58 protein-coding genes (1 of these 58 running past the window's edge) are annotated in these 57671 nt (G+C 38.2%); 25 read left to right on the forward strand and 33 right to left on the reverse strand.

Going from position 1 to position 57671, the window contains the following annotated elements; translation table 11 throughout:
* The 6 genes from A0J48_RS07160 to A0J48_RS07185 form a co-directional block, all read left to right on the forward strand.
* A partial coding sequence (locus A0J48_RS07160; protein WP_200321671.1) for a hypothetical protein occupies window positions 1-182 on the forward strand: 182 nt, incomplete at its 5' end.
* Window positions 179-1027, forward strand: coding sequence for a hypothetical protein (locus A0J48_RS07165; protein ID WP_200321673.1), 849 nt, complete (start codon window positions 179-181; stop codon window positions 1025-1027). The genes A0J48_RS07160 and A0J48_RS07165, both read left to right, overlap by 4 nt.
* Window positions 1028-1144: 117 nt before the next feature.
* Window positions 1145-1732 (forward strand): hypothetical protein, encoded by a 588-nt coding sequence (locus tag A0J48_RS07170; RefSeq protein ID WP_200321675.1) that lies wholly within the window; start codon window positions 1145-1147, stop codon window positions 1730-1732.
* Window positions 1733-1737: 5 nt separating this feature from the next.
* Entirely contained in the window at window positions 1738-2004 is a 267-nt protein-coding gene (locus A0J48_RS07175) for a hypothetical protein (RefSeq protein WP_200321677.1), read from the forward strand.
* The gene (locus A0J48_RS07180) at window positions 2001-2462 is read left to right on the forward strand and encodes a hypothetical protein (RefSeq protein WP_200321679.1); all 462 of its coding nucleotides are present in this window, start codon (window positions 2001-2003) and stop codon (window positions 2460-2462) included. The genes A0J48_RS07175 and A0J48_RS07180 overlap by 4 nt, the downstream gene beginning before the upstream one ends.
* 23 nt (window positions 2463-2485) lie before the next feature.
* Window positions 2486-2692: a hypothetical protein gene (locus A0J48_RS07185; RefSeq protein ID WP_200321681.1), complete on the forward strand. Its 207-nt coding sequence runs from the start codon at window positions 2486-2488 to the stop codon at window positions 2690-2692.
* A gap of 100 nt (window positions 2693-2792) precedes the next feature.
* Here the strand turns inward: A0J48_RS07185 and recN are convergent, their stop codons facing one another.
* The 6 genes from recN to A0J48_RS07215 all read right to left on the reverse strand — a co-directional run bounded on the left by recN (window position 2793) and on the right by A0J48_RS07215 (window position 10120).
* Window positions 2793-4517 (reverse strand): DNA repair protein RecN, encoded by a 1725-nt coding sequence (recN, locus tag A0J48_RS07190; RefSeq protein WP_200321683.1) that lies wholly within the window; start codon window positions 4515-4517, stop codon window positions 2793-2795.
* Between the two features lie 196 nt (window positions 4518-4713).
* The gene (locus tag A0J48_RS07195) at window positions 4714-4914 is read right to left on the reverse strand and encodes a DUF2283 domain-containing protein (protein ID WP_200321685.1); all 201 of its coding nucleotides are present in this window, start codon (window positions 4912-4914) and stop codon (window positions 4714-4716) included.
* Entirely contained in the window at window positions 4911-5171 is a 261-nt protein-coding gene (locus A0J48_RS07200) for a DUF4258 domain-containing protein (RefSeq protein WP_200321687.1), read from the reverse strand. Before A0J48_RS07200 ends, A0J48_RS07195 begins: the two co-directional genes overlap by 4 nt.
* A 278-nt stretch (window positions 5172-5449) precedes the next feature.
* On the reverse strand, window positions 5450-7303 hold the full coding sequence (locus A0J48_RS07205) for an alkaline phosphatase family protein (protein WP_200321689.1): 1854 nt from the start codon (window positions 7301-7303) through the stop codon (window positions 5450-5452).
* Between the two features lie 324 nt (window positions 7304-7627).
* Window positions 7628-8704, reverse strand: coding sequence for a magnesium-protoporphyrin IX monomethyl ester (oxidative) cyclase (gene acsF / locus A0J48_RS07210; protein WP_200321691.1), 1077 nt, complete (start codon window positions 8702-8704; stop codon window positions 7628-7630).
* Window positions 8705-8833: 129 nt separating this feature from the next.
* Window positions 8834-10120 carry a thioredoxin domain-containing protein gene (locus A0J48_RS07215; protein WP_200321693.1) on the reverse strand — a complete coding sequence of 429 codons (1287 nt, stop codon included), beginning with the start codon at window positions 10118-10120 and terminating at the stop codon, window positions 8834-8836.
* Between the two features lie 469 nt (window positions 10121-10589).
* Between A0J48_RS07215 and A0J48_RS07220 the strand changes: the two genes are divergently transcribed.
* The 5 genes from A0J48_RS07220 (at window position 10590) to A0J48_RS07240 (ending at window position 14988) form a co-directional block, all read left to right on the forward strand.
* Window positions 10590-11264, forward strand: a complete 675-nt coding sequence (locus tag A0J48_RS07220; RefSeq protein WP_200321695.1) for a biliverdin-producing heme oxygenase — start codon at window positions 10590-10592, stop codon at window positions 11262-11264.
* Between the two features lie 217 nt (window positions 11265-11481).
* Window positions 11482-12864 (forward strand): oxygen-independent coproporphyrinogen III oxidase, encoded by a 1383-nt coding sequence (gene hemN, locus A0J48_RS07225; RefSeq protein WP_200321697.1) that lies wholly within the window; start codon window positions 11482-11484, stop codon window positions 12862-12864.
* A 264-nt stretch (window positions 12865-13128) separates the two neighbouring features.
* The gene (locus tag A0J48_RS07230; RefSeq protein WP_200321775.1) at window positions 13129-13401 is read left to right on the forward strand and encodes a GlsB/YeaQ/YmgE family stress response membrane protein; all 273 of its coding nucleotides are present in this window, start codon (window positions 13129-13131) and stop codon (window positions 13399-13401) included.
* Between the two features lie 55 nt (window positions 13402-13456).
* Complete coding sequence (locus tag A0J48_RS07235) at window positions 13457-14149, forward strand: manganese catalase family protein (protein WP_200321699.1); 693 nt, start codon at window positions 13457-13459, stop codon at window positions 14147-14149.
* Between the two features lie 110 nt (window positions 14150-14259).
* On the forward strand, window positions 14260-14988 hold the full coding sequence (locus A0J48_RS07240; protein WP_200321701.1) for a DUF3891 family protein: 729 nt from the start codon (window positions 14260-14262) through the stop codon (window positions 14986-14988).
* A gap of 495 nt (window positions 14989-15483) precedes the next feature.
* Here A0J48_RS07240 and A0J48_RS07245 read toward each other — a convergent pair whose 3' ends face one another.
* The 3 genes from A0J48_RS07245 to psaK (A0J48_RS07255) form a co-directional block, all read right to left on the reverse strand.
* Window positions 15484-16683 carry a site-2 protease family protein gene (locus A0J48_RS07245; RefSeq protein WP_200321703.1) on the reverse strand — a complete coding sequence of 400 codons (1200 nt, stop codon included), beginning with the start codon at window positions 16681-16683 and terminating at the stop codon, window positions 15484-15486.
* Window positions 16684-16974: 291 nt separating this feature from the next.
* The gene (gene psaK / locus A0J48_RS07250) at window positions 16975-17250 is read right to left on the reverse strand and encodes a photosystem I reaction center subunit PsaK (protein ID WP_200321706.1); all 276 of its coding nucleotides are present in this window, start codon (window positions 17248-17250) and stop codon (window positions 16975-16977) included.
* 732 nt (window positions 17251-17982) lie between these two features.
* Window positions 17983-18234: a photosystem I reaction center subunit PsaK gene (psaK, locus tag A0J48_RS07255; RefSeq protein ID WP_200321707.1), complete on the reverse strand. Its 252-nt coding sequence runs from the start codon at window positions 18232-18234 to the stop codon at window positions 17983-17985.
* Window positions 18235-18361: 127 nt separating this feature from the next.
* On the opposite strand from psaK (A0J48_RS07255), the gene A0J48_RS07260 reads away from it, so the two are divergent.
* Window positions 18362-18997: a phosphoribosylanthranilate isomerase gene (locus A0J48_RS07260; protein ID WP_200321710.1), complete on the forward strand. Its 636-nt coding sequence runs from the start codon at window positions 18362-18364 to the stop codon at window positions 18995-18997.
* Between the two features lie 194 nt (window positions 18998-19191).
* Here A0J48_RS07260 and folE read toward each other — a convergent pair whose 3' ends face one another.
* The 5 genes from folE to A0J48_RS07285 all read right to left on the reverse strand — a co-directional run bounded on the left by folE (window position 19192) and on the right by A0J48_RS07285 (window position 24450).
* Window positions 19192-19899: a GTP cyclohydrolase I FolE gene (gene folE, locus A0J48_RS07265; protein WP_200321712.1), complete on the reverse strand. Its 708-nt coding sequence runs from the start codon at window positions 19897-19899 to the stop codon at window positions 19192-19194.
* Between the two features lie 151 nt (window positions 19900-20050).
* The gene (locus A0J48_RS07270; protein ID WP_200321714.1) at window positions 20051-20776 is read right to left on the reverse strand and encodes an SDR family oxidoreductase; all 726 of its coding nucleotides are present in this window, start codon (window positions 20774-20776) and stop codon (window positions 20051-20053) included.
* Window positions 20777-21175: 399 nt separating this feature from the next.
* A complete protein-coding gene (locus A0J48_RS07275; RefSeq protein ID WP_200321776.1) occupies window positions 21176-22156 on the reverse strand; it encodes an acetyl-CoA carboxylase carboxyltransferase subunit alpha in 981 nt (326 codons plus the stop codon).
* A 292-nt stretch (window positions 22157-22448) separates the two neighbouring features.
* Window positions 22449-23468 carry a long-chain acyl-[acyl-carrier-protein] reductase gene (locus A0J48_RS07280; protein WP_200321716.1) on the reverse strand — a complete coding sequence of 340 codons (1020 nt, stop codon included), beginning with the start codon at window positions 23466-23468 and terminating at the stop codon, window positions 22449-22451.
* A 286-nt stretch (window positions 23469-23754) separates the two neighbouring features.
* Window positions 23755-24450 (reverse strand): aldehyde oxygenase (deformylating), encoded by a 696-nt coding sequence (locus A0J48_RS07285; protein ID WP_200321718.1) that lies wholly within the window; start codon window positions 24448-24450, stop codon window positions 23755-23757.
* Window positions 24451-24628: 178 nt separating this feature from the next.
* Between A0J48_RS07285 and A0J48_RS07290 the strand changes: the two genes are divergently transcribed.
* From A0J48_RS07290 to A0J48_RS07310, 5 genes are all read left to right on the forward strand, one after another.
* Window positions 24629-25456, forward strand: a complete 828-nt coding sequence (locus A0J48_RS07290; protein ID WP_200321720.1) for a carbohydrate ABC transporter permease — start codon at window positions 24629-24631, stop codon at window positions 25454-25456.
* Window positions 25457-25712: 256 nt separating this feature from the next.
* The gene (locus A0J48_RS07295) at window positions 25713-26477 is read left to right on the forward strand and encodes a Uma2 family endonuclease (RefSeq protein ID WP_200321722.1); all 765 of its coding nucleotides are present in this window, start codon (window positions 25713-25715) and stop codon (window positions 26475-26477) included.
* Window positions 26478-26618: 141 nt separating this feature from the next.
* Entirely contained in the window at window positions 26619-27740 is a 1122-nt protein-coding gene (locus A0J48_RS07300) for a S1C family serine protease (protein WP_200321724.1), read from the forward strand.
* A gap of 88 nt (window positions 27741-27828) precedes the next feature.
* Window positions 27829-28362, forward strand: coding sequence for a COP23 domain-containing protein (locus A0J48_RS07305; protein WP_200321726.1), 534 nt, complete (start codon window positions 27829-27831; stop codon window positions 28360-28362).
* Window positions 28363-28449: 87 nt separating this feature from the next.
* Window positions 28450-32205, forward strand: coding sequence for a serine protease (locus A0J48_RS07310; protein ID WP_200321728.1), 3756 nt, complete (start codon window positions 28450-28452; stop codon window positions 32203-32205).
* A 194-nt stretch (window positions 32206-32399) separates the two neighbouring features.
* Here A0J48_RS07310 and A0J48_RS07315 read toward each other — a convergent pair whose 3' ends face one another.
* Window positions 32400-32609, reverse strand: coding sequence for a PIN domain-containing protein (locus A0J48_RS07315; protein WP_325078591.1), 210 nt, complete (start codon window positions 32607-32609; stop codon window positions 32400-32402).
* A gap of 116 nt (window positions 32610-32725) precedes the next feature.
* Between A0J48_RS07315 and A0J48_RS07320 the strand changes: the two genes are divergently transcribed.
* The 3 genes from A0J48_RS07320 to A0J48_RS07330 all read left to right on the forward strand — a co-directional run bounded on the left by A0J48_RS07320 (window position 32726) and on the right by A0J48_RS07330 (window position 34416).
* A complete protein-coding gene (locus A0J48_RS07320; protein WP_200321730.1) occupies window positions 32726-32989 on the forward strand; it encodes a transporter suffix domain-containing protein in 264 nt (87 codons plus the stop codon).
* Between the two features lie 44 nt (window positions 32990-33033).
* Window positions 33034-33327: a 4a-hydroxytetrahydrobiopterin dehydratase gene (locus A0J48_RS07325; protein WP_200321732.1), complete on the forward strand. Its 294-nt coding sequence runs from the start codon at window positions 33034-33036 to the stop codon at window positions 33325-33327.
* 276 nt (window positions 33328-33603) lie between these two features.
* A complete protein-coding gene (locus A0J48_RS07330) occupies window positions 33604-34416 on the forward strand; it encodes a type 1 glutamine amidotransferase (RefSeq protein WP_200321733.1) in 813 nt (270 codons plus the stop codon).
* Window positions 34417-34761: 345 nt separating this feature from the next.
* Here the strand turns inward: A0J48_RS07330 and A0J48_RS07335 are convergent, their stop codons facing one another.
* From A0J48_RS07335 to A0J48_RS07370, 8 genes are all read right to left on the reverse strand, one after another.
* On the reverse strand, window positions 34762-35805 hold the full coding sequence (locus tag A0J48_RS07335) for a 3-deoxy-7-phosphoheptulonate synthase (protein ID WP_200321735.1): 1044 nt from the start codon (window positions 35803-35805) through the stop codon (window positions 34762-34764).
* Window positions 35806-36299: 494 nt separating this feature from the next.
* Window positions 36300-36671, reverse strand: coding sequence for a DUF1823 family protein (locus A0J48_RS07340; RefSeq protein WP_200321737.1), 372 nt, complete (start codon window positions 36669-36671; stop codon window positions 36300-36302).
* A 123-nt stretch (window positions 36672-36794) separates the two neighbouring features.
* Window positions 36795-38369, reverse strand: coding sequence for a hydantoinase B/oxoprolinase family protein (locus tag A0J48_RS07345; RefSeq protein WP_200321739.1), 1575 nt, complete (start codon window positions 38367-38369; stop codon window positions 36795-36797).
* A 189-nt stretch (window positions 38370-38558) separates the two neighbouring features.
* Window positions 38559-39284 carry a Uma2 family endonuclease gene (locus A0J48_RS07350; protein WP_200321741.1) on the reverse strand — a complete coding sequence of 242 codons (726 nt, stop codon included), beginning with the start codon at window positions 39282-39284 and terminating at the stop codon, window positions 38559-38561.
* A gap of 72 nt (window positions 39285-39356) precedes the next feature.
* The gene (locus tag A0J48_RS07355; RefSeq protein WP_200321743.1) at window positions 39357-41456 is read right to left on the reverse strand and encodes a hydantoinase/oxoprolinase family protein; all 2100 of its coding nucleotides are present in this window, start codon (window positions 41454-41456) and stop codon (window positions 39357-39359) included.
* A 103-nt stretch (window positions 41457-41559) separates the two neighbouring features.
* Window positions 41560-41847 (reverse strand): hypothetical protein, encoded by a 288-nt coding sequence (locus tag A0J48_RS07360; protein ID WP_200321745.1) that lies wholly within the window; start codon window positions 41845-41847, stop codon window positions 41560-41562.
* A gap of 14 nt (window positions 41848-41861) precedes the next feature.
* Window positions 41862-42305 (reverse strand): hypothetical protein, encoded by a 444-nt coding sequence (locus tag A0J48_RS07365; RefSeq protein ID WP_200321747.1) that lies wholly within the window; start codon window positions 42303-42305, stop codon window positions 41862-41864.
* A 151-nt stretch (window positions 42306-42456) separates the two neighbouring features.
* The gene (locus A0J48_RS07370) at window positions 42457-43242 is read right to left on the reverse strand and encodes a dienelactone hydrolase family protein (RefSeq protein ID WP_200321749.1); all 786 of its coding nucleotides are present in this window, start codon (window positions 43240-43242) and stop codon (window positions 42457-42459) included.
* 244 nt (window positions 43243-43486) lie between these two features.
* Here A0J48_RS07370 and A0J48_RS07375 point away from each other — a divergent pair, with 244 nt between their 5' ends.
* Together A0J48_RS07375 and A0J48_RS07380 are read left to right on the forward strand one after the other, a co-directional pair.
* A complete protein-coding gene (locus A0J48_RS07375) occupies window positions 43487-45598 on the forward strand; it encodes a M3 family metallopeptidase (protein WP_200321751.1) in 2112 nt (703 codons plus the stop codon).
* A 1079-nt stretch (window positions 45599-46677) separates the two neighbouring features.
* Complete coding sequence (locus A0J48_RS07380) at window positions 46678-47529, forward strand: universal stress protein (protein WP_200321753.1); 852 nt, start codon at window positions 46678-46680, stop codon at window positions 47527-47529.
* Between the two features lie 162 nt (window positions 47530-47691).
* Here the strand turns inward: A0J48_RS07380 and psbM are convergent, their stop codons facing one another.
* The 5 genes from psbM to A0J48_RS07405 all read right to left on the reverse strand — a co-directional run bounded on the left by psbM (window position 47692) and on the right by A0J48_RS07405 (window position 50513).
* A complete protein-coding gene (gene psbM / locus A0J48_RS07385; RefSeq protein WP_200321755.1) occupies window positions 47692-47805 on the reverse strand; it encodes a photosystem II reaction center protein PsbM in 114 nt (37 codons plus the stop codon).
* 178 nt (window positions 47806-47983) lie between these two features.
* Complete coding sequence (locus A0J48_RS07390) at window positions 47984-48280, reverse strand: 2Fe-2S iron-sulfur cluster-binding protein (protein ID WP_200321756.1); 297 nt, start codon at window positions 48278-48280, stop codon at window positions 47984-47986.
* Between the two features lie 187 nt (window positions 48281-48467).
* The gene (locus A0J48_RS07395; protein WP_006195022.1) at window positions 48468-48605 is read right to left on the reverse strand and encodes a photosystem II reaction center protein K; all 138 of its coding nucleotides are present in this window, start codon (window positions 48603-48605) and stop codon (window positions 48468-48470) included.
* A 208-nt stretch (window positions 48606-48813) separates the two neighbouring features.
* The gene (gene tgt, locus A0J48_RS07400; protein WP_200321758.1) at window positions 48814-49938 is read right to left on the reverse strand and encodes a tRNA guanosine(34) transglycosylase Tgt; all 1125 of its coding nucleotides are present in this window, start codon (window positions 49936-49938) and stop codon (window positions 48814-48816) included.
* Window positions 49939-50060: 122 nt separating this feature from the next.
* A complete protein-coding gene (locus A0J48_RS07405; RefSeq protein WP_200321760.1) occupies window positions 50061-50513 on the reverse strand; it encodes a hypothetical protein in 453 nt (150 codons plus the stop codon).
* Between the two features lie 393 nt (window positions 50514-50906).
* Here A0J48_RS07405 and cobS point away from each other — a divergent pair, with 393 nt between their 5' ends.
* Entirely contained in the window at window positions 50907-51674 is a 768-nt protein-coding gene (cobS, locus tag A0J48_RS07410) for an adenosylcobinamide-GDP ribazoletransferase (protein ID WP_411841120.1), read from the forward strand.
* A 460-nt stretch (window positions 51675-52134) separates the two neighbouring features.
* On the opposite strand, the gene A0J48_RS07415 is transcribed toward cobS, so the two are convergent.
* From A0J48_RS07415 to A0J48_RS07425, 3 genes are all read right to left on the reverse strand, one after another.
* Window positions 52135-52635: a DUF4347 domain-containing protein gene (locus A0J48_RS07415; protein ID WP_200321762.1), complete on the reverse strand. Its 501-nt coding sequence runs from the start codon at window positions 52633-52635 to the stop codon at window positions 52135-52137.
* Between the two features lie 177 nt (window positions 52636-52812).
* Window positions 52813-53235 (reverse strand): DUF4332 domain-containing protein, encoded by a 423-nt coding sequence (locus tag A0J48_RS07420; RefSeq protein ID WP_200321763.1) that lies wholly within the window; start codon window positions 53233-53235, stop codon window positions 52813-52815.
* Between the two features lie 58 nt (window positions 53236-53293).
* Complete coding sequence (locus tag A0J48_RS07425) at window positions 53294-54088, reverse strand: PhzF family phenazine biosynthesis protein (protein WP_200321764.1); 795 nt, start codon at window positions 54086-54088, stop codon at window positions 53294-53296.
* A gap of 62 nt (window positions 54089-54150) precedes the next feature.
* On the opposite strand from A0J48_RS07425, the gene cbiE reads away from it, so the two are divergent.
* A complete protein-coding gene (gene cbiE / locus A0J48_RS07430) occupies window positions 54151-55362 on the forward strand; it encodes a precorrin-6y C5,15-methyltransferase (decarboxylating) subunit CbiE (RefSeq protein WP_200321765.1) in 1212 nt (403 codons plus the stop codon).
* A gap of 72 nt (window positions 55363-55434) precedes the next feature.
* Here cbiE and A0J48_RS07435 read toward each other — a convergent pair whose 3' ends face one another.
* A complete protein-coding gene (locus tag A0J48_RS07435) occupies window positions 55435-56043 on the reverse strand; it encodes a hypothetical protein (RefSeq protein ID WP_200321767.1) in 609 nt (202 codons plus the stop codon).
* A 217-nt stretch (window positions 56044-56260) separates the two neighbouring features.
* A complete protein-coding gene (locus A0J48_RS07440; RefSeq protein ID WP_200321769.1) occupies window positions 56261-56851 on the reverse strand; it encodes a thylakoid membrane photosystem I accumulation factor in 591 nt (196 codons plus the stop codon).
* A gap of 366 nt (window positions 56852-57217) precedes the next feature.
* On the opposite strand from A0J48_RS07440, the gene A0J48_RS07445 reads away from it, so the two are divergent.
* Window positions 57218-57671, forward strand: partial view of a MurT ligase domain-containing protein gene (locus A0J48_RS07445; RefSeq protein WP_200321771.1) — the start only. Its footprint extends 884 nt past the window's final position; the window shows 454 of its 1338 coding nt (coding positions 1-454); its start codon is at window positions 57218-57220; the stop codon falls past the right edge of the window.

Below are 57671 nucleotides of genomic sequence, written 5' to 3' on the forward strand. Positions count from 1 at the left end.
AATTAACTAATGCTTCTACTGAATTTGTGAAGGCGGTTAAAGAGGATGGTAAGCCAGAGAATAAGGCTACTCCTATTCCTGAGCCTGATGAAGTGAAAGCTAAGGAAACACAGGGTAAAGCCGATTCTCAACCCGTACCATTTGAGTTTTCAGATTTGTTTGACGGGGAGGATCTAGAATGACATTACCGGATGGGTTTAGCCCGTTTGAACATCTCCAACAAACATACAAAACAGAGTTTAATCGCAGGGTAGATAGATATTTTAGGGATGTTTCTGGAAATGGTGATTTAAATTCGCCACGTGCATCTTTAAAATTAGCTTGTCGAATTGATGATAATGATAATGACGCGATGATGAATATGCGTCATAACTTGTTTTTCAATGTAATGGGTTATGGTAGAAAGAATTTAGCTGTTGTCTATGGTGATAAGTTTGATACGGCTCCACCTGTTGCTGGACATCCTCAATTGTTTATTCATTTCTCTCAAGACGCATCGGCACAACCAACAGATGAGCCATTAATTGAGCATGAAAAAAGTTGTCGATTGATGAAATTTTCATGTTCTACCGATGGTGTGCAACCAGCTATTACCAATAATGATATGGTGGCGATTGCGAATGAAATTAAAACTTTATTTTTGGATAATAAAAAAGGAATTACATATACTACGGGGAATATGTCAGCGAGTTACACTGACCCTGAAAATGGCTTTCCTAGAGGTAATTATTTGCTGGTTAACTCTAAGGCTGATGCAGTAAGTATTTATTCTAAGATGTGTAACGCAATTGATGTGACTTATCGGGGTGATAGTCACATTGTGGTAAATGACCCAGACAAGGCGAGTACAACATCAACCACATCTGGCACTACTACAATACTTGGTAAATCACGCAGAAACAGAAGATACAGACCCGTAGCAGTTCTACGATTCAGATATGCTTACATTTCATTGGGAAACTTGATCAACCCAATTTTTTTGATAGATACCACACTGAGAAATCAGAGTTTAGTTGAGTGGCTGTGAAATCGTGTCCAAACTTTGATTAGAAAATTTGGTGAAAACCTAATAGGTTTCACCAGAAAAGTTGATGGAAAAATATGGTTTATGGTGGGTTGAGAAATTATCCACAAGATACAGGTTATGAGTTTTAGAGAATTAGAACGATATGAATCACAAAAGGCTGCTTATGATAATTACAAAGCATGGAAGGCATTAAGCCCTGATGCAAAACAGGCTCTTTATGATGCTATTCCGAACATTGCCACTAGTCGTGCTAAACCAGTTTTGGTCGGTGGGTTTGTAATTCCGTTCAACGCCACCGGCACCATTGTTACATATATTGAAACCACAAAAATCTTGAGTGCAACTCAAGGTACTGCCGTTGGGTCAGATGTCGCCAGTGCCTTGCGGACTGCACTATCTGGGCAGTATTTCGCAACGGCAACCGGGACTACTCCAGTAATATTAACCAATCCCAGATACAAATTCGCTAAACTTTCTTTTACGAATCGTGAGTCATTTGTAGACAGAGTTTCCAGAATTACGAAAAGAAAATACAAGAAACCGTCAAGTGATACCGTTTCCATGCCCTTTGGGGGGAAAACCATGACTGACGATTACGACACTGCGGTTAACGACATCAAAACCAAGGCGAACGGTGCTAATGCCTGGAAAAATAGTAGTACCGCCACTGTTAAGAAATCCTACAAATTTACTCCGGAGGGCTAAACCTTGTGAGTGAGATTGCCCAAAGAGAAGGTTATATCTGGGTCCCGGATGACGATATTGATTTGTTGTCGGTTGATATTGATGTTGATGCCAGCGATGAAGAGTTTCAGAACATGATGGGCATCAACAAGGCTGGGAGACAGTGGCTGAATAGTGACATTTCTCTACGGGATTATTGCGACAAGCTGCAATTCTTCGACATCCCTAACCCCTATGAATTAGTAGGGGAATTTTTAAACCACACTGAGTTGATTATGAGGGCTGGACTTTGAGGCAATTGGAGTTAAATAACCCTGTCAATTTTTCGTTGGCTTACACCGTCTCTATTCCTCCAACTTGTTTTACTACCGATGATGGAGAGGAAATTTGCGCTAGACTCACAAGACTTATTGTACCTATAGTTTTTGATAGTCAGGTAATATCAGTTGCTGTTAGTACCTCTGTTCCTGCGGGCGCTATTTGGGAGTTCGCAGGTACACTAAGCAAAATTATAGTTACGTCCCTGGGTGATTCTCTCTCGGAGGAGAAAAAACCCTTGTTTCTGGGTGAGAGAAATTTGATTTGTTTTGATGAGGTGAAAAGTGATTACAAAGTAACCATCCAGCCACCGAAATGGTTTAAGGATATCACCATTGGTATTTATCAATACGATGGTCCGGATATCAATACTTTGGATGTTGACCTTGACAGAATCGAAACCAAGATTGACGAAATTCTCGCTCAGATTTAACGCTTTCAACTTTTCCAGAAATTATGAACAATGAGCGAATAGCGATATTAATCACCCTGACTTGCATTGCTGCACAATCAGGGCTTTACCTCCTTACGGGTGGTTTTGCAGCCGGGACTAAACTTCACCAGATAGAGTCTGAGGTGAAGTTAATCAGGCAGGAAGTTGTGGCAGCTAACAAAATTCAAGATTTTAGATTGGACAGGTTAGAAGCTGCTGCTGTTAAATAGTGCGATCGCTCTAATTTCGGGTTGGGGATTCTACATACAAATTTCATAAATCCTGAACATTACATTGATAGTAAGTAACTAATAGTATCAGGGTTGCTGTTTACCCTTCCTGTTGACGATGATTAGTTGCGTGTCGCAACAATGACTCAGCAAACGCGATCGCTTCGTTACCTGATTTACCACCTGCTAACTGTGCTAATTCTTCCCGACGGGTACTTAAATTATCCAAATTAGTAACTCTTACAACAGTACGTTCTTCAGTGTTACCATTTTTATTAATTACTTGTTTATCCACCCGGAAATGTCTATCTGCCATTGCTGCTACTAAAGGCTGATGAGTCACACATAATACCTGTTGATTTTGACTCAGTTGGTGTAATTTTTCCGCAATAGCTTGGGCAACTCTTCCAGATACACCGACATCAATTTCATCAAATACCATTGTTTCCGCACCATCTTCTTGATTAAAACAAGCTTTTAATGCCAATAAAAATCTGCTCATTTCCCCACCAGAAGCAATTTCTGTTAACGGTTGTATGGGTTCACCAGGGTTAGGACTAAACATAAAGGTAATTTTATCTGCACCCATTGCTGTTGGTGAACTAGGCGCAATTTCCACTTGAAATTTTACCTTTTCCATTGCCAAAGGTTTGAGTTCAGCCAACAAGCGAGATTCTAAATTAGCCGCAGTTTGACGACGCAGTTGGGTTAATTTTTGACTAAGTTGGTTGAGATATTGTAAACAAACTTGTTCTTGTTGTTCTAAAGTTTCAATTGATTGTTCGCTGTTATTTAGTTCTGCTAATTCTATCTGAATGCGTTCATAATAAGCTATCGCTTCTGTCAGAGTTGGTCCATATTTGCGACAAATTTGTTTTAATTCCCGAATCCGTTCTTCTACTTCCTCTAACCGCTGTGGATCAGCTTCTAAACTTTCTCCATAAATGCTAATTTGTCTGCCCACTTCCATCACTGTGGCGACTGCATCGCGCACTAATTCTAAAATAGGTTGGAGTTGAGAGTCAAACTCGACAATATGATTTAAGATTGATTCACTATCTCCTAATAAATCAGCCGCCGTAGGAGTTTCATCTTCATTTTGATACAAAGCTTGATAAACTTTATAACTCATTTGTTGCAAATCAACAACATGATTGAGGCGTTCCCTTTCCTGGGTTAATTGTTCCATTTCTTGCGGATCATCGAGATTCGCGGCACTCAATTCTTGAACTTGATAGGTGAGTAAATCGAGTTGTTGTAAACGTTCTCTTTCCGAAGTGCGGCGTTTTTCCAAAGTTTGGTGTGCTTGTTGATATGCACTATAAGCAACAGCCACTTTTTGCCGTTGTTGAATTAAAGCATCACCACCATATAAATCTAACCAATCTCTGACTTGGGCAGATTGTCCCACTTGTACCGTTTGACCTTGGGCGGTAATTTCCACCAAGTGATCCCGCAAACTTCCCATAATTTGCCGATTTACTAACACTCCATTTACTCGCGATCTACTGCGGATATTACTGATAGTAACGGCAATTTCTCGACTAATAACTACAGCATTATCATCAATTAAATCAATTTCTTGTTCACTCAACCAAGCAGCCAAAAAAGGATTGACACTGAAAGTTCCTTCTACCAAAGCGCGACTAGTGCCGGTGCGAATCACACGACTAGAGACTTTCCCACCCAAAACCGCATCAATCGCATCTAGAATAATCGACTTTCCCGCGCCTGTTTCCCCTGTCAACACATTCAACCCAGCGCCAAAATCCAATTCCAGTTGGTCGATGAGGGCAAAATTCTCAATTCTGAGGCACAGCAACATCAGGCCAAAATCTCCGTGAGGGCAAATGCCGGATACTTTTCAATTTTATCTCTATCCAGCTGGTAATGTATAGATGGTTATTGTTTGGGCTAGGGATTAGGTAATAAATTTTACTAAGGCTTGTCTGATAGCGTAGCGTGGCGTAAGGCATATCAGGATTTACAGGATTTTAGGATGAACAGGATTGAGAATTTACCTAAGAATTACTAACAGAATACTCTACTGAACAAGGATTATCCATACGTTTAGAAGCATCTAGTATTTCAATTCCGATCATATTCCCAAATTCGTCATAATCTAAAATGATTCCTGGTTTTTCTTCATCACTTTCTTCAACTTGCACATCACTGAATATGATTCTTAAAACATCAACTTCTGCATTGTATGTTATTTTCATACTTCTCTCCAGTATTTCTCAATTTTGCTAGTACGGTAAACAGTAACCACAACTTTGGGGTCAACATCATCTGCAACAATAACACGCAGTAAGAAAAGTTTACCATTGCCAAAATCAATTTTCGATTGATATACTTTTCTTCCTTCTCTTTCTAGTATTATTTGTTGAGGATTTTCCAAAACATATTCAACTAAGGAAACAGAAATCTGTCGTCTTTCCATTTCTGTTTGTGCATGGCGAGAAATCTGGTATTTCATTTCATATAGGACTCATATTTGATTTTTGAAAAAAACTCCGTATACCTAAATTCTCTGAAACCCTTTTGCCTCTTGCATGAGTGCCTCTTGCCTGCCTACATAGATAATTTCAGATATCAAACCAGATTCCTATATCTATATTAATGTTATAACAGGGTCTTTTTGATTAAAGGATGAACATGATTTAATATCTAGGTTAGATTTTTGAAATCTTCCTCAAATCAATTATAACCACATCCTGTTCATCCTAAAATCCTGTAAATCCGTGATTAAGGCAATTACAACCCCAAAGTCCTCCCAGGAAATCCCGCAACATCAAAATAGCGAGTATTACCCACAGTCTGATATTTCAAAACCGTTTTTAACCCATTTTCAGCCGGCGCAGATTCCAAAACGTGAGACTGAAAATTTACCTTTTTCACACCACCACGTAAAGCCTCATTTAACACCCTTCCCACCAGCTTACCCTGAGTAGGAACTTTTAAATTTAATACCTTTGCCAAAGTTACAGCCACATCTGCATTACTTACAGGTGCTTTATCAACATATTGCTTTTTAAAGTCGGGTCCGATCGCAGTCATGTTATTAAAAGTATCCGCACGACTAAAACTTCCATGCATTCCCTGTCCTTGTTGTAAAGTAGTATCAGCCACAACTACACCGCAAGCTGTTGGTACTCCACAACCCGTATCAAAAGAACGGAAATTCACTACAATTGTAGGTGTAGGAGTTCGCGCTGTTCCCTGCAATTTCACCGCACTCATAGGTAATGTACCAGCAATATTTCCCAAAGCATCATTGACAAACAAACCACTCACATAATCTTGTTTAAGTAGGGAATTAACAATCTTTTTGGCGTAATTTTTTTGATTTTTAGGATTTGGTAAATTTGGTAAATAAATTAAATCAGAACCACCATTACCAGCAATAACTATATCTGGATTTTGCGGGTCTTTACCTAAAATACTATTTTTAGAAAATTGCCTCTGGGTCGGTTTAACCAGTGCATTTTCTTGATCTGGGTTAAATAAAGAAAGTTCTAAATCATGACCTAAATCTATTCCTAAAAAACCAGGAGGTAAAAACCCTGTCGGTACATTTTCATAACTGAGACTTGCCGCATAACTGGTTTGACTTTCTTTACTAATTGTGGAAAAACCATGATCCGCAGTGACAAAAATATTGGTGGTTTTTTCTAAACCTAATTTTTTGAGAGTTGCGCGAATCTGAGCTAAATTATTATCAACATTTCGTCTTGCTGCTTGAACAGTAGCACCATTGATACCAGGAACAAGCTGATTCAAACTATCACCATGATTGTGTTGTGTTCCATCGGGATCACGTGACCAATAAACCAAGACAAAAGGTTTTTTTCGTTGTTTGAAAAGCGGTAAAATTACCTTAGTTGTCACATCAGCAAAATATTTTTGTTGTTCAATATTCGCTACCTTCGTACCCGGAGTTTTACTATCACCAGATTTGCCATTTTCTCCCCGTGATGGAGTGACTAAAGGTAAAGAATTTTTAGTGAATAATTTACTAACTTCTGAACTCAAAGTAATTCCGCTAGATGTCCCGGTAGCATCATCAATAATGATAGTCGGTTCACCTTGTTCTTGAGTTACATCTTGAATTAAAACTGGGCCTAATTTACCCACAGCCGCAGTGCTAAAACCGGATTTTTTCGCTACAGCTAAAAGACTGACTTCATTCAGAAAATTATTACCGAATTGTTGGTTAACTTCTTTGAGAACTGCGTCATTTTCCAAAAACGGCACTAAACTATTTTTAGCACTTTTAACTGGGTCTTTAACTTTAATAGTATTGCTAAAATCTCCCGTATCACCGAGATAATGACCTGTAGCAATAGCAGAAGCATTAGCTGTGGTAAAAGTAGGAAACAGAGAATGACTGTTAACAAAATTCACACCCTGTTCTCGAATTGACTGTAAAGTGGGAGTATCAGTAGAATTAACAGTCATCGGTCGCAAACCATCAGTGACGAAAATGACTGCATTGTGTGGTTGAGGTTGTCCAGCAAACACCTGAAACCCTGCAAAAACAGCAATTAAACAAACCAATAAACCAACTAATAAAATCAGCCAGCGATAAGCCTGTATTAAAATCCTCATAACCTTGTGGATTTTTAGGACATGAAGATTTTACAGCTTATAGCATTAAATTACACATAAATTTATGTAAAGAAGCGGAATAATAACATCTCAAACTTCTCAAAGCAGCCAGAGAGATGATGACAATTGACAATTACCTCTCCCTAGAAGTAAGAGACTTAGGAAATAGGAACTTTTTTATTTTTTTCTCCTTGAAAGGAGAGGTTTTAAACCTTGAATTAAACAATTATCAATTATCAATTATCAATTATCAATTGATAAGGATTTACGCGAGATTAAAAATTCAGAATAATTCACACTATCAAAAATACAACCCAACTAAAATTAACAAACAGTCTGACGAGTTTTTTCTGTGTCGATAGGTTTAATTAGGTAAAGTTTCAACATATACCAGACGATATTTTTAATCAATGGTATTTTTTGGAAGAACTTCACAATTCCCAATTTTTTGCTGTTATTGAGTTCAATCAATTTCTGATTATTGATTGCACATTGTTCCAAATTCCAGAAGAAATAGGGATGACTTGTATCCAGAATAACTGGAAAAGCCCTAGCTGCGGTTTTGTTGGTTTCGGTAACTACCTGAGTATTGTATTTACGGGGATGAATTCCTAATATTTCATAGAAAGTTGACCGTTCAAACACAGTCATTGTATGGGTTACAAACACAGTTAATAAGAAGAATCGCACCCATAAACGTGCTTTCCAATTATTCCATAATTGGGGTTGAGAACGTAACAAAGCCTTGAAGAAATCCCCGTGTCTATTTTCATCCTGACACCAGCTTTCAAACTTTCTAAATAAAGGATAAAACTGGAATTCTGGATTTTCTGCCATGTGGCGATATACTAAAATATAACGCCAGTAGCCAATTTTCTCCGAGAGGTAAACTGTGTAAATTACCCACTCTGGAGGAAAGAAAGTATAAGTACGATTTTTGGTGAGATAACTTAAGTCCAGGGAAAGATTAAAATCTGCCATTGACTTATTCAAAAAACCCGCATGACGGGCTTCATCCCGCGCTAGATATTCAAATGCTTCTGACAACAATGGGTTACTATCTTTGATACGACGGGATAACTCTTTAAAAAGTAAAAATCCAGAAAATTCAGAAGTGCAAGACCGTTCTAAAAAGTCAATAAAAGCCAGCCTTTTTTCACCCTGAATGTGATCCCAAGATTGTTTAAATTCATCATCACGAACAAAGTGATGGCGGTTATAATCAGCCTTGAGTTCATCAACTACAGCCCTAATTTCCGCTTCATAAGCAGAAATATCCATTTTCGCCACAGCATCGAAGTCTGTGGTATAAAAACGGGGTGTTAATAATGTTTCTTGAACAGGCGCTTTGACACCTGGTTTCAACAACTCAACTGGGGGAGTTTCCAAAGACTTGACCATGATACTCCTTTGACTATTTTATGCTTGTAAATTTATCTAAGCATGAATAGTTATTAGTAGTCATCAGTTAAATTATTGAAAATAAATTGTACAAAATCACGTGATTAGTTTTAGCAATTGCCTGAAATTTTATCGGCTTCTTGAGGTTGAATTCTCAACAATTCCACCATTATCAATTGCACTATAAGTATCATTATTCACTAAACCCAGCCAAGGATCAGAACTAGGAGTTAGAAACAGTTCAGCATAAACTTTTTCATTAAATTTATTCACCTCAGATGTTGCATTTCCTTGTAAAAACCATTGATGAATTTGTCTATGAAATAGATATTCATTTCTGACTGTATCTAAAGCCATGACTGTTTCAAAATTGCTAATTACTCTGGATAAATTATTTCTGTCTGTTGTATTTGGTAATTGTTTAGCATGAATTAAAGCAATGCTATTGCCATCAAGTTTAGCATCAGCCTGATATAATTGAGCTAATCTATTCCAAGTTGGTTGGTCAATAATTGCTAAAGGATTAGGTGTATTATCTAAAGTTTCTGGTTGAATAGCATTGATAATTGGTGTTTCTACACGCGCCTTAGAAACTGCCAGAGAACCTGCAACTCTCGCGCTAGGAGGTGAAGTAGAATTATTAACGGATGTTACTAACTCAGGTGGAGATTGAATACCCAATTTTGATAAATCTTCTCTCCATTGATTCTGAATATTATCAAGACGACGCAGATGATATTGTTGTAATAAATTTGCGTATTCTGTACCGCTACGTTTATTCAAATCAGTTGCTATGACCTCTGCTTGTTTAAGTTGTTTTAGAAAAGCCTTTGGTCCATAAAGTCCGGGAATAGCATCAATCGGACGACCAGAACTATCTAAAATGTAATGAATACTATTACCTGTAATTGTTCTTTCTAATTTGCGTCCATCACCAAAATCAATAGTTACTTTGGGAACAGGTCGTACTGTTTGCCAGTGTAAAATAAAGTTGTCTCTTAATAACTGAGAAATTTCCGCGTTTGGATATAATGCGACTCTAAAAAATCTGCTGTTAGCACAACTGAGGTCTGTATCTAATCTACCTAACAACCGTAAAGAAAGAATGGGTTTACCACTAATTTTTGCCGCAGCTTTAGCTTGTTCTAAATCAGTGTACCAATACAATTTAGAAGCATAACAATCTCTTTGTTGACATAATTGGTCTAAAGCTGTTTTGATTTGTGGTGATGTTAAATCGTTAATATGAGATTTGAGAAAAGTTTGTAATCCTGTTGTACCTTGTTGACGTAATCTTGTCGCTTCTTGAGTTAGTTTAGATGTTTTTGCTGCGGTATCTTGGGTGTAACCAGGTTGGGAAAAGATGCAACTGGCTAGAATGAAAACAAAGGTAAGTTTTAAATTCGTAAATTTCATAGTTTTAATAGTGATTGAATTTACTGTTTTAATTATGGCAATTAAATTTTGATATATCTACTTACTCATTTTTATTTTTGCAGCTGTTGGGTTTTGACAGATGTATTCATGATGGTATCCTTTTTTATTTGATTATAATCGAAAACCCTTAATAATTCAAAATTTAATCATAAAAATCGTGATATCCTGTAAATCCTGATTCAGACATTTTTTATATAGAGTAATTGTACTCACGAAAGTCTAAAGAAATATGAATATCTTTATATTAATAAGAAGATTAATAGTTAAATATTTTGTAAGAGATAAAAATAGCCATGAATCTATATCGGCATTGGTGCTTGCTGGATAGATTGGTGCAGAACACCACATCTCTACAATAGCAATTTTCTGGCTGTGGTATCGACGGCGAACTGATAAACAAGTCGATGACTATTGAGCAAATTTGCGCGTGAACATGAAGGAAGCAACAATGAGTAATAATTTAGCCATCAAACTGCGTTCTGGTACTCAACAAGCTCATACAGACGCTGAAAATGTCGGTTTTATGAAATGTTTTGTCAAAGGAGTTGTTGATAGAGAATGCTTTAGTAAATTTTTGAGTAACCTGTATTTTGTTTACAGTGAACTAGAAGCAGCAATTGAGAAGCATAAACAACATCCTGTAATTAGTGTCATGTATTTTCCTGAACTAAATCGCCAAGCATCTCTAGAAAAAGATATGCTATTTTACTATGGTAATCTATGGCGACACTTCATTAAACCATCAGCAGCTACTCAAAATTACATTGCCCGTATTCACCAACTATCTACCCATGAACCTGCTTTGTTATTAGGTCATACCTATACTCGTTATATGGGTGATCTTTCTGGTGGACAAATGCTACAAAAAATTGCTCAGTCAGCCTTAAAACTATCTGGATATGAAGGAACTGAGTTTTACAACTTCGAGCAAATTCCTGATAAACAAGCATTCAAAAACAAGTATCGTCAAGCATTAGATACCGTACCCGTTGATGATACTAGTGCTGACAAAATTGTTGCGGAAGCTAATTATGCTTTCTCCTTGAATATGGAGATAATTAAAGAATTAGAACCTATTTTAATTCAAGCTTTAGGTCGAGCTACATATAACGACCTAGTTTGATATAGTATTTTTAATCAACACCGGGTTTCTTCAGGTAAGTCCTAGCTAGTTCGTTTCAGTATTGGCATCTGAAACATACAAATATATTGGCACTTTGTAATAAAAAATTGCCAATCTTACAACAATCAATTGGGAAAAATAAGCATCATTATTCCCATCAAAAATCCCAAATTCCTACAATCACTAGCAGTAAATTAAAAGTCACTCGGAGGTTTTAATGGTCTTTCTATTACCTGGTGTAAAATTTGATCTGGACCTGATTAAAAAGTATGACACCCGCGCACCCAGATACACCAGTTACCCACCCGCTACAGAGTTAAGTGAAACATTCACCGCCCAAGACTTTGAAAGATCCATCATTACCTCAAATCAACGTCAAACACCTCTCTCTTTGTATTTCCACATTCCTTTTTGTCAGACTGCTTGTTATTTCTGTGGCTGTAATACGGTAATTTCTAATAACAAGAATATTGCCAAACCTTATCTACAAAATTTGGTACAAGAAATTCACAACACCACAGAATTGATTGATACAAGCAGAAAAGTGCTTCAAGTGCATTGGGGTGGAGGTACACCGAATTATTTAGATATGCACCAAGTGGAATTTTTGTGGAATAAAATTAATCGTTATTTCACTATTGATTCACAAGCAGAAGTCTCGATTGAAATTAACCCCCGTTACATCAATAAAGAATACATTCGATTTCTGAGAGATATTGGCTTCAATCGTATAAGTTTTGGTATCCAAGACTTTAACCCAGAAGTGCAAGAAGCAGTAAACCGTATCCAACCAGAAAAAATGCTGTTTGATGCAATGGATTGGATTAAGGATGCTAATTTTGCTAGTATCAATGTAGACTTAATTTATGGTTTACCCTACCAAACTCTGCATACTTTTCAGGAAACGGTCAAAAAGACTATCGCTTTAGATCCTGACCGAATTGTGGTGTTTAATTTTGCCTATGTACCTTGGATGAAACCTGTGCAGAAAAGAATTTCTGAAAATACATTACCCAGCGCACAGGAAAAGTTAGATATTCTCAAAATGACTATTGAGGAGTTAACAAGTAACAAGTATCTGTTTATTGGGATGGATCATTTTTCTAAACATGATGATGAATTAGCGATCGCTCAACGCAATGGTACTTTAAAACGTAACTTCCAAGGTTATACCACCCACGCAGAAACAGAACTTTTTGGCTTCGGTGCTACATCTATTAGTATGCTAGAAGATGCCTATGCCCAAAACCATAAAGGATTAAAGGACTATTATCAAGCTATTTCAGCAGGTGTTATTCCCACCAGTAAAGGCATTAAATTAACCCCAGATGACATCATCAGACGGGATGTAATTATGTCCATTATGTCTCACTTTCAGCTACATAAGTCAGACATTGAACGTAAATATCACATCAATTTTGATGGATATTTTTCTCAGGAACTAGAAGAGTTAAAACCCCTAGAAAATGATGGACTTGTAAATTTATTAGCCGACGAAATCCAAATCACTGATACTGGTAGATTGCTGGTGCGAAACATTGCTGTTAATTTCGATACCCATAGCAGAACTAGAGCAACAAAATTCTCTCGTGCAATTTAAATATGGTGATTGGTAATGGGTGATTGGTAATTGGGAATTGGTAATTGGGAATTGGTAAAACCAATCCTCTTTCCTTTATGAAAAACCCGGACATATCCCCGAATTCTTGAAGAAGTCGGGGTTATTTTTAAGCATATATTTTGCAAATAAATATCAATTATTTCCACCTTTTGATGGACATGAATCTATCATTTGATAGAAATAACAACTTTTGATCATAGATAAAATTGATACGAACTAAATTTTAGAGGTCAATCAGCAATGATTAATATTATTGCTTGGGTAATTTTAGGACTATTAGCTGGTGCGATCGCCAAAGCTCTTTATCCAGGTTATCAAGGCGGCGGTATTCTCTCAACAATAATTTTGGGTATTGTTGGTGCTTTTATCGGTGGAACTTTGTTTACGATATTCCGCACAGGTACTCTACAATTTGCGACTGCTACTTTAAGTATTCCTGGAGTTGTGGTAGCAATCATTGGCTCTGTCATAGCAATTTATTTATGGGCGCTATTCCAACGAAGTAGCAGAGCTTAAATCGATCATAAGTCTTGAATTTTGAATTTTGAATTTTGAATCTTTAATTAATTGTATGTTTTTTCACAAAAAAGAACCAATTCATTTTGTCCAAGTTGATGAATCTAACCCACGTTTTGCTCAATTACTCCTAGAGCAATTTGGTGGTGCAACAGGAGAACTAACAGCAGCTTTGCAATATTGGGTGCAATCTTTTCATGTCGAAAATCCAGGCATTCGGGATATGCTCCAAGATATTGCCATTGAAGAATTCGGTCATTTAGAAATGGTTGCTAAACTCATTGAAGCTCATACCAAAAATACCGACCAAACCGAAGCTTACAAAAGCACTCTTTTCGCACTTCGTGGCATTGGTCCCCATTTTCTTGATAGTCAAGGTCATGCTTGGACTGCAAATTACCTGAATGAAGGTGGTGATGTTGTCCGTGATTTACGTGCTAATATTGGCGCAGAAGCTGGCGCTCGTCAAACCTACGAGGAGTTAATCAAATTAGCAACAGATCAGGGAACTAAAAATACTTTAGTTCATCTTTTAACAAGAGAAATTTCTCATACCCAAATGTTTATGAAAGCTCTAGATTCTTTGGGTAAGTTAACTGATCCTTTATTTGGTAATGTTCAACCAGATGAAACTGTCTCTCTGTATTACAACTTATCAACAAATGGGACTGACCAAGAACAGCGTGGCCCTTGGAACTCCGAACCCACATTTAATTACGTTGCCAATCCTTTAGAATCTCGAACTTGATAAGAGGCAGATTGTAATTAAGCCGCAGTTTTGCATTACTTAGGGTGGATTTTTCCACCCCTATTTAAATTTATTAATTATGAATTAGGAATTACGAATTACGAATTACTATGATTGTCAATCCCACAAAAAATGGTTGGGAAATCATTTACCATCGCGCTCATGCTTTACTTGCGGCTCAATTAGCAGGACAATGGCAACGCCAAAATGCTCCCGCTAGATTGTATGAAACTTTAGCCGCAATTTCTCACCATGATGATTTAGAAAAAGAATGGGAGGAAGACAATCTAACTGACGCAGGTGCGCCAATGGATTTTATGCTGAGTACAGATATAGATATCCCCAAAATGGCTAGTTTGGCAGAAAATGCTCTTTACCGGGGTAGATGGGTGGCTTTATTAATTTCCAAGCACATTAGCCGTATTAATGAACCTCGGCGCGGTCAACTGGAAGAATTAGATATATTTCTAGATGAGCAACTTAAGCGCCAACAGCATTTGCAGACAGAATTAGGAATCGCGCAGGAACAGATAGATGCAGCTTATGCTTTTATGCAATGGTGCGATCGCCTGTCTTTGATCCTTTGTCAACAAGAACTACCAGCTGATGAACGATGGCTAGAAATTAGTCCAGGCCATGATGGAAAACGTTATGACATTATGCAACACCGCGATGGTTTAGTAACTGTTCAACCCTGGCCTTTTGAAAATGAACAATTTACAGTCAATGTCGAAGCCTGTAGTTTGTCTCAGGTCAAGTTTAACCACTGTCAAGAACTTTCTCAAGCTCTTCGTCAAGCTCCCATCAATGTGCTGGAATGGACATTCGTTAAAAGTTAAGCAGGTAGACAGGTGAAAGGTGACAGGTGACAGATGACAGGAATAAAAGTCTTTTAGAGTCTACGTTTTATCATCTGTTGACAAAATGTAAAGAAGTTGTTAACATTGTTAACATAAGTTAACTAATACCAACTACTAAATCGAAGAGAACGGCATACTCAAGGACTAAACGATTGAAACCCAGGGGTAATTAGTCCGTCCATCTCAACAAATCGGTCTAGTTACTGCACGATAAATCATCGTTTTAGTCATGGTGGTTCTTGGTACTAGTTAAGAAATACTGACATCGGTTTTCTATTGTTGACATTTGATCTTCTCCCAACGACCTCAGCTGTACCGCTGGGGTTTTTTGTTGCAACGTAAGCTATAGCAGGTGACAGGTGACAGTGGTAAAAGCCTTTGAGTGTCTAAGTTTTAGTTTTGTTTAATGTCCTAACCTGATATCGAACAAGGCAGTTATTTTTTTAATTTGGAAGTCCTCTCCCTACACACTTTTCACCCATTAACTACTGACTTTGCTATGACTTCTAGTTGCAACCCTGGAGGAAAACTGCCTTCTTCTTTAATCCGCTTAATTTCCGCTTCAGTGATTCGCAAATTTAATTTTTGTGCCAAACACTTGACAGTATCCCCCCTGTCAATCACACCAGCTACAGCACCCGCAGGAGAAAGTACCGTGATTTGGGGTAGCTGTTCCTTTTCTAGCTTGTTAATTACTTCTGCTAAGGAAGTTGATTCGGTAACAGTAGGTATTGTGGTGAGGGGATGGACAATGCTTTGCAAAGTTTGGGTTTCCCATTCACTTCTTTCGGTGGTTCGCAAATCGTCAACTTTTACCAAACCCCGGTAACGTCCATCAGCAGCAGCAAAGTAAATATGGGGGGAAGATGATTCTAAAAGATATAAGTCAGCAAACTCCCGCAATGTTTGATCTGCATCAACTACACGAAAATCACGGGTCATAGCATCAGCAGCAACTAACTTCAGCAGAGTTTCTTGTAATGTGGTTACGCGGTCGTAGCTGTTAGCATTGCGAATCCCAAACCAACCTAATAACACTATCCACAAACCCGTGATAAATTCCTTGGTCAAAAAATCTACTGCAAATCCTAAAGCGATCGCACCATAACCTAAAATCTGTCCAGACCTAGCTGCCAAATGTACGGCTTGAAAGCGATCTCCTGTGATTTTCCAGAGTGCCGCTTTTAACACCTGCCCCCCATCCAGCGGTAAACCAGGAATCAAGTTAAATAAAGCCACTATCAAGTTAATTCTGGCTAAATCCCTGACCATGAAACTGATGAGAGTAGTATCATGGATGACATAAGACACTAAATGTAGCAGTAAAAATAGGACAACACTTACCCCAGGACCGGCGATCGCTACTTGAAAAGCTTTACCCGGTGTTTTTGATTCTTCCTCTATCGCAGCAATTCCCCCAAAGAAAAACAGCGTGATGGAGTTAACCTTAATTCCTTGAGACTGTGCTACCAAGCTGTGACCCAACTCATGCAACAGCACAGATGCAAATAAAAGCAGTGCCATTACTAGTCCAGCACTCCAAGCGGTGACATTTCCCCATTGTTGGTAAGCAACCCCAAAATTTAAGGTTGCCAATCCCAAAACTACAAACCACAACGGGTCTAAAAACAGAGGAATACCAAATAAAGATCCAATTTGCCAATTTTTTTGCATTATATCTTCCTAAAAATAAATATTTACTATGCATTTTTAGTTGGTCAGTAAAGCACTTGACAAGTTTTATGCGCCAAGTGCTTTTATTAGCAACTCTAACAGATGAGAAAACTTAGATCTCAACAGACTCTCAACTCAGTCACCTTTCATCAACAGCGTGTAGGGAGATGGGGAGATGGGGAGATGGGGCTAGTAACTGAGAATAAACTTCTAACTTTTGCCTATTCCCTATTACCTATTACCTATTCCCTATTCCCTATTCCCTATTCTCTGTCACCTCCTAAAAAATCCCTATAAAATACCAAGATTAGTCAAACCTAAAACCGCAGCGACACCGATAATATGACCAAAACTCATTGCTGCTAAAAATGTACCAACACTGGGATGATTAAATAATGCTGGAAAAGGTAAAGGCATTTTCAGACCGACACGAGGATAGCGAATCGACCAGCCAGCAAGGACAAGCACTAATAGACAGCTGCCAACGATAACTGCTGTTTTTGACCAGTTCCACGTTGTTACAGTGTTGGGAACAGTAGCTTGAACTGCTAATAATATTGATGACATAACGATTATTCCTTCTGGGTAAATCAGCTAATTAATCCTTAGAATTTGGATGATTTCCATCTCTAAAGACACTCATCTTTATCTTCTGTCTGCTCAACTAGCTGATTCTTCTGTCAAAAGGAAGGTAAGTAGGTAGGCGTTGAAAATTATCGTTGTGGTAAAGGCAAAAGGCAAAAGGCAAAAGGCAAGAGGGGAAAGACTTTTAGCGATTTTACATTTTGTTACATACCTTGGTTTTTCCCTACCAACTTACTTAATATTTTAGTAAGGATTGAGGATCAAGAATACAGGATTGAGAATGAATTAGAGTTTTCTAGTCATTCTTGATCATTGATGAAAAAACTTGCTGATGGAGGATTCCTGCTACCAAAAAATATTCTGACTTCTGCACCAGAGGTCTGCGTAGCTTCTCCTGACTCCTGAATTCTTACATATTTGATTGTATTTTTGTTATTCAAACACAATACTATTTTGGATTTTAGATTTTAGATTTTGGATTCAGAATCCTTTTCTCTGTCTGGAAGCAGTAAATCCATTTGTCGTAATTATTTTTCCAATTAGTGTAATTGATAATTCGTAATACCATTTTGGATTTTGGATTTTGGATTTTGGATTGGGAATCACCTGCTGTATCAGAGTTTAAGATCATCTCTATAAAAAAGCGATAAGTAAAAATACGATTACTTACCGCATAATTTTTACTCTATAGGAACAGAGAGTAGCAAATTGTACTTATAAACGACCAATATTAGTCAGTCCCAAAACAATACCAATACCAATTACATGACCAAAAGCCATTGCACCGATAAACCCTGCCACACTAACGGGAAGTAAAGGGAATTGGGGTCCAACTTTGGGGGCTTTACTTGCTAAACTCAATAAAAGCACAACAAAACAGCTGGCACTGATAATGATTCCGACTGTAGGACTCCACTCAGGTGTTGCGGGAACGGATGCTGCGGCTAGTAAGATAGATGATAACAAGATGTATTCTCCTAAAATGAAAAAATGAAAGTAAGCCTACAAAATTATAGAATTACGTAGGACAAAGCAAAAGTTTTTCGGCTAATTTAGTTTAGTTTTGTAATTATTTTTAATTTCTCAAACTTAAATGCGGGTTAAAATTTGCGGCATCACTCAACCACAGCAGTCTATAGCGATAGCTTCTCTAGGTGCAACAGCACTTGGATTCATTTGTGTACCAACCTCTCCACGCTACGTCACCATAGAGCAAGTTCAGGCAGTAATAGCACAAATACCCAAAAATATTGATAGAATTGGCGTTTTTGCCAACAGTAGCATTTTACAAATCAATCAAACAGTAATGGCATCTGGATTAACTGGTGTGCAGTTACACGGAGATGAATCACCAGAATTTTGTTACCAATTGCGTCAGTCTTTACCCGATGTAGAAATTATTAAAGCTTTGCGAGTTCGCAATTTACAACATCTAGAAACTACAGCCAATTATATTGATTATGTAGATGCTTTACTACTTGATGCCTATCATCCTCAACAATTAGGAGGTACAGGTCAAACTTTAGACTGGCAAATGTTACAAGCATTTAGTCCTAGTCGTCCTTGGTTTTTAGCTGGAGGACTCACACCGGATAATATTTTAACAGCTTTAAGTCAAATTCATCCCGATGGAATTGATTTATCTAGTGGTGTGGAACTTTCACCAGGGGATAAAGATTTGGATAAAGTTGAATTGTTGTTTGCTAGGTTGAAGACTATATTGGTCTGATAGCGCAGCGTGGCGCAAGCCATATCAGGATATCCAGGATTTAAGGATTTTATGGCAGGTGACAGTGAAGAAAGCCGGGGAGGCAGGGGAAGTTGGGGAAGCAGGGGGAGAATATTAACTTTTGCCTCTTGCCTTGTGTTCCCTGTTCCCTGTTCCCTGTCTCCATGAAAAACTTTCTCAGCAAACCCTAATTACTAAAAGAATGCAGCTTGATGACGAATCAAGTTCAAGAATTCTTCACGGGTTTTTTGTTCATCTTGGAACACACCCAGCATTGAACTGGTAACTGTCCAAGAACCCGGTTTTTGTACACCGCGCATGACCATACACATATGGCTGGCTTCCATGACAACAGCAACACCTTTAGGTTCAAGAATAGTTTGAACTGCTTCAGCAATTTGTCGAGTTAGCCTTTCTTGGACTTGTAAACGACGAGAATACATTTCCACAATTCGCGCCAACTTACTTAAACCGACAACTTTTTGATTAGGGATATAAGCAACGTGCGCTCTACCCATAAATGGCAACATATGATGTTCACAGAGACTAAAGAAATTGATATCTCTAACCAGCACCATCTCGTTATGCCCTTCATCAAAAATGGCACCATTCACCAGTGCTTCTAAAGATTGATTATAGCCACTAGTGAGAAACTTCATAGCTTCAGCTACACGCTTAGGTGTTTTCAGAAGTCCTTCCCGTTCTGGATCTTCTCCAACACCGATGAGCATTGTCCGCACAGCTTCCATCATTTGCTCCATGTTTTCCTCGGAAGGAGGTTGCAAATTTGGTTGTCTGCCATCATGAGTATTGCGGTCAGGTCTGGTATTTATGGCTTGTGCTAAGTCAGAAATCAGAGGAGATTGTGAGCGATTGGAACCGTTGGAACTGGCGATAGTCATGGTATGAGTCTTGGTAATTAGTAATTGGTAATTGGCAATTGATAATTGGTGAGTCAGCGCGGTCTTGGGGGTTTTTCCCATCTAGGCGCTTCGCCTTCCCGAAGGGCAATTGGTAATTGGTCATGAAAACAATCAATGACTCAATTACTAATTAGAGAATGCCAGCATTAGACATCAGGGTTAATTCTTCAATCACTGCTTGCTGTGGTAACAAGGCTGTGTACAGAATTGTCTGAGCCACAATTTCTGGAGTTAACATTTTGGAACGGTCAAAGTTAACATGAACTGTTTCGGTGTCCCAAATTTCTGTATTGACAGAACCTGGACATATTGAAATAACACGAATACCGTGGCTTTTTTCTTCAAGTGCTAGGGTTTGAGAAAGTGCTAATAAACCAGCTTTGCTAACACAGTATGCCCCCCAACCAGCAAAAGCTTGTTTAGCAGCAATGGAGGCCACGTTGATAATTGTGCCACTGCCTCGTTGCCGCATCATTGGCAAAATTCCCATCATGCACTGAAAGACACTGGTGAGATTTAAATCCATTACCTGTTGCCAGTCTGCTAAAGGAGTTTCGCTTAAGTTGGCTGTGTATCCCATACCAGCATTGTTGACCAGAATATCTATAGCGCCGAATTCATGAGCGATCGCTTGGATTTTGGCTTGTACTTGGGACAAATCAGCTAGGTCTACAAAAAAGGCTTGTGCTTCCACTCCTGTTTCTTTTGCTGTTGCTGCTACTGCTTCCAACTTATCCTCAGAACGGCTAACCAAGGCGACATCTATTCCCGCCTTGGCAAAGGCCAAAGCCGTTGCTTTCCCAATTCCGCTGCTCGCACCAGTAATTAAGGCGCGTTGTTTCTGCTCAAAACTCATGGTGTCTCCAAATTTTTTTTGCAGTGCTGTGATTCAGTAGCTACCCATAAATTAAATAAATCTAAAAATCAGTTGCAATTTTTATGACAATTGCTATAATGCGTTGTCATTACGGGTATATTGCCTGTCATTAGAGCCACCAGTCAGGACGAAAGAGATCGACCGGAAAATTCAGGTTCTCAATTCCAGGCTAATTACTGAAAATCGTGCAAATGACCCAGTGTAATTGGGTTATTCTGCTGAACACAAAAACACAAATGCCTAGGGCTGATCAGAATTGTTAAAAATCTTTAAGCAGCCCTAGGCAATTATAGCACTGCTGTAGTGCTAATCAGTTATGTGATTCGATTTTGGATTTTAGATTTTAGATTTTGTATGCTCCCGTACTCAGCACTCAGTTTAGTGAGCAAGTTCGGTAAAGACACCAATTTTGCGGAATTTCTCATAGCGTAGTTGGCGGCGTTCAGTGGGGGTTAAGCGGTTGAGTTCGTCCAAGTTTTCTAAAAGTGCTTGTTTGAGATTTGTAGCCGCTGTTAAGGGGTCGGAATGAGCGCCACCGATGGGTTCAGGTAAAATTTGGTCAATAATTCCCAGGTTTTTGAGGTCGTGGGAAATAATTTTTAATGCTACGGCTGCTTGGGGGGCTTTAGCAGCATCTTTCCACAAAATAGCAGCACAGGCTTCTGGGGTAGCCACGGTGTAAACAGAGTGTTCAAACATGAGCAGGCGATCGCCCACGCCAATACCTAATGCACCACCTGAACCACCTTCACCGATGACTGTGCAAATAATTGGCACATCAAAGCAAAACATTTGCCGTAAATTATAGGCGATCGCTTCACCTTGTCCTTGATGTTCAGCTTCTATACCCGCCCACGCGCCCGGAGTGTCGATAAATGTGACAATGGGCATATTAAACTTGTTGGCGTGTTCCATTAACCGTAGGGCTTTGCGATAGCCACCAGGAGCAGCCATACCGAAATTGCGGACGACATTATCTTTGGTATCTCGGCCTTTTTGATGCCCCAACATGACCACAGGTTGTCCACCCAAACGACCGACACCACCAACTAAAGCTGGATCATCACCACCACAGCGATCGCCATGTAACTCCATCCATTCATCACTAATGGCTTGAATGTAATCGAGAGTGCTGGGGCGGCGCGGATGTCGAGCTACCTGCAATCTTTGAGATGGTGTCAAACTACTGAAAATTTCTTCCCGCAATTGCATAGCCCGTGTTTCCAGTTGGCGAATTTGACCAGAAACATCCACGCCATTTTCATCTGCCAGTTGACGAATTTGGTCAATTCTGGTAGCCAGTTCTGCTAACGGCTTTTCAAAATCCAACAGTAGGGGTTTTCGCTGAGTAGTTGCCATAGTTAGGGAATAGGGAATAGGGAATAGGGAATAGGGTGAGAAGACAGGGAGCAGGGAGCAGGGGAGATGGGGAGATGGGGAGATGGGGAGATGGGGAGATGGGGAGAAGTAAGATATCATGTTCTTCCTTCTGATAGCGCAGCGTGGTGAAAGCCATACTCCTGATAGCGAAGCGTGGCGTTTAGCCCTACCGAGTTGTTGACTCGTCTTCTTGTCACCACTCATGACTCATCGCTCGTTACTTGTCTGTCCCCTACACCTTACACCCCACACCCTACACCCTTTTCTTGGACTAAACTAATAATGGTTTAAATCCATGCTTGACGGAAACTTGGCCAATATGCTCCATTTTGTCTACGGTAATCTGATTGCGTCCCCAAGAAAAGTTTGTGTATAACTTCTCAAATTCCAGCAGCATTGATTCGGCGAAACAAGCAAATAATTGGCGGGCTGGAACTTCCATATTGACAATTTTCATGATTTTCCAGTCAATATCCAGGGAATGCTCCACTATCCCACCATTCAATACATACACTCCCGGATGCTGAATTTTTGTCCCTAGGTTTTTAGGATAGCCGCCATCAATCAGCAAACAGGGCTGCTTTAACGCTGTCGGGTCAATTTCTACGCCTTTTGGCATACTGGCCACCCAAACTACAATATCTGCTTGGGGTAGTGCTTCCTGTAGACCCATGATTTTACCACGTCCCAGTTCTGCTTGTAGTGCTTGCAGACGTTCTTGGTTACGGGCTATCAGCAGTAGTTCTTGGACATCTGTTTTTTTATCTAGCCAGCGTGTAACTGCACTACCAATATCGCCCGTTGCCCCACACACAGCTACAGTTGCTTTTGAGAGTTCTATTCCTAGTTGTTTGGAGGCTTCTTCCACTTGCCGACAGATAATGTACGCAGTGTGGGTATTTCCTGTGGTGAACCGTTCAAATTCTAATGTGACGTTTCGGACTTGCTTAAATTGCTCTAAATTAAAGTTCTCAAAAATAATTGAGGAAAAACCGCCTAAAGCCGTAATATCAATACCATGCTTTTGAGCATGAGCCATAGCGTTCAGTATTTTGCGTGTTGCCGCCTTAATCCGCCGATTCGCCAGCATTTCCGGCAAAAAGCAAGATTCTACATACTTTCCTTCAATCTTTTGACCAGTGATGCTGGTCACGGTGATGTGATCAACAATTTGCGGCGGGGCGCTACACCAAAAATCTAGCCCTTGGTCGGCATATTCTGGATATCCCAATTCTTGAGCTACGGATTGAGCGTGTTCTAAACTTGTCAGATGTCCAATTAGACCAAACATTATTGATATATTAGGCGTGTGCTATGAAAAGCGGTGAATCAGAAATAATCTCTAATTCTTAAAAATACTACATCCAAGTATCAAAATAATTCGTAATTCTTGAAAGGAGGTCAGGAGTATGGCTATAGCTTGCGTGAGGACGTAGGAGTCATACGCTACGCTCCGCTATCAGGAGTATGGCTAACGCCACGCTCCGCTATCAGGAGTATGGCTTTCACCACGCTGCGCTATCAGAAGGAAGACTATGATATCTTACTTCTCCCCATCTCCCCATCTCCCCTGCTCTTTAAACTGCTGCTAGTCCGTAGGCAGAAAGACGCATAATGTCACGAGTGGTAAAGCCAATGTTACTTAATGCTTCACCGTATTGAATCATAAAGTCTTCTACTAAAGCGTCTTTTTCCATTGCTAATATTTTGGCATCTTCTTCTACTTGGTTGAGCATTTTCCAGACAATGGGCAGATTTTGGCGATTTGCTGCTTCTAGTTCGGCTTTGGATTCTGCAAAGTGTTTTTGAAGCCAAGCTTCACCAAAGTTAAGATGGCTGTATTCTTCTTTAACTACGCCTTCTGTAATTTTGCGGGCAAAATCATCAGCTACGGGAATGTAGATGTTATAGGCAGCGATCGCAAAACATTCGATGATCAAAGCCTGAATCAGTAGGCAGGTAGCAATTTTGCCTTCTTTGGCTGCGGTTTGGAAGTTTTGATGCAGTCCAGAGAAAAACTCCTTAGCAAATTGCATATCTGGGGTAACTTGCAAATTGCGTCCACAAGCTTCAAATCCTTTCTTGTGACGACTTTCCATCTTCGATAGCCGTATCAGTTCCTCTTTGCTGTCTGGCAACAGTTCACCCAGTGTTATGTAATTTTCATGAGCTTCTTGTTCGCCTTCAATCACAATTGCATTAATCCGGCTATAAGCGTCTTTGTATTTTTCACTTTGGAAATCAATTTTTTCTTGTTCAACAAGCTGCTGCATGGTATGTTTACTCCGTAACCCTGAATTATTTGATACTGAAATTTTAATTACCCATTCAATCTAGGGTAATGATCACTGTGATTTAATTTAACTTAACAAGAAATTATGGTGATTAGATTAGTTTTTACTAGAGGTGATGCTCTAATACTAAAAAATGACTGTTTTGGAGGCATAACCGATGTCCAAGCCAAATTGGAATCTGAAAAACACAAATTTTTGGAGCCTGGTACTGTTACTGCTAGGAGCATTTATTGTTTTACTGCCTTTGATAGTGGTCTTTCTCACCTCCTTGACACCTGTGGGTACAACTCCAGGAGTTTTGGGAAAAAATAACTGGACTTTGGCCAATTACCGCGAAGCTTGGGAACGGGGGAAGTTTTTACTGGCTTTTGCTAATTCTACCTTGGTAGCGATCGCAGTTACAGTTTTTCAAATTATCACATCTGCTCTGGCTGGTTACGCCCTCGCTAGGCTGAAATTTCGCGGTAGACAAGCAATATTGCTGGTTGTGTTGGCAACTTTGGTGATTCCGTTTCAGCTATTGGTGATTCCCATCTTTTTGGTACTGAAGTGGGGACATCTGATTAATACCTATTGGGCTTTGATTTTACCCACAGCGGTCAATGGCTTTGGCATTTTTTTGTTACGTCAATATTTCCAGACAATTCCCGTAGAATTGGAAGAAGCTGCTGCCATTGATGGAGCGAACAGATTACAAATTTTATGGCAGATTATGTTACCTTTAGCACGTCCGGCTTTGGTAACGCTATTTTTGTTCACCTTTATCGGTGAATGGAATGATTTATTCAAACCATTGGTATTTACCACTAGACCAGAATTAAGAACTGTACAGTTGGCTTTAGCAGGGTTTCAGGAACAATTTACGAATAATTGGCCGTTAATGATGGCAGCGGTAACAATTACTACTGTACCTGTAATGGTGTTATTTCTAATTGGTCAAAAGCAGTTTATTCGCGGTATTGCGGCAACGGGGATTAAGAATTAGTCAGAATCAGGATATCCAGGATTTTTGGATATACAGGATGTAGATTTCTGTTTTTTTCGTGTCAAGTCTTGACAAGACGCAAAAAGCAAATTACACTAATGTTATGAGTAGAAATCTGTCCGCGCATATATAGTAAAAATTTTAACTCTCAGCATCATTATTTTTCCTAAATCAAAAAGTCGTTAAATCCTCTAAATTGATTACTTAATTTTATCCTGTTAATCCTTAAATCCTGAACATCCTGATTCAGACAAATATGTATCAAACTGACCCACCTCGTCCTGCTAAGGAATTCCTACCCACAATGTATGATCTTCCTAGTGAAAACCCAGAGGAAACAGGTTTGCCAGACGAATTTCATATTTTACAACCTCAGTTACTACGGGAAACTTTTTGTCCTCCTAACTTCCCGGAAAATCAAATATTTATCGCCACAGACTTAAATCTTTATTATGATGTCCATCATCCGTTATGGTATAAACGCCCTGACTGGTTTGCTGTTGTTGGTGTATCAAGATTGTATGAACAACAAGAATTGCGTCTGAGTTATGTGATTTGGCAAGAAGGTGTTAATCCTTTTGTGGTGGTAGAATTTATTTCGCCCGGAACAGAAAAAGAAGATTTGGGTAAAACCTTACGTGACGCTAACCAACCTCCAACTAAATGGGAAGTATACGAAAGAGTTTTAAGAGTACCTTATTATATAATTTTTGACCGTTATACTTACCAGTTAAGAGCATTTCAATTACAAGGAAGTAGTTATTCTGAATTAGAAATAAATCAATTTCGTGTGTGGTTAAATGACATTCAACTAGGTTTAGGATTGTGGAACGGTTTCTATCAAGGAATTGAAAGGCAATGGTTACGTTGGTATGATGCTTTAGGTAATTGGGTACTGACACCAGAAGAACGGGAAAGAAAACAAAAGGAACGAGAAAGACAACGCGCAGAAAGATTAGCAGAACAATTACGCACTCTTGGTATTGAACCTGATGTTAGGGATGATGAAGAGGGATACTGACATAAATGTGATTTAACTCAACTTAGAAATTCTTAGTCTTATTGTTACAAAAATAGTAACGGTGGCTTGGTTTTGGTATATATCCTGCATAATCATTTAAATACAGTGCGATCGCTACCTTAAACCATCCCCTGTTCACAAATGAACATAAAACCATACTTGACAGCAACCTTTACAGGGTTTGTTATCTTATCCATACAGGCTCTAGCATCACCGAATGGCTGGGCTTTTCCCCAACCCAATTCTAACTCTTTCATAGCCCAAAACTCGGAAGAACAAACGCGAATTCGAGTTAGTCAAAAAGCAAGTCCGGCTGTAGTTTATATCTACGCACCTCACTCTAATGGACGTGATGTTAATACTGGCAGTGGCTTTATTGTTAGTGCTGATGGTTTAATTATTACCAATGCTCACGTTTTGGAAGATGCAGCTAGTAAAACTGTTAGCGTAGTTTTGGCTGATAATAGACGGCTTCCGGCTGACATAATTGGCTTTGGTAAAAATGGTCTAGATTTAGCAGCAATTAAAATTCGTAATCAGAATAATCTGCCCACATTATCCTTAGCCAAATCATTCAAAATTGGACAATCTGTATACGCCATTGGTAGTCCTTTGGGTTACAGAAATAAAAATAATTTTACCGCAGGTGTTCTTAGCAATATTGACACTTTAACAGGAGTAATTAAACACGATGCTCGGATTAATTCTGGTAATTCTGGAGGTCCATTACTCAACTCCCAAGCGCAAGTTATTGGTGTGAATACATGGTATGCAAAAGATGAAAATGGAGTTAATAGTGGTATTAGTATTGCCATTTCTGTAAACAAACTTCAAGGTTTTTTAACAGCACTTCGTCAAGGGAATATTTCTTCTAGGAGTACATTATCAAAAACAGAGATAAAAAATCCTGCTCAACTATTAAGCATGAATGGTAGAGCGATAAATGATGATCTCACTCAAAGCGATAACACTTTAGAAGATAAAAGCTACTTTAAAACCTACATCTTTGAGGGTAAAAAAGGTCAAAAAATATCAATTGAAATGAATAGCACGGAAATTGATCCATTTTTGCAAATTCGTGATTACCGGGGGGAAATATTAGCAGTAAATGACGACATAGCACCTAATAATTTGAATGCCATAATTGCTGGCGAATTACCAGCAGATGATAAATATATTGTCATTGCTGGCGCATCTAAATTAGGCATTTCAGGCAGATCACTAACAGGGAATTATAGCATTACTGCCACTTTTCTTCCTTAGTAAAACCAACACATCTGTAGGGGTTTGGCAATGCTAAATCCTTACCCGAAATTCACAAAAACAAACCAAATTACGAGATCAAAAAACCATGAAATCAGCATTTTTAGCCACATTATTATTAACCACAACATTAGCATCTGCTCCTGTTTTTGCTCAAGAAGAGTCAAATAATCAAACTCGCTTCTTCTGTGCAGAAACCTTAAATTCCCAAACTCAAAAGCGTGTTCCTACTACTGTTTATTGGACTCCAAACTTCAAAAAACAAATGGTAATTTGGACATCTGTTTTAGCTGGATATAAACCACAAGAACGTTGTCAAAAAGTTTCTGATAATTTCCAAGTTGCTTCAAATAATGGCAGTCTCAATTACATTACAAATGCTGTGCTGAATGGTAGTAAGGTAATTTGTTCTGTGCGTTCAACAGATGGTGCTTGCGATACTGTATTATTTACTCTGCGTTCTCAAGACAGTTCTAAAGAAGTTCTCAATCAATTAAATCTACTAATTTATGGACCGGCTACTAGTACGGACTCTATTCAACAAAGTTCTGGTGGAGAACCAAAATTTTACATTGATATTCGCCAATTCCTCAATACACCACCATCAAATAAGATTAAATAACTAGACTACTAGATCCCCAATTTCTTTAAGAAGTCGGGGATCTGAAACTTTCTAAAATCTACCTATCCACCCAAACAAAAAAACAACATGAAAAGCCTATTCTTCACTCTCATCTGCACAACTGCTTTATTAACTATCCCTCAACAATTGTTCTTGATTTCTCCTCAACCAGTCACCGCACAACAACCCACACCACAATTATTAACCACAGAACAATTACAAGATTTAGCTAAATCTATCACTGTGAAAATATTAACAAAAAATGGCAGTGGTTCAGGAACTTTAATTGCTAAAAATGGTAATGATTACACCGTTATAACAAATGATCATGTTGTAAATCAAGATGGATCTTATCGGGTTCAAACACCTGATGGCAAAATTTATTCGGCTAATGTGATTAAAGAAAAACCACCATCTTTAAAAAATCAAGATGTGGCTTTATTACAGTTTGAATCAACAGCAGAATATACGATAGCCTCTTTAGGAATTTCTTCACCTATCGCAGTAGAACAAAAAATTGTCGCGGCTGGATTTGTTAATGATAATGCTAAGTTAATTTTCACAGAAGGAAAAATTTCTCTGTTACCAGATAAGAGTTTTCAAAGAGGTTATCGCATAGGTTACAGCAATAAAGTTCAACCAGGAATGAGTGGAGGTCCTATTCTCAATTATCAAGGTGAAGTGATTGGGATTAATGCTGTTCATGCTTATCCTATTTCTGACAAAATATATGTATTTTCTGATAACTCTCAACCCAGTGCAGCCGAACGTCAGCAAATGCGTCAATATAGTTGGGGTGTACCGATTTATAGTGTTGCTAAAGGAGTCAATGAAGTTATTGCTAAATCTCCTGGAAAGATTGATAATTCTGGTTTAACTGCTAAAAAAGGTTTGATTAATGATATTGATAAAATTGCCCAAGAAATTACGGTTTTCATACCTACTGCCAATGGTCTTGGTTCAGGGGTAATTATTGCCCAAAAAGGTGATAGTTATTATGTGTTGACTGCGGATCATGTGGTTTATGATCGTCAAGATAACACAGGATTTCAAAAGAATTTAGAAATAGTCACACCAGATAATCAAAGATATGCTGTAAATGTGAGTAAAATCAACAGAATGCCAGGAGTTGATTTAGCAGTTGTGGAGTTTACAAGTAATAAAAAATATCGAGTTGCAACTTTAGCAAAGTATAGTTTAGAAAATCAGGAAATGAAGGTTTTTGTTTCTGGGTTTCCTGGTAAAAAGCAACAAAATAAAAACAAGCCTCAGCGCATTATGACTGCGGGAAGTGTGATGCCAAAAGACACTACTCGCTTAATTACTTATGTAAGTTTCGCTAATCAAAGTTCTCTGGAAAATCAGTTTTCTTTTCCAATTGCTTCAGTTAAAACAGTTTTGAGTGATGGTTATGAGCTACTTTATACTAATATAACTGAGGAAGGAATGAGTGGCGGTGCAGTTTTAGATACCCAAGGGAGAGTAATTGGTATTCATGGCAGAGTTGAAGGTGAAAAATCACTCGATTTTGATGGTGCAGTGAATTTAGGTCGGAGTTCTGGTATTCCCATTAGTACCTTTTTAGGTTTTGTTAAGCAGGTGGGAATAGAGTCAGATTTAAAGATAGAAACTACTCTACCAGCAAAATTAAAGAAGCAAGAGGAAGATTTAATTAGTGAATATTTATTACCTTTAGATGAAGTTCCCAAAGATAGCGATGATGAAATATCATGGTTAAATTATGCCAATCAACTCTGGCGTTCTCAGAAATATGCAGAAGCAATAAAAGCTGTTAATAAAGCGATTGAGAAAAAACCAGATTTTTATCAAGCTTGGTATCTTAAAGGTTTGATATTCAACACTGATAAAAAATATCCAGAATCTATTGCTGCTTTGGATAAAGCTTTGAAAATTGAGCCAAAATTTGCTCAAGCTTGGAAATTGCGGAGTAAAGTGCTATTTAATTTAGATAAATATTCCGAAGCCTTGGCCTCTGTTGACAAAGCCATCGCTCTGAGTCCTAATCAGTTTGATCTTTACTTTTCGCGAGGTTTATCGCTTGCTCAATTAAACCGTCATCCTGAAGCAATTGAGGCTTACAATCAAGCTATTAAAATTTATCCCCTCTTCAAACAGACTTATCATTTCCGTGGTTTCTCCTATCTGATGTTACAAAACTATCAACAAGCCATAGCTGATTTGACTCAAGCCATTCAACTTGACCCTCAAAATGCCGACTACTACCAAGCAAGGGGTTATGCTTACGTTTTTTTCGACAAGCCACAAGAAGCCATAGCTGATTTGACTCAAGCCATTCAACTTGATCCTCAAAATGCCGACTACTACCAAGCAAGGGGTAGAACTTACTATTTTTTCGACAAGCCACAAGAAGCCATGGCTGATTTGAATCAGGGTATTCAACTTGACCCTAAAAATGCCGACCACTACGAAGCAAGGGGTTATGCTTACTCTCGATTAAAGAAGTATCAAGAAGCTATAACTGATTTGACTAAAGCCATTCAACTTGACCCTAAAAATGCTAAATATTACCACATCAGAGGTTTGCAGTACGGAGGTTTAGAAGATTACAAAAAAGCCATAGAAGATTTAACAGAAGCTATTCGTCTTGACCCTAAAGGTTTCTCATACTATGCATCTAGGGGTTTTATTTACTTAGGGTTAAAAGACTACAAACAAGCTATATCTGATTTAACAGAAGCTATTGGTCGTGACCCTAAGAATAGACCATACACTATGGCCGGTTTCAGATACTCTGAATTTAAAGATAATAAAATAGCCCTTAGCTCTTACAATAGAATGCTTGGTCTTGTATATTTAAGTAGGGCTGATGCTTACGTTGAAATAAAAGAATACAAACAGGCGATTAATGATTACACTCAAGCCATTAAACTTGACCCCAAAAATGCCAGCTACTATAGTTTTAGGGGTAATGCTTACCTTAAACTAAAAGAATACAAACAGGCGATTGATGATTACACTCAAGCTATTAAACTTGAACCCAAAAATGCAAGATACTATGTTGGTCGGAGTCAGGCTTACATTCAACTAAAAGAATACAAACAGGCGATTGATGATTACACTCAAGCTATTAAACTTGACCCGAAAAATGCAATATACTATGCTCTTAGGGGTTATCCTTACTTTAAATTAAAAGAATACAAACAGGCGATTGATGATTACTCTCAAGCTATTAAACTTGACCCCAAAAATGCTAATTACTACTACATTCGAGGTATGGTAAACTATGAATTTAAAGACTACAAACAGGCGATTTATGATTTATCTCAAGCGATTAAACTTGACCTAAAAAATGCTGAATACTACAAAATTCGAGGTGTTGTAAACTATGAATTAAAAGAATACAAACAGGCGATTGATGATTACAACCAAGCTATTAAATTTGATCCAAAAAATGCTGATTACTACTACTATCTTCGAGGTTTAGCAAACTATAAATTAAAAGACTATCAACAAGCAATTAATGATTTGACTCAAGCTATTAAAATCAAACCTGAATATCCTGAAGCATACACCAATTTAGGCATAGTTCACTATGAAATGGGAGAAGTAGAAACAGCAATTAGTAATTGGCGAACTGCGATAAAAATAAATAGCAATTTGGCAGAAGCACATCTAGCATTAGGTGTAGCTTTGTATGCCAAAGGCGATAAAGAAGCGGGTTTGAAATCGGGAGAAACGGCTTTAAAATTAGATAAACGTTATGGGAAGATAGAGTTCCTGAAAGAGAATAATTGGGGTGAGAAGTTAATAAAAGATAGTCAGAAGTTTTTGAATAATCCCCGGATGAAAGGTTTGATTTAGCAGAAAGATTAGCAGAACAATTACGCGCTCTTGGTGTTGAACCTGATTTTGGTGATGATGAATAGAATATAGCAATTCCCATTCCAGTGAGGTACAAGCAGTAATGATTAAACGCAGATGGACGCAGATAAAAGCAGATAATTTTGTACTTAATTAGACTAGGAAATGCTATGGGAGTTCAAGATAATTGCAATTCAAAATACAGAACGCCAATTCTCAATTTGCAAATGGGGTACTCTTTGAAATTCTCTCACATTAGATGTAACGACAATGTGATTATGAGTTATTGCTGTTGCTGCGATAAGTACATCATAAGCACCTATAGGAGAACCTGATATTTTCAAAATACTTCTGATTTCGGCAGATTGCTCCGCTTCTTTAGAGCCAAACGTTAAAATTGTAATTTAATTTAAGTTTGCACTCTTTCCTTTGCGTGAAACAAAAATCTACAATGTCAGCTAAACTACTCCAACCAAACCGATAAAAATACTAAAATTAAATTCTGTCACCAACAAAAAATATGCAAAAGTTGGGTTTGGTTTTAGTTATTGTCTCATTTTTACCCTGGCTCACAATTGCTGTAATTGTGCCATTTTTGCCAATTTCCGTAGCTCAAAAAGCCCTGTTAGTACCAGCGTTATTGGTTTTTGCCGAAGTTATATTTTGGTTAGGTGCGCTACTCCTAGGGAAGGAAGTAGTACAGCGATATCGACGTTATTTGAATTTCCGTTATCTGCGGATACTAGTAAAAAGATGGAAACGAAAAAACAAAAACAGGTTTTAATTAGTTAAAATAAGTATTTATAAATCTCTGTGTAAATTAAGAAAATGACAGCACATAAACTCAGCGAAACCGAACTACAACAAGCCCTCAATAGTTTACCTGGATGGCAAATTAAAGAAGGCAAATTATACAAAGAATACAAATTTAACTCCTTCCCGACTGCCTTGGGTTGGATGGTGACAGTAGGTGTTCATGCCGAAACAATGGGACATCACCCAGAATGGTTTAATGTTTACAACACAGTTCGCATAAATCTTGTTACTCATGACATCGGTAATGCTATCAGTAATTTAGATGTGGAACTAGCGCAAAAAATGGAAGAAATATATAATTCGTAATTCGTAATTATTAATTTTCTCCGATCTTTCCTTGTCACCTAAGCAGAAAGGCGTGAAAAAACCTCTTCCCTCCTACCTTCTGCCTCCTGCCTTCTGCCTCATTGGTGACAAGTTAAGGCTGTAAGACCATCGTTGAAGATTGGGAAAAGGAGCGGCGGAACTACTATAAATCAAAAAATGTTACTTAAAACACAAAATTACTATAAAAGATGGATAAATCGAAAAAATAAGGTAACATTGAACCCACATTAATTTGAATTGTGAACGTGAAGATTGATGAGTTCTGCAAAAATGGAAATTATTATTGGTTGGCTATATCCTCAATTGATGAGTACCTATGGCGATCGCGGCAATGTTATAACTATAGAACGTCGCGCTCAATGGCGGGGATACAATGTTAAAGTATTACCCCTAGACCAGAACTCCACAGCAGACGACATAAAATCAGTAGATGTAATAGTTGGTGGAGGCGCACAAGACCGTCAGCAAGAAATAGTCATGCGGGACTTACAAGGCGTAAAAGCTGACGCAATGCGGGAAAAAATAGAAACCGGCACACCGGGAGTTTTTACCTGTGGTTCTCCTCAACTACTAGGACATTATTACGAACCAGGTTTTGGACAAAGAATAGAAGGTTTAGGAATCTTAGATTTAGTTTCTATCCATCCTGGGGAAAATATTAAACGTTGTATTGGTAATTTAGTTATAGAAGTTACAGCTTCACGGCTTGCACAAGAACTGGAAGCAATGACAGGAACTAAACCCTATTTAGTCGGGTTTGAAAATCACGGTGGACGGACTAAATTAGGTAAAGTGGAAGCTTTAGGGCGTGTGGTGTACGGCTTAGGTAATAACGGAGAAGATGGTACAGAAGGTGCATTTTATCAAAATGCCATAGCTACATATTCTCACGGACCATTGTTACCTAAAAATCCCTTTGTTGCAGACTGGTTAATTCAAACAGCTTTAAGGCTGAAATATCAACAAGAAATTCAAATTTCCCCCTTGGATGATACCTTGGCATTGCAAGGACGGGAAGCAATGTTTAAACGATTAAGGGTGAATTTACCTGTGGCAACTAAAGTGTAAAATACGTAAGCATTCAGCCGTCAGCTATCAGCAAAATCCAACAAAAACACAAATACCCAGGCTTTTGATTTCTCTCATCAACACTTGTGGAATGGAAATAAAGTTCCAGTTTTATTACCAAGTTTGTCTATCTATAGTTGAAAGCTGATTACTGATTACTGATTACTGATAGCTGAATACTTACTCTACTGTTTATGTGCAGAAAATTAGCTCGATTTTTTGATTTATCTATAGGACTCCTATTTGATTTTTGATAGCTTGCGTGGCGTAGCCATACAGAACTCAGTACATACTGAAAGCCTTCTTTCCTGTTCCCTGTTCCCTGTTCCCTGTTCCCTATTAAATTTACTTGAGTTTGGCGTGAGCAGCTAAAATAATTTTTTCTGTTTCCTCCCAACCAATACATTTATCTGTGACTGAAACACCATATTGTAATTCTTCACGTTTTCCGGTAATCGGTTGACTACCTTCATATAAATTAGACTCTAGCATCATGCCGACAATTGAGGTGTTACCATCCACTATTTGCTGAACTATATTTTCTAATACAAGCGATTGTAATCTGTAGTCCTTATTGGTATTGCCATGACTACAATCAATTACTATTCTGGGTGGTAAATTTTCCGCTTTTAATTGTTCTTCTACTAGTCGGATATTGTCTGGATCAAAGTTAGGCTGACTTCCCCCTCGTAAAATTACATGACCATGAACATTGCCTCTAGTTTGAAATACACTGACTTGTCCTTTTTGATTAATTCCTAAAAAATTATGTGGGGTTTTAGCTGATTTTAAAGCATTCAAAGCCACATTAATATTACCATCAGTACCATTTTTAAAACCCACTGGCATGGAAAGACCACTAGCCATTTCTCTGTGAGTTTGTGATTCAGTTGTTCTCGCTCCAATTGCTGACCAAGAAACCAGTTCACTAATATACTGAGGAATGATGGGATCAAGTGCTTCTGTGGCCGTGGGTAAACCTAATTCGGCAAGTTTTAATAACAGACTTCTGGCTATTAATATCCCGCGTTCTACATGAAAGGAATCATCCATTTCTGGATCATTAATTAAACCTTTCCAACCTACTGTTGTTCTTGGTTTTTCAAAGTAAACCCGCATAATTAGCAGCAGTTTATCTTGAACTTTTTCAGCTAAAACTTTCAACCTTTCTGCATATTCTATCGCTGCTTTGGGGTCATGGATTGAACATGGACCGACTACAATAAATTTTCTACTATCTTGAAAGTCTAGAATATTTTCTATTTCTTGTCTGAATTTCAAAATAGTGTGTTCAGCAGATTTTGTTAAAGGTAATTTGGCTTTGACTTCATTGGGAGTTAAGAGAACGTGCGAACTTTTAATGTTCGTATTAATTAATTTGTTAATCATGGCGTAAATCTCCTGCTGGGCGTAAGCTGATTTGTGTGTAAATTAATACTATACACAGTATAAAGGAAAAATACAAGGTTAGGCAATAATCAGTAAGTAGACAAAATAAAATGATTACCCCTGTCAAAAAATATGAGATATGTTTGCTGTCTTTTATATCGCTTCTGGTCTAAAATATTACCATTTTGAATTGAGGATGAATACAACATCAGCTTTTTAGAGATAGAGAAGGGTTGGTTTATTTACGTCGTTATGCAATCACAAAATTTATGTCAAATACTGCTTTAAATAATAAAATTAATTGCTTGAGCTAGTACATTTATCATTAGATATAAATTATTAGCCTGATAGCAAATTAATATGAAGCTGCATAGAATAAAATATCAAAAATCATTGATTGAACGCAGATAAACGCAGATAAACGCGGATAAAGATGGATTAATCAATGGATTTGAGGATTCTGTGCAGCCTCACATAAAATTGCTAAATGATACCTATAATACTGAGTTTAATTGCATATAACTTAATAACCAATTTGCTGCTGTGGCTCTGCGCGTTTGTCTAGGCCCAAATTCACCGATTTTGTAACCTTTAAAGCCTAGTTTTTGTTTGAGTAGTTGTTTATTTTCTTGAGGAATGGAACGAGTCAATTTCATGGTTGCAGGTCGAGATTCTAGAAAATTCGGTGGTTCTGGGTATTCATCTCGCCATTCTACTGCTACGGAACTAGTATCCCATTTTTCAGATAGGGAATCATAGCGATAGCCTAAGTGATGCCATACTAATTTGTTAACTGTAGAGTCATCAATTGTATCATTAATGATTGCCCAAATTGTTTCTGTATTGAGTGGTGGTAATGTAGACATAAGCAAGTTAAAGTTTGTCAGTAATATTGGAGTTCATGAACAGTAGGTTGATTGTATCGTTTTAGAACTATGCTAAAAGATTTATTGGTTACAACAAACCAAAAAGGCACAACTAGAAAAAAACTATACTTTGATTTTTGATCCTATTCCACCAAAACCCCCACCACCTGGAGTTTCAATTACAAAAATGTCTCCTGGGTGCATCTCGACAGTTGCTGTACTACCTAAAATTTCTTCAGTACCATTTTGACGTTGTACCCAGTTGTGTCCTACCTGTCCTGGTTCTGCACCATTTAAACCAACGGGAGGAACTAAACGATGACCAGAGAGAATATTTGCAGTCATAGATTCTAGAAATTTAATCTTACGAATTACCCCATTTCCCCCCGAATGTTTTCCTTTACCTCCACTATGGGGACGCAGACTAAAGCTTTCCACCATCACAGGATAACGGGTTTCTAAAACTTCGGGATCTGTCAAGCGAGAATTGGTCATGTGAGTATGAATTGCATCCGTACCATCAAAATCAATTCCTGCACCAGAACCACCACAAATGGTTTCATAATATTGATATTTTTGATTACCAAAAGTGAAATTATTCATCGTTCCTTGGGAAGCCGCCATCACACCCAAAGCACCATATAAAGCATCAACAATAGTTTGGGAAGTTTCTACATTTCCTGCTACTACTGCTGCTGGATAAGTTGGGTTAAGCATACAACCTTCAGGAATAATCATTTCTAAAGGCTTAAGACAACCAGCGTTAAGAGGAATATTATCATTAACTAATGTTCTAAAGACATATAAAACCGCAGCTTGAGTTACAGCTTTGGGCGCATTGAAGTTATTATTTAATTGTGCAGATGTACCTGTAAAATCTATTTTAGCACTGCGATTGTCTCGATCAATTTTTACCGCTACTTGAATTCTCGCATTGTTATCCATTTCATAAATAAATGAGCCATCTTTCAAAACATCAATTGCTCGTCTGACTGATTCTTCAGCATTATTTTGGACAAATTGCATATAAATTTGGACTGTTTCTAGTCCATATTGATTGACCATTTTTAACAGTTCTTTGACTCCCCTTTTATTAGCAGCAATTTGAGCTTTAAAATCGGCAATATTTTGGTCAGGATTCCGGCTAGGATAGGGATGATTTAACAGATAATTTCTGATTGCTGTTTCTTGAAATTCTCCCTCTTTAACTAGGAGATAATTATCAAAAATAATTCCTTCTTCTTCTACTGTGGTACTGTGAGGAGGCATAGAACCAGGAGTAATTCCACCAATATCTGCTTGGTGTCCACGGGAAGCAACAAAAAATAGGGGACTGGTAATATTTTTGTTAGGTTCTAAAAAGACGGGAGTAATAGCAGTGACATCAGGTAAATGTGTACCTCCGTTATAGGGGTTATTTGATAGATAAACATTTCCTGGTTTTATGGTGTCACCTACATCATTAATTAAACTGCGGACACTTTCACTCATTGAGCCTAAGTGTACGGGAATATGAGGAGCATTAGCAACTAATAAACCTGAAGCATCAAAAATAGCGCAGGAAAAATCAAGACGTTCTTTAATATTGACTGATGCTGCTGTGTTTTGCAGAACAATTCCCATTTGTTCCGCTATAAATTGATAGAGATTTTTAAATATTTCTAAACGTACTGGATCTGGTTGAGATGCGGTAGACATTTTTTAACCTATTATTAAGTTCAAAATAAATAAAGTTGGGTTAATTACATTGTAAGCATTCAGCTATCAGTGGTCAGCAGTCAGCTTTTTAAAGGTTACGCCAAAAATCACGCTAGTGATAATCTACGGTTTTATTAAATATTCTGACTCCTGACTCCTGAATTCTTACCCTACATTTTCAGATATTTTTTAAATTGTATCTGGGTTAATATTTAATTCCCGCAATTTTGCTGCTAAACGTTCTGCTCGTTGAGTTTCACGTTCTGCTCTTTGCTTTTCTTCTTCTGCGGTTTCTTCTGGTGTAGGTACTAAATTTCCTTCTGGTGTGAAATAACGTAATAAACCCTGATGAATTCCCAAATATAAGCCTAATTGTTCACTCCATAAATTTCCTTTCTCATTGGCTTCTAAAGGTTGATATTTACCATTAATTAACTGAAAACCTGCAAATTCTAAGGTATAAGGATCAAACCAAAAATATTCCGGTGTGCGGAAAGTTTCTTGATAAAGTTCTTTTTTCGCTTCTCTATCAGTTTTCGCTGTTGTTGGTGAGATAATTCCCACAATTACATGAGGATATTTACCATTTTCTGCCCACACTACCCAACTTTTACGATAGCGATAGCGTGGCGTTAGCCATGTTTTGCGTTCAGTTCCTAAAACGACAAAAAAATCTGGGCCACGGAATTTTTCGGTTTTTTTCTGGTTAGGACTATAGTAAATACTCAAATTTCCCGCTGCATAGAAATCATTTCTTTCTTTCCATAACCATTTCAAACATTTGATTAAGAGCATAATTTGCTCTAGATGTAGTTCTGTTTCTACTGGTGGTTCATCACTATATAAATCACTGGGGGGAAAAATGACATCTTCAGAGATGTTTTCCTCAGATACTAATTCTTGAGTAATCATCATGATATGATACCAAGTAGTTATTTATCTATTTTAGCATTAATTAAAATTGCTATATTTTAAACATATTTAAAACTAAACAAGACGTTCTAAAATTAAATGATTACGTTCAGTTAATTTTGCTTGCCAGTTGGGTTCAACTACAATAGTGCTGATTTTCTCAACAATAATTGCTGCACCGTTGATACTATCCCCAGGTTGTAAATCTTCTCTTCTATAAACTGGTGTATTGTGCCATTTTTCGGCAGTAAACATCTGGACTATTTCTACAGGTTCTGGTTTTTCTTGTAAATTTCTTTGACGAATTATTACAGGTTCTGCTGGTGTGTCCATTTTTTGAATGACTTCTACAGAAATAGATTCGATAATTAAGAGTTTTTCTGTTTGCATGAAACCATACCTTAATTTATGTTCGGTTTCAAACTGTCTTTTCATTTCTGCTATATCTGTAAAAAAGTCAACTGTTAAAATTGAGTTATTTCCTTCATATTTCAAATTAACTTTTTTAATTACTTCCACTGCTAAAGTGCTTTCTTCATGATTTAACTCGTTACGTGCTTGAATTTCTAAAGATGCCATTAATTGCTGTAATTCAGGTATTAATGATTGATTTAAAGGCTGTTCTACTCCTGTAACTCTGGTAGCTCTGACATCCGCTAAACCCATTCCATAAGCTGAAAGTACACCAGCGAAAGGGTGTAAAAATATCTTTTTCATGCCTAAAGTATCGGCAATTAAACAAGCAACTTGTCCACCTGCACCACCAAAACAACACAGTACATATTGAGTGACATCATAACCACGTTGAAGACTGATTTTTTTAATAGCATTGGCCATATTTTCGACAGCAATAGCGATAAAACCCGATGCTACTTGTTCGGGAGGACGATAATTTACGGTGACAGATGCGATATTTTCAGCTAATTGGGTAAATTTCTCAATTACTATTTCTTGATCTAAAGGTAAATTACCTTCATGACCAAAAACTGCGGGGAAATATTGGGGTTGAATTTTGCCTAACATGACGTTAGCATCTGTGACTGTTAATGGTCCACCACGACGATAAGAAGCAGGTCCAGGATTTGATCCAGCAGACTCTGGCCCAACACGATAACTAGAACCATCAAAATATAAAATTGAACCACCACCCGCAGCGATGGTGTTAATTGCTAATACGGGAACTCGCATCCGCGCACCTGCAATTTCTGAATCTAATTGTCTTTCATATTCTCCTTTGAAGTGAGCAACATCTGTACTTGTTCCTCCCATATCAAAGGTAATAACTAAATCAAAACCTGCTCTTTTGCTAGTTTGCACTGCACCAACAATACCACCAGCAGGACCACTTAAAATACTATCTTTCCCTTGAAATTTTTCTGCGTCGGTTAACCCTCCATCGGATTTCATAAACATTAATTTGACGTTGGGTAAGTGACTAGCTACTTGGTTGACATAACGACGAAGTATAGGAGTTAAATAAGCATCAACGACAGTTGTATCTCCTCTACTAACTAATTTCATTAATGGGCTTACTTGATGAGATACAGAGATTTGGGTAAAGCCGATTTCCTGGGCAATTTGGGATATTTGTTGTTCATGGTGCGGATAGCGATCGCTGTGCATAAATACAATGGCACAACTTCTAATCCCAGTTTCATAAACTGTTCTTAAATCCTGTCTTACCTCTGCAATATTTACAGGAATTAATTCATTACCATAAGCATCAAATCTTTCCTCTACTTCTATTACCTGTTCATAAAGCATAGTAGGTAAAATAATCTGACGGGCAAAGATATTAGGGCGGTTTTGATAACCAATTCTTAAGGCATCTTTAAAGCCTTTGGTAATTAACAAAACTACTCTATCTCCATGTCTTTCTAACAGCGCATTGGTAGCTACTGTTGTTCCCATTTTCACTACTTCTATATTTTGATAGGGAATAGTTTCATTAGCAGAAATTCCGATAATATCCCGAATTCCCTGGATAACTGCATCTTCATATTGCTCAGGATTTTCTGACAGTAATTTATAGACTATTACCCATTCCTGGTTAGGAAGATTTACAATTAAAAAACGTTGTGGATTTTGTGAGAGTCTGTTGATTATTGTCTGATTATTGGTGACAGCAACTATATCTGTAAATGTGCCGCCTCTGTCTGCAAAAATTTTTAACATGGCTCGATTTCCTCAATTTCCGTAACTCCCTTGACTAATTTTTTATGTTCTGTAAAAAATTGATCCATTTTTTCTAATAAAGATTTAAGTAAGCATTCAGCCGTCAGCAGTCAGCAAGAAAGAAGAAAACCATCAATAATTGTAAATCTGGCAATTGATCCAAGGCTTGATATGAATCAACCGCAAAGAACGCATAGACGCGGCTTCCCGCAGGGTAGGACACAAAGTTAAGAGGATTTAAGAGAGTTTTTAGTATCCACTTGAGGGTGGAGTCCATCCAAAGTCGAGTGAATAATGCTATGTTTTGACTTTGTAAATCAATCCAATGCCAAACATTTTCATAAAAAACGCCGAACCTGCTATTAAATAAATGAAGAAAATAAGATGCCAAAAATATATTTTTGACTATACAGAAATTGTTAAATCTTGAAACAACGTAAAAAGCTCTAAACAAACATCTTTGACTTGTTCAGGAGCTATTTTATATTCCGTTGCCCAGCCGCTGTAAGCCCAATTTCCACAATAACTGAAATAGACATCGACTGGATTTTCTTCATCCAACAGAGAATGAAATTCGACGTGATCCAACTTATAGGGGGCGCTAGAACTAAAAGTCCCCTCTTCCGATGATTGTTGCCAAAAACATACCTTGAACATACAATCTATAAATTCTTCGGCATTAGGGACAAATATTTTAAATCCTTCAAACATTTGATTACACCATATTTCCGCTGTACTTGTATTTTCAGGGAAATAGTTTCTCACAATTTCTGACATTTTTACTAAATATTGCCGAACTTCAAGATTGCTGATTAATACTTTTTCACAGTCAGATAAATTCTTGTACATTTTTTATCCTTTTATGAATTTTCAATAAGTGGTTTTCTGTTAAGTAAGTGGGCGTTAAAAATTGTCGTTATCACCAGGGAACTCTTAACGGTGAACGGGGAACAGAGAAGAGGTTTTGGGATATTTGCCTTTTCCCCCTACCCCTATTTCCTTAGCGAAATATTTCTGCAAAAAATTGTCGCATAGCTTGCCAAGAACGCTGATCTGCGTTTTTGTTATAAAGTGCGCCTTTTATCTCTCCTTTATAAACTGGGTTGGTGAAGGCATGAACCACACCACCATAGGAAATTAATTGCCAGTCTACATTGGCTTGGCGCATTTCGTTTTCAAAACCTTGAAGTTGCTCCTGTGGGACAAAAGGATCATCTGCTCCATGTAAAACTAACACTTTAGCTTTGATGTTTTTGGCATCTTCGGGGTTAGGGGTGTCGAGGTTGCCGTGAAAGCTGACTACACCAGCAATATTTGCGCCACTACGGGCTAACTCTAAAACTGTACCACCACCAAAGCAGTAACCAATGGCAGCAATGCGTTTAGGATCAGTCAATGGATTTTTTTGTAAAACTTGTAACCCAGCATTGACGCGATCGCGCAATAATTTTCTATTATCACGATATATTTTGGCTTGCGCTCCTGATTCTTGGGAATTTTTGGGTCTGACCCCTTTGCCATAAATATCAGCGGCAAAAGCCACATAACCCAGTTTAGCTAACTGTTCAGTCCGTTTTTTCGCATAGGACTGTAAACCATTCCATTCATGAACTACTAATACACCAGGACGCTTGCCTTTGATCGCATCATCATAAGCAAGATAACCTTCTAAAACTGTGCTGCCTTGTTTATACTCGATATTTTTGGTTCTAATCGCCGCCAGTACCTCTGTATTAGTTAAAAATACGACTACGGGTGCAAACAAAAGAGAAAGCAGTATTTTCATGACACTGTAAATACTAAAACACTCATTATCCTTGATTATCCCTGTAAAACCTACAAAATTGCAGGTGATATATTACCTATAACTACAAAATTCTGACTTCTGCTTTATGGCTGATTTTAATGATTTCTTAAGACTTAATAAGACTGCCATTCTAGCAAGGTTAAATTCACTAGAAGCGGTACATTATTAGTTATATAAATAAAAATCATTGTTCCGCATATTGATCGGCTACTAACACAAAACCATGAGTGCAACTGCTACTATTTCGCAAAATCCCCTAGTCCAAGGCTATGGTTTACCTCCATTTGCAGAGATTACACCTGAACAAGTAGAACCTGCCTTCAGGCATCTTTTAGGCGACTTGGATGAGCAGCTAAAAATTTTAGAAGCTAATGTCCAACCTACCTGGAATGGTTTAGTAGAACCTCTAGAAAAGTTGACAGAAAGATTGTACTGGAGTTGGGGTATCCTCAACCATTTAATGGGTGTTAAAAATAGCCCAGAGCTACGGATAGCCTATCAAAAGGTTCAGCCACAAGTAATACAGTTTATTAATACCCTTGGACAAAGCAAACCTTTATATAAGGCATTTAAAGCACTTCGTGCCAGCGATACTTGGGAAACTTTAGAATCAGCCCAAAAGCGCATTGTGGAAGCAGCTATTCGAGATGCAAAATTGTCTGGTGTGGGCTTAGAAGGAGAAGCCAGAGAGCGTTTTAATGCTATTCAAATGCAGTTAGCCGAATTAGCCACTGAGTTTTCTAACCATCTTTTGGATGCAACTACAGCTTTTAGTTTAATTCTCACCACCAAAGCAGAAATTGAGGGTTTACCCAGTAGTTTACTGAGTCTCGCGGCTCAAGCTGCTCGCATCGCTGGCGAAGAATATGCTACACCCGAAAAGGGTCCTTGGCATATTACTTTGGATTTTCCCAGTTATTTCCCATTCATGCAGCACAGTACCCGGCGGGATTTGCGCGAACAGCTTTACAAAGCTTATATTAGCCGTGCTTCCTTTGGGGAATTGGATAATAATCCTTTGATTGAACGTATTTTAGAGTTGCGGCAAGAATTGTCAGAGTTACTGGGCTTTGAAAATTATGCTGAACTGAGTTTGGCTAGTAAGATGGCGAAGAATGTTCCCGCAGTGGAAAAGCTGTTGGAAGAACTACGCCAAGCTAGTTATGATGCGGCTGTTAAAGATTTAGAAGCACTTAAAGATTTTGCTAAATCTCAAGGAGCAGCAGAAGCAGATAATTTACAACATTGGGATATCAGCTTTTGGGCTGAACGTCAAAGAGAAGAAAAATTTGCTTTTACGGAAGAGGAATTACGTCCTTATTTCCCTCTTCCCCAGGTGCTAGACGGTTTATTTGGGCTAATTAAACGGCTCTTTGGTGTGACTGTGACACCGGCTGATGGTCAAGCTCCTGTTTGGCATGAGGATGTACGCTATTTTCAAATCTCCGATAAATATGGTAATGCGATCGCCTACTTTTATCTAGATCCTTACAGCCGTCCGGCGGAAAAACGTGGTGGTGCTTGGATGGATGCTTGTATTCATCGTCGCAAAATCACAGAACGCGGTATCACCAACATCCGCTTACCTGTAGCTTATTTGATTTGTAACCAAACTCCCCCAGTTGACGATAAGCCCAGTTTAATGACTTTTGATGAAGTGGAAACATTGTTCCATGAGTTTGGACATGGTTTACACCATATGCTCACTAAGGTAGACTACACTGGGGCAGCAGGTATTAATAATGTAGAATGGGATGCCGTGGAATTACCTAGCCAATTCATGGAGAACTGGTGTTATGACCGCCCCACTTTGTTTGGTATGGCTAAACACTACGAAACAGGTGAACCTCTACCAGAACATTATTATCAAAAGCTGTTAGCATCACGTAATTACATGAGTGGTTCAGCAATGTTGCGGCAAATTCACCTCAGCAGCGTGGACTTGGAACTACACTACCGTTATCGACCTGGTGGGACTGAAACTCCCATAGATGTGCGTCAACGCATTGCCAAAACCACTACTGTTTTACCACCACTACCTGAAGATGGTTTTTTATGTGCATTTGGTCACATTTTTGAAGGAGGTTATGCCGCCGGTTATTACAGTTATAAGTGGGCAGAAGTTCTCAGTGCTGATGCTTTTGCTGCTTTTGAAGAGGCTGGACTAGAAGATGAAGAAGCAATTCACGATACTGGTAGACGCTACCGAGATACAGTGTTAGCACTCGGCGGTAGTATGCACCCAATGGAAGTTTTTCAAGCCTTCCGGGGTCGTGAACCGAGTACCACAGCTTTGCTGAAACATAATGGTTTGTTAGCTGCTGTAAAAAATTAGTGGTAGGTTGGGTTAGCGACAGCTTGACACTCTGCGTCCTAAAGGAGCGCAGATTCTTGGTTCAACGAGTCCACTTAGATTAGATCCCTTGCGGTGTCTAAACCAGAGGTGGTTCTCTCCCCAAGCGTTACTTTCCCCCTGCCCGGAGGTAGTTGCATAAGAGCAAATTTTGTTTGCTAGGGGCGTATTGCCATACGCCCGTACAATTCTGTGTCGTCTAGTACCTGTAAATCTTTTACCTACTTCCAGGTAATACTATAACTACGAAGTAGAACCCCATAGATTTAGTTGCCAAGGTACAGATTGCCGTTAGGTAGTTAGGTTTTTATACAGGTTGATTACCGTTCCTGTTAAATTTAATCTATCATGACTGACCCTAGAGGAGCAAGCCGCTTACCTACATCCACTGTCTAAAGCACAATAAAGTATCTTCACCAAGCTTCGATACTTGATTTCAGTGGTTTTGGTTTACTCGATTTCTTTATAACCCAACACTTGAAAATCATTGCTAATCTTGGGTTTCATTCCCTTGCTTGGCAACGCTTATTAATTCCTAAACCCGGATTTTTAGCCCACATTCCGCAGTAATTTTATTTTTTCTTGATCAATAACCTCTAAGAGTTTGCTTTCATCTCAATGCTGACGAAAAATAACGATTTTTATACAAGAAGAGTGTAGTGATTGAATAACTGATAAAATCCTTACTTGTTGTCACAAAAATGTTCATAAAAATTAACTAATTCTAATTAACAAAGATGAATATAGATGAAAAATCATAAATAACATCATATTTCGTAAAGTTTATTAGGCTAAATTGAGAGTATGCTGAATCTATTGAAAACCTAGTTGCAATTTTAAGTAACTAACCGCAAACTAACTTAAAACTTTATTAGTTTTTTGCTCATTGGAGAGTTTTGGTTGTAATGACTAAAGACTGATAACTAGTGAACAATAACTAATAACTCAAGTTGATTTGTGCTTATTTACTAACTAGGTTGTTGAGCGAAGTTGAGAACATCAGTTCTGATGCTCGGTACTAGCAGCGAAACCCAAAGAAACCTTAACAATAATTACGGAAGATGATACAAAAAATTTTGCTGGCTGTCTCTGGACTAGGACACGCAGAAGAAATGATGAAGACATTGAAAGAACTGCCTTCTATCCAATCTGCAAGAGTTACAGTTCTGCACGTTGTACCAGCACAAAGCACTGCAACTGCAATGACGGATAAATGGGAAGAAGGTGGTAAAATTCTGGCTAATGCGATTCAGTCTTTAAATTTAGACCCTAGCCAGGTTTCTTCTATTTTGAGACAAGGTGATCCCAAAGATGTGGTTTGTCAAGTAGCTGACGAAATAGAAGCAGACTTGATTATTATGGGTTCAAGAGGGTTGAAGCGTTTACAATCAATTTTAGGTAATTCTGTAAGTCAGTATGTTTTCCAGCTATCTTCTCGTCCCATGTTGCTGGTTAAAGATGACATTTATGTCAAAAGAATTAAGCGTGTAATGGTAGCATTTGATAATTCTGACGCTTCTCAAAATTGCTTGAAGTTGAGTTTATTTTTGCTGAGAAATGTTACAAATGGTCAGTTAATTCTGGCTAATGTCAATACAGATTTGGGTGGCAAATTATCAGGAATCACTGATATCAAACCAGAAAGAGATTCGGTGTTGGGAAAAGCTGTTGCAGAGGCTGAAAAACAAGGTGTTCCCGTGCGTTGTGTAACCAGTAGTGGTAAACCTGGTGAAGAAATTTGTCGTGTGGCTGAAGAACTGAATATAGACTTATTACTACTGGGTTCTCCAGACCGTCGCCCCTCTATTGCTAAGAGCTTTGTTGATTTAGACCGATTAATTGGTGCTTCCTTATCTGATTATGTGCGAGTTAATGCAACTTGCCCAGTATTATTAGCGCGAACTGTTGCTTAAATAGGGTGTAGGGTGTGCGATGTAGGGGGAAGAACAAATTCAAAATTCACTACTTCCTCAACTCTTAACTCACTATTCGCTACTCTACTGCCTTTTGCCTTCTCCAGAATAAAAATCCTCTCCACCAATGGTGCAGAGGTTTTTTATTTTATCTCCAAACTATTAGTTGTTTCCACCTTCGCGGCTGGCGGTTTGGATGTAAAGAATTATTAAAAAAACAGCAGGAACAAGCACAAACAAAATGCTTGCTACAAACCCCAGGTCATTAACTTGCATGGCAAGATAGCCTCTCTTTAAATTGATTTTCAGTCAACAATTTTAGAATAGCACCATAGATGACAGAGTTATCCCCGATTTTGGATTTTAGATTTTGGATTTGGGATTGACCCACGGGTTGATACTCTTAACACAGCCTTATAAAGAAACGGTATGACAATATTTCGGCATTGGTCAATTAAGGTTTGGTAACGATGCTGACTGGTCCATTAACTTGGGTTTGGCAAGCAAGACGATAGTTATCTGGTTTGTTTTTAAATTTCCGCTTTTCTACATCGGTGCGGGGTGAGAGGTTTTCTAGTCCTTCGACTACTTCGACAATGCAAGTGGCACATTGTCCATAACCACCGCAGTTTGTCATTTTTCCCCAGAATTTATAGATATCAATTCCATTCTCCATTGCTTTGAGTCGGAGATTGGCACCATCTGCCGCCACTACTTCTTTATTTTCTTGGACAAATTTAATGTTTCCCATAGTTGATTCCTCTCTGAGTGATAAGTGTGGCTTTTGCTGATTTTTGGTCAAGCTAGTTACAATATTTTACTTAAATTATAGATAATTTATTGCAAAATATTAAGAAATACGAAGTTTCAAGAAGATGACATAACAAAAAATAGGACAGGTGTATTTTACCTGTCCAGAAAATTGAAGATAGATTAATTTATCTGAAACCAACAGCTGCTTGCCAAACGAAAGCAAGCAACAAGAAGAAAACAGGAATTACTGGGAGTACATCTACCAAGGGGTCGAAGATTTGGTAAGCTTCAGGCAGTTTTGCTAATAATAGTGCGGCTTCCATGTTTGTTTAAATCCAACTAATCCAACACATCTTTCATAATTGAGAAGTATCTTAACATGGTTTGGTAATTGGGAAAGAAGGGAATAGGGAATAGGGAACAGGGAACAGGGAATAGGGAACAGAGTTTTTGAATTTTGAATGCATGACTTTTGACTGAATTTATCACCCCATCACCCCATCATCCCTGCCTCCCCTGCTTTCTTGACTGTCACCTGTCACCTGTCACCTCTTCTTCTTTGAGCCAGTGGCCGAAGTCTGTAACAAAGCGATCGCTCAATATTGATTCTCTAATCTTTTGAGTAAAGCGGATCAATTCGGTGATGTTGTGAATACTTAATAAGGTATAGGCTAAAATTTCTTGCGATCGCACTAAATGAGATATATAAGCACGAGTGAAATTTTGACAAGCATAACAAGGGCAAGTTTCATCTAAGGGTGTAAAATCTTCACGAAACTTAGCATTTTTTAAGTTCCATCTTTCACCCGATACGATCGCTGTTCCATGTCGCGCCCATCTGGTGGGGATGACGCAATCAAATAAATCTATACCAGAGGCGATCGCAATAGCCATTTCTCGATAAGTACCCACACCCATTAAATAACGGGGTTTATTGTGTGGTAACAATGGGGCTGTGGTTTTCACTATTTCTGCCATTAATTCCGGTGGTTCACCTACGCTCACTCCACCAATGGCGTATCCTGGCATATCTAATTTGGCTAAAGCTTGGGCAGCACGGGCGCGTAAATCTAAATACACACCACCTTGAACAATGGGAAATAATGCTTGATCACTGCGTTGATGTGCCACTATACAACGTTCTAGCCAGCGGTAGGTGCGGTCTGTGGCTGCTTCCACCTCTTGACGGGTAGCAGGGTAGGGGGGACATTCATCAAAAGCCATGATCACATCTGCCCCTAAAATATTTTGAATTTCTATGGAGCGTTCTGGAGTTAATTTAATAATTTGCCCGTCATGAGGTGAGCGAAAAGTTACACCTTCTTCTGTAATTTTCCGCATTTCGCTGAGGCTAAAAACCTGAAACCCACCGGAATCTGTGAGCATGGGACCGTTCCAGCCCATAAATTTGTGTAAACCTCCTCCACCTGCGACAATTGCTTCTCCTGGTTGGAGATGCAAATGATAGGTATTAGATAAAACCATTTGCGCCCCAGTATCCTTGAGTTGAGCAGGGGTGATAGTTTTCACATTTGCCAGTGTTCCCACAGGCATAAATCTGGGGGTTTCTACAGGTCCGTGAGGAGTGGAAAATACACCGACTCTAGCTTTTGTTTGACTACAGGTAGCTAGAAGTTCAAAAGAAAAATTTGGCATTGGGCATTGGGCATTGGGCATTGGGCATTGGGCATTGGGCATTGGGAGAAAAACTACTTCTTTCTCCTAAACCTACTAAAATTCCTACTCAGGACTCAGCACTCGGTACTCGGTACTATTTCTTAAAAGCAATCAGAACAGTCATCATCAATTTCTGCATCCCATCGTGCTGATAGGACTTGATCCATCATCGCTTCGATGGTAGTGAAGTTAAAGTGGCGATCGCATCGTTCTTGCAAAGGTGTAGACAGGGGAATTAAGCGCAAACATATATTTTCTTGGATTAAATCAAAGTGTGTTTCTTTTTCCGTTGATTGTTTTAATTCCAAGTAGTCAAAACTATTAATATTTAGATACAAGGCATTATTAGCAACGATTGTAGACCTTTGATCATGAGTGAATACTTCCATTACATCCCCATCGCCTTCGCTCAGTAGCTTGTTGTCTTGGGTATAGATGTAGTGGACTCGACCTAAGTCTGTGAGCAATCGCCTAATGTCGAGTTTATTGACTATAATGCCAGTGTTAACAATACATGGCGCAGGTATTTTGGTGTCGGGTAGATGATGACTCATAGAAAAATAGCTATTTAGGGAAGGTGAGTGACAACACAGCTAAAAAATCAATTGCCTAGCTTTTTGACCCCTACATTTCCAAAATATCAACTTTGTAGGGTGATCGTCCAATAATTCCGCAGTCAACTGTTAGTTGAGATCAATAAAGGCAGAGCATCTGAATCTACCCATAATCAATTTGTGCTTTTGTTGCCAACGATCAGCTTGTATTAACTTTGACATTCTTTTTTTGTTTACTAACTAAATTAGCATAACAAACTTTGTAGCGTAAGTCTCTAATTATGGCTGAAGTTTTACATAAAGCTGGAAAAAGCCTGAATATTAAGACTGTAAGTATTATGTCTTTAACATAAAATTTTTATCGTAATTATACTTTTAAGTAACATGACTCAAATGTTGCAGTGGTGCAAACAGCAGCTGTTAGATTTGGTGGCAACTATCATCTTCTATACTGTCATTCCTCTACCCTATATCAAAAACTTGGCATTTGAGAGAGTTGCTTGTTTTGTCCCACTTGTGGGATTGATAATTGGTGGGATTTTAGGTTTATCTGATCTAACCTTAAGTTACCTAAAAATACCAGTATTAACTCGGAGTGCCTTAGTAGTAATTATTTGGATTTTTCTGACTGGAGGGCTACATTTAGATGGAGCAATGGATACTGCTGATGGTTTAGCGGTGACAAACCCAGAACGCAGGTTACAGGTGATGGCTGATAGTGCTACGGGTGCGTTTGGGGCAATGAGTGCGATCGCTATAGTAATATTAAAAATTACTGCTTTAACAGATATACCAGAAAACCGCTATTTGGTATTAATAGCTGCTTGTGGGTGGGGACGTTGGGGACAACAGGTGGCTATTTGTCGATATTCTTACCTTAAACCTACAGGTAAAGGTGCATTGCATAAACAAGCTATTCGTTCTGTGGGAGATTTATTGCCAAGTTTATTTTTACTACTGGGTTTGAGTGGTGTGATATGGTTAATCAATCCTCAAGATTTAGTGTTATCTGTGGGGATGGTGATAGCTGGAAGTGCGATCGCTACTTTAACACCAGCGTGGTTTAATCATAAATTAGGTGGACATACAGGAGATACCTATGGGGCTGTTGTCGAGTGGACTGAAGCCTTATTTTTGTGTGTACTTACAAGTTTTAGCTAAACAAGAAATTAGCACCAAAATAGATTTAAATTCACATCAGATGTCAGGTTGGGTTTGCTCACGGTAAGTCCAACCTTACCAATAATTCAGCGATTTTTTTCGAGTTCTCAATTTTTTTGTAGAAGATAGTTCTTCCTTATCTACTTCAGCTTAACACATCCAAAACTCGGTGTCAACAGTCTTCCTTCTCTTTTTGCGCGACCTTAACCGTAGAGTCAGTTAGCGCAGAAAGTACACCCTCAATTAAATAGGACTTACGCGAAATGTGCTGGAAAACTTATTCTTTCGTAGGGGTAATTCATGAATTACCCCTACATTGGTTCTGTTTTGCGTAAGTCCTGTTAAAGACTGAATCAGGATGTCCAGGATTTAAAGATTTACAGGATGTTATTTGATAATTAATGGGTTAGTTTGGTAATTTTAAAAATATTGATTATTTGCAGTCCTTTAGACGAATCTGCTACATAAGCACGGAACGGGGAATTGTTCCCTCTCCTACAAGGAGAGGGTTAGGGACAGGTACGGGGGATGTCACCTCTAATTCCCAATTTCCCGTTTTTGTTGCGGTCGCGCTAATGGTTGCGTTGGTAATCTCGTGTAACTTGCGACTAAACTCTTCTCCAGCATCTCCCGCAGCAACGTTACAACCATAAAGTAAGATACTTTTACTTTGCCAAAGCTGCAAAAATTCAGCATATTTACTGATATTGTCTAAATTCAGTTGACCATTTTCTAAATACAAACCTCCCGGAGAACCGTAAGAAACGATGTTAATAGTGGTTATTTGGGGATTATCTTGTAAAAATTCGGTAATTTTCTTAATTCTGGCTTTATTTTGGGAAAAAGTAACTGTTTCTACACTTTTAATAACACCTGTCTGTAGATTTTGGTAGTCGGTAACAACGGAATCAATAAAAACAACGGTAGAGGTTTGATTGAGCCGATACAGATTTTTCAACATAGTTATTACCTTGTTATTACCTTTGCACCTGGTAACAAAGTATGGTGTTTTTTTATGAAAAATAGGGTTTAGCATTGCTAAACACATAATAAAGTTAATATGGATGAGCTTAAATGGCAATAGTATATTAATAGATTTAACTTATCAGGTTGTAGTGCAGAACGTAAAAACAGAAACTTAATCAACCCTAGCCAGATTTTGCGCTTGATGACTCCACTGTTTTACCAATTCTATAGCAGGACATAAATCACGTCGCTGCAAAGTTGCTACCTGCAAACGCATAATTTGTTGATGTAATCTGTGAGTAGGAATTTGCGCTAATTGTGCCACAGAAATCACACCTGCATGAAGTAATAAACCACAATATTGTGTACCCACACTAGGAATACGTGCCAAATCTGCCAAAGCTATCCATTTATTCACATACTGAAGATGTACCTGCAATTTACTCGCCAAAGCTAACCTTGTTTCTGGCGTTTTTCCGTGTTTAAATAATGCCCCAGTTGTACTAATACCAAAATCTAATAATTGGCTTTGTTCTGTGGTATTTAATCCGGGTAAACTTTCAATTGGCCAGTCAGCATTTAATATTAAACTCATATAGGTAGGGAACAGGGAACAGGGAATAGGAGTCAAGAAAAAATTGCGTGAAAAAAAATCAACTTGTAATTAACTCACCGCGCATCACAGTGACAGCTTGACCTGATAAAAAAACACGCTCATCACCATGATACCTTACCTTAACCGTACCACCCCGATGAGAAGCCTGATAAGCTAAAAATTCATCTTTATTTAACTTATTTCGCCAAAAAGGTGCTAAACAACAATGTGCTGCACCAGTTACCGGGTCTTCATCAATTCCTAAACCTGGTGCAAAAAAGCGAGATACAAAATCATATCCGGTTGTAGAAATACTGGTGACAATCACATTATTAATAGGTAGATTTTTCATTTCTTGAAAATTCGGCTGCATTTCTCGCACCAAATCTTCAGATTCTATTTCTACTAAATAACCTAGTGAGTTTAAATAAACCGCCTGACATTCTACTCCTAAAATATCATTTAATGCTGCTGGTGTGGCAATTGCTTGGGAATGATTGACGGGAAAATTTAACTCTATCCAATCACCTTCTAATTTAGCAGTTAATAACCCGCTTTTTGTAGAAAATTTTGCTTCTTCATCGGGTGATAAATGTCCTTGTGACCATAATACATGGGCGCTGGCTAAAGTGGCGTGACCACAAAGGGGAACTTCTACGGTGGGAGTAAACCAACGTAAGTTAAATATGTCGTTTTGTTTGATTAAAAAAGCTGTTTCTGATAAGTTCATTTCCTGGGCAACTTTTTGCATCCAGTCGTCTGGTTGGGGAGTTTTTAGTACGCATACCGCCGCAGGATTTCCTTTAAATGGTATGTTGGTAAATGCATCTACTTGGGTAATGGTTTGGTTCATAAAATTAGGAATAATTAAGAATTATCTCACGCAGAGGCGCAAAGACGCAGAGGGAGGGGTTTTTGGATAAAAAATGGTTGTCTATTGTGGGTATAGGTGAGGATGGAATTGAGGGATTGAGTTTGATGGCTCGTTCTCTCTTTGACCAAGCTCATATTATCATAGGTGGGGAACGTCATTTAGCGATGTTGTCTGCAAATGATTCTAGGGAAAAGATGATTTGGAAGTCTCCGTTTCAGGATTCCATAGCAGAAATTATTAAACGTCGCGGTGAGTCAATTTGCATTTTAGCTAGTGGCGACCCTATGTGTTATGGTGTGGGTGCAACTATTCTCAAATATATTCCTATTTCGGAAATTACTATTATTCCCTCTTTTTCGGCTTTTAGTTTGGCTTGTTCTCGGTTGGGATGGAATTTTACGGAAATTGAATGTTTAAGTTTATGTGGTCGTCCTGCTTCTTTATTACAATCTTACATTTATCCTGGGGCGAAGTTATTAATTTTGAGTGAGGGAAAAAATACACCAGGAATAGTGGCAGAAATTCTGACAAACCGGGGTTATGGTGATAGTAAAATTACTGTTTTAGAAAAAATGGGTGGTATTCATGAACGCATTTTAACAGGTGTTGCTGCTAGTTGGGATGAAACAGATATTGCAGCTTTAAATACTATTGCAGTGGAATGTATTGCTGATGTGGGAATAGTTCCTTTATCAAGATTTCCCGGTTTACCTGATAACGCTTTTCACCATGATGGACAGTTGACGAAACGCGAAGTGAGGGCGATGACTTTATCAAGTTTAGCACCTTTACCGGGAGAGTTACTTTGGGATATTGGGGCTGGTTGTGGTTCTATTTCTATTGAATGGATGCGGAGTAATTTTAGATGTCGGGCGATCGCAATTGAACAAAATGCCACTAGACTAAATTATATTGCTGATAATGCAACCGCTTTAGGTACGCCAAATTTACAAATTATAGCCGGGAAAGCACCGGACGTTATTCAAAATTTACCGACTCCTGATGCTATTTTTATCGGTGGTGGTGTGACAGCACCAGGACTTTTTGAGATTTGTTGGAATGCATTGCGTTCTGGGGGAAGAATAGTTGCTAATGTTGTGACTTTGGAAGGTGAACAAACGTTATTTCAATGGTATGAAAAAGTGGGGGGAAATTTCACCCGCATTTCTATTCAACGTGCAGAACCTATTGGTAAGTTTTTAGGTTGGAAGGGAATGTCTCAAGTCACCCAATGGGTAGGATCTAAGCATTGACAATTGACAATTGACAATTGATAATTAATTCAAGATTAAAAGACTCCTCTTTGTCAGAGGAAAAAGATGACATCAACCAATAGGATAATTACCAGGGTTGACTGCATGAATAAATTCACTACCGGAATGTGGTCTTCCTCTTTTATAAGCAGCTTCTTCTGGTTTTCCCCAACCCATTTGCAAAATTACTTCTAAAAAGTTTGTATTTTCCCATTTGATCAAACTTGCCCATTCTGTTCTTTGGTAAATTCTTTCTACATCTAATTTGTTGATTTTTTCGTGTTGTTTGCCATTACTAATACTTAAATATAATTCCATTTCGGCTGTAATTTCTTGCCAAAATTTCCATATAGAAATTTTAGCTGCTTTCAATATTTCCAAATCACTATTTAACGCTATTAACTGCGCGTCCACTTCTGGATAATGCAAGGTTTTACCTTTAACAGTTAAATCTTTCCAAAGAATACCAGAAACTTGATGTTCTCTTTGATATTCATGAATAGAGGCTTTAAAATCTTGATAGGCTGTGAATTTTTGTAGCCCTTCGGTTGTGATAAACTGATCTATAACAGGATTGCCTGAAACCGTCACCTCTAATTTTAGGCGTTCTCCTTTCAAGCAAGCTTGCCTTTCGGCTGCTAAAATTTGGATGAGTTCCTGGGTAGTATAAACTTTGGACATCAGAACAAACCTAATTAGTTATTAGTTATTGGTCATTAGTCATTTGTCATTAGTCATTTGTCATTTAACTATTATCTCTTGACAGCAATAAAAATGCAGTATCAGAACAAACGAAAATATTTAAGCTGAAGATAGGAAATAATGAAGATAGAAAATAAGTCCGCTGGTGCGGACTTGCAGATAAGTTAGGTCTTGTGTGTCTTGTGTTTAAAAATTTCTACTGACTTAACTCACTGCTATATTCATTAAATGAACGTTGCTTGAACTCAATTGACTGGTCACGGGGTAACAAATTAAACACTTCTCTAAATTTGTCGTCTATCTCTTCAAAAGGTACTTGACCCTTTTTATTCAAGATGACTTTTCCCGACTGGTCAAAGAGAACTACTTGCGGTACACTCCCTGTATAGTAATATCCTGGTTCTGTGGGGTCATAACTTTCCTTGAGGGGAATAGTATCAACACTGATAGGGATAATTTCCGCAGCGCGTCCATAAAATGCTTGAGTTTGGGAAATAAACACCGCATACTGCTTACAATCGCTGCTATCATCTACATAAAATGCCAGCATTGCGGGTTTATGTTCTGCTAAAGTCTGAGCTAAGGTTTGTTTGGAAGGAACTAGAGAACCGTTACCAGCAAAAACCACGAAAATATTACCTTCGTATCTGTCATCCTTCATACCCGCAAAAGCTGGTTGTATACCTATAATGAATAGGCAAAGCAGCAATAATAGGCATTTTGACATTAAATGTCGCCAGTTAGCAATTATTTTAGTTTGTAAAAAAAGCCACTTTATGCTATTCATCAACAGAAACCTTATTCAACACTTTTGCCTAGATATATAATTACATCTGGGCGCTATTTTTTTACCATAACTTGTAGTAGTCTGCTCCTGATGAGCAAGTTGAAGATTGGAAATTCTTTGCTACTGACGCAAAATACCTCTGAAACCCTCTTTCCTTTGTGTCCTTTGCGTTCTTTGCGGTTCATTATATAATTTAACCTCTTCTCATACTAATGTGATCAAATCAGAGTTTTACAAAGCCGACTGCTGATAGCTGACTGCTGATAGCTGACTGCTGATAGCTATAAATGACTGGTATTTTTGGCCAAGATTAGTTAAACTGGCAAGATTAATTTTGTAATTAAAGACTATTAGTTAACAACTGCTGTGGGTAAGAAAATTCAACTTATAGATAGAGTCCGACTGGGTTTAGCTGTATCCATTGCTAAAAGTGTCACATTTTTGGTACGTTCTCTCCGTCTTGGTGCTGCTAGTGTATTACCAGGTTCTATTGCGCGACGCATTGAACCCAAACTTTTGCAATTATTGAGTCAGCAAGTTAAAAACGGGGTAATTTTGATTGCGGGAACGAATGGAAAAACCACAACAGCCCTGTTATTATGCACTATTTTAGAACACAAAGGTTACAAAATTGCCCATAATTCTACTGGTGCAAATCTGGAAAATGGTTTAGCAACAGCTTTAATAGAAAATACCAGTTTATTGGGTTCTTTAAATGTTGACTACGCGATTTTAGAAGTTGATGAAAATATTGTTCCTAAAGTTTTAAAACCTCTACAACCAAGAATTATTCTCTGTTTAAATTTGTTCCGTGACCAAC

Source organism: Sphaerospermopsis aphanizomenoides BCCUSP55 (genome assembly GCF_001586785.1).
Lineage (GTDB): Bacteria > Cyanobacteriota > Cyanobacteriia > Cyanobacteriales > Nostocaceae > Sphaerospermopsis_A > Sphaerospermopsis_A aphanizomenoides_A.

Coding starts and splice junctions, on each gene's coding strand:
- A0J48_RS07165 (WP_200321673.1), top strand. CDS start 179: ATGACATTACCGGATGGGTTTAGCCCGTTTGAACATCTCCAACAAACA.
- A0J48_RS07170 (WP_200321675.1), top strand. CDS start 1,145: ATGAGTTTTAGAGAATTAGAACGATATGAATCACAAAAGGCTGCTTAT.
- A0J48_RS07185 (WP_200321681.1), top strand. CDS start 2,486: ATGAACAATGAGCGAATAGCGATATTAATCACCCTGACTTGCATTGCT.
- recN (WP_200321683.1), bottom strand. CDS start 4,517: ATGTTGCTGTGCCTCAGAATTGAGAATTTTGCCCTCATCGACCAACTG.
- A0J48_RS07195 (WP_200321685.1), bottom strand. CDS start 4,914: ATGAAAATAACATACAATGCAGAAGTTGATGTTTTAAGAATCATATTC.
- A0J48_RS07200 (WP_200321687.1), bottom strand. CDS start 5,171: ATGAAATACCAGATTTCTCGCCATGCACAAACAGAAATGGAAAGACGA.
- A0J48_RS07205 (WP_200321689.1), bottom strand. CDS start 7,303: ATGAGGATTTTAATACAGGCTTATCGCTGGCTGATTTTATTAGTTGGT.
- acsF (WP_200321691.1), bottom strand. CDS start 8,704: ATGGTCAAGTCTTTGGAAACTCCCCCAGTTGAGTTGTTGAAACCAGGT.
- A0J48_RS07215 (WP_200321693.1), bottom strand. CDS start 10,120: ATGAAATTTACGAATTTAAAACTTACCTTTGTTTTCATTCTAGCCAGT.
- A0J48_RS07220 (WP_200321695.1), top strand. CDS start 10,590: ATGAGTAATAATTTAGCCATCAAACTGCGTTCTGGTACTCAACAAGCT.
- hemN (WP_200321697.1), top strand. CDS start 11,482: ATGGTCTTTCTATTACCTGGTGTAAAATTTGATCTGGACCTGATTAAA.
- A0J48_RS07235 (WP_200321699.1), top strand. CDS start 13,457: ATGTTTTTTCACAAAAAAGAACCAATTCATTTTGTCCAAGTTGATGAA.
- A0J48_RS07240 (WP_200321701.1), top strand. CDS start 14,260: ATGATTGTCAATCCCACAAAAAATGGTTGGGAAATCATTTACCATCGC.
- A0J48_RS07245 (WP_200321703.1), bottom strand. CDS start 16,683: ATGCAAAAAAATTGGCAAATTGGATCTTTATTTGGTATTCCTCTGTTT.
- psaK (WP_200321706.1), bottom strand. CDS start 17,250: ATGTCATCAATATTATTAGCAGTTCAAGCTACTGTTCCCAACACTGTA.
- A0J48_RS07260 (WP_200321710.1), top strand. CDS start 18,362: ATGCGGGTTAAAATTTGCGGCATCACTCAACCACAGCAGTCTATAGCG.
- folE (WP_200321712.1), bottom strand. CDS start 19,899: ATGACTATCGCCAGTTCCAACGGTTCCAATCGCTCACAATCTCCTCTG.
- A0J48_RS07270 (WP_200321714.1), bottom strand. CDS start 20,776: ATGAGTTTTGAGCAGAAACAACGCGCCTTAATTACTGGTGCGAGCAGC.
- A0J48_RS07275 (WP_200321776.1), bottom strand. CDS start 22,156: ATGGCAACTACTCAGCGAAAACCCCTACTGTTGGATTTTGAAAAGCCG.
- A0J48_RS07280 (WP_200321716.1), bottom strand. CDS start 23,468: ATGTTTGGTCTAATTGGACATCTGACAAGTTTAGAACACGCTCAATCC.
- A0J48_RS07285 (WP_200321718.1), bottom strand. CDS start 24,450: ATGCAGCAGCTTGTTGAACAAGAAAAAATTGATTTCCAAAGTGAAAAA.
- A0J48_RS07290 (WP_200321720.1), top strand. CDS start 24,629: ATGTCCAAGCCAAATTGGAATCTGAAAAACACAAATTTTTGGAGCCTG.
- A0J48_RS07295 (WP_200321722.1), top strand. CDS start 25,713: ATGTATCAAACTGACCCACCTCGTCCTGCTAAGGAATTCCTACCCACA.
- A0J48_RS07300 (WP_200321724.1), top strand. CDS start 26,619: ATGAACATAAAACCATACTTGACAGCAACCTTTACAGGGTTTGTTATC.
- A0J48_RS07305 (WP_200321726.1), top strand. CDS start 27,829: ATGAAATCAGCATTTTTAGCCACATTATTATTAACCACAACATTAGCA.
- A0J48_RS07310 (WP_200321728.1), top strand. CDS start 28,450: ATGAAAAGCCTATTCTTCACTCTCATCTGCACAACTGCTTTATTAACT.
- A0J48_RS07320 (WP_200321730.1), top strand. CDS start 32,726: ATGCAAAAGTTGGGTTTGGTTTTAGTTATTGTCTCATTTTTACCCTGG.
- A0J48_RS07325 (WP_200321732.1), top strand. CDS start 33,034: ATGACAGCACATAAACTCAGCGAAACCGAACTACAACAAGCCCTCAAT.
- A0J48_RS07330 (WP_200321733.1), top strand. CDS start 33,604: ATGAGTTCTGCAAAAATGGAAATTATTATTGGTTGGCTATATCCTCAA.
- A0J48_RS07335 (WP_200321735.1), bottom strand. CDS start 35,805: ATGATTAACAAATTAATTAATACGAACATTAAAAGTTCGCACGTTCTC.
- A0J48_RS07340 (WP_200321737.1), bottom strand. CDS start 36,671: ATGTCTACATTACCACCACTCAATACAGAAACAATTTGGGCAATCATT.
- A0J48_RS07345 (WP_200321739.1), bottom strand. CDS start 38,369: ATGTCTACCGCATCTCAACCAGATCCAGTACGTTTAGAAATATTTAAA.
- A0J48_RS07350 (WP_200321741.1), bottom strand. CDS start 39,284: ATGATGATTACTCAAGAATTAGTATCTGAGGAAAACATCTCTGAAGAT.
- A0J48_RS07355 (WP_200321743.1), bottom strand. CDS start 41,456: ATGTTAAAAATTTTTGCAGACAGAGGCGGCACATTTACAGATATAGTT.
- A0J48_RS07365 (WP_200321747.1), bottom strand. CDS start 42,305: ATGTACAAGAATTTATCTGACTGTGAAAAAGTATTAATCAGCAATCTT.
- A0J48_RS07370 (WP_200321749.1), bottom strand. CDS start 43,242: ATGAAAATACTGCTTTCTCTTTTGTTTGCACCCGTAGTCGTATTTTTA.
- A0J48_RS07375 (WP_200321751.1), top strand. CDS start 43,487: ATGAGTGCAACTGCTACTATTTCGCAAAATCCCCTAGTCCAAGGCTAT.
- A0J48_RS07380 (WP_200321753.1), top strand. CDS start 46,678: ATGATACAAAAAATTTTGCTGGCTGTCTCTGGACTAGGACACGCAGAA.
- psbM (WP_200321755.1), bottom strand. CDS start 47,805: ATGCAAGTTAATGACCTGGGGTTTGTAGCAAGCATTTTGTTTGTGCTT.
- A0J48_RS07390 (WP_200321756.1), bottom strand. CDS start 48,280: ATGGGAAACATTAAATTTGTCCAAGAAAATAAAGAAGTAGTGGCGGCA.
- A0J48_RS07395 (WP_006195022.1), bottom strand. CDS start 48,605: ATGGAAGCCGCACTATTATTAGCAAAACTGCCTGAAGCTTACCAAATC.
- tgt (WP_200321758.1), bottom strand. CDS start 49,938: ATGCCAAATTTTTCTTTTGAACTTCTAGCTACCTGTAGTCAAACAAAA.
- A0J48_RS07405 (WP_200321760.1), bottom strand. CDS start 50,513: ATGAGTCATCATCTACCCGACACCAAAATACCTGCGCCATGTATTGTT.
- cobS (WP_411841120.1), top strand. CDS start 50,907: ATGTTGCAGTGGTGCAAACAGCAGCTGTTAGATTTGGTGGCAACTATC.
- A0J48_RS07415 (WP_200321762.1), bottom strand. CDS start 52,635: ATGTTGAAAAATCTGTATCGGCTCAATCAAACCTCTACCGTTGTTTTT.
- A0J48_RS07420 (WP_200321763.1), bottom strand. CDS start 53,235: ATGAGTTTAATATTAAATGCTGACTGGCCAATTGAAAGTTTACCCGGA.
- A0J48_RS07425 (WP_200321764.1), bottom strand. CDS start 54,088: ATGAACCAAACCATTACCCAAGTAGATGCATTTACCAACATACCATTT.
- A0J48_RS07435 (WP_200321767.1), bottom strand. CDS start 56,043: ATGTCCAAAGTTTATACTACCCAGGAACTCATCCAAATTTTAGCAGCC.
- A0J48_RS07440 (WP_200321769.1), bottom strand. CDS start 56,851: ATGAATAGCATAAAGTGGCTTTTTTTACAAACTAAAATAATTGCTAAC.